This window comes from Entomobacter blattae, assembly GCF_014672835.1.
In the GTDB taxonomy this organism is placed as follows: Bacteria; Pseudomonadota; Alphaproteobacteria; order Acetobacterales; family Acetobacteraceae; genus Entomobacter; species Entomobacter blattae.
The window spans coordinates 212,501-270,171 of record NZ_CP060244.1 but is presented as its reverse complement, the minus strand read 5'-3'; the positions used below and the strand labels follow the sequence as shown (position 1 = coordinate 270,171).

At 45.0% G+C, this 57,671-nt stretch carries 42 protein-coding genes, 1 tRNA gene and 2 pseudogenes (2 of these 45 running past the window's edge); 20 read left to right on the top strand and 25 right to left on the bottom strand.

Features of this window, described 5'->3' with window-relative positions; genetic code table 11:
* From JGUZn3_RS01165 to JGUZn3_RS01155, 3 genes are all read right to left on the bottom strand, one after another.
* Positions 1-121, bottom strand: the start of a protein-coding gene (locus tag JGUZn3_RS01165; RefSeq protein WP_203413964.1) for a 2OG-Fe dioxygenase family protein. The gene continues 623 nt to the left of window position 1, outside the view; the window shows 121 of its 744 coding nt (coding positions 1-121); its start codon is at positions 119-121; its stop codon lies off the left edge, out of view.
* Entirely contained in the window at positions 118-2,571 is a 2,454-nt protein-coding gene (locus JGUZn3_RS01160; RefSeq protein WP_203413963.1) for a mechanosensitive ion channel domain-containing protein, read from the bottom strand. The genes JGUZn3_RS01165 and JGUZn3_RS01160 overlap by 4 nt, the downstream gene beginning before the upstream one ends.
* Positions 2,572-3,320: 749 nt before the next feature.
* Complete coding sequence (locus JGUZn3_RS01155; protein ID WP_203413962.1) at positions 3,321-3,617, bottom strand: hypothetical protein; 297 nt, start codon at positions 3,615-3,617, stop codon at positions 3,321-3,323.
* A gap of 307 nt (positions 3,618-3,924) precedes the next feature.
* Between JGUZn3_RS01155 and JGUZn3_RS01150 the strand changes: the two genes are divergently transcribed.
* Positions 3,925-5,625: a Na+/H+ antiporter gene (locus tag JGUZn3_RS01150; protein WP_203413961.1), complete on the top strand. Its 1,701-nt coding sequence runs from the start codon at positions 3,925-3,927 to the stop codon at positions 5,623-5,625.
* A gap of 131 nt (positions 5,626-5,756) precedes the next feature.
* On the opposite strand, the gene hisC is transcribed toward JGUZn3_RS01150, so the two are convergent.
* From hisC to JGUZn3_RS01125, 6 genes and pseudogenes are all read right to left on the bottom strand, one after another.
* Positions 5,757-6,821 carry a histidinol-phosphate transaminase gene (gene hisC, locus JGUZn3_RS01145; RefSeq protein WP_203414733.1) on the bottom strand — a complete coding sequence of 355 codons (1,065 nt, stop codon included), beginning with the start codon at positions 6,819-6,821 and terminating at the stop codon, positions 5,757-5,759.
* A 125-nt stretch (positions 6,822-6,946) separates the two neighbouring features.
* Complete coding sequence (locus JGUZn3_RS01140) at positions 6,947-7,477, bottom strand: ankyrin repeat domain-containing protein (RefSeq protein ID WP_203413960.1); 531 nt, start codon at positions 7,475-7,477, stop codon at positions 6,947-6,949.
* 327 nt (positions 7,478-7,804) lie between these two features.
* Positions 7,805-7,885, bottom strand: a pseudogene (locus tag JGUZn3_RS12230) (phosphoribosylformylglycinamidine synthase subunit PurQ); the annotation flags it as partial.
* Positions 7,886-7,904: 19 nt separating this feature from the next.
* Positions 7,905-8,270 (bottom strand): Rap1a/Tai family immunity protein, encoded by a 366-nt coding sequence (locus JGUZn3_RS01135; RefSeq protein ID WP_275402860.1) that lies wholly within the window; start codon positions 8,268-8,270, stop codon positions 7,905-7,907.
* A 31-nt stretch (positions 8,271-8,301) separates the two neighbouring features.
* The gene (locus JGUZn3_RS01130) at positions 8,302-9,255 is read right to left on the bottom strand and encodes an NAD(P)-dependent oxidoreductase (protein WP_203413958.1); all 954 of its coding nucleotides are present in this window, start codon (positions 9,253-9,255) and stop codon (positions 8,302-8,304) included.
* 104 nt (positions 9,256-9,359) lie between these two features.
* A complete protein-coding gene (locus JGUZn3_RS01125) occupies positions 9,360-11,654 on the bottom strand; it encodes a beta-glucosidase family protein (RefSeq protein ID WP_203413957.1) in 2,295 nt (764 codons plus the stop codon).
* 602 nt (positions 11,655-12,256) lie between these two features.
* On the opposite strand from JGUZn3_RS01125, the gene tkt reads away from it, so the two are divergent.
* The 8 genes from tkt to JGUZn3_RS01085 all read left to right on the top strand — a co-directional run bounded on the left by tkt (position 12,257) and on the right by JGUZn3_RS01085 (position 23,183).
* Entirely contained in the window at positions 12,257-14,371 is a 2,115-nt protein-coding gene (gene tkt / locus JGUZn3_RS01120; RefSeq protein WP_203413956.1) for a transketolase, read from the top strand.
* A 160-nt stretch (positions 14,372-14,531) separates the two neighbouring features.
* Positions 14,532-17,378, top strand: coding sequence for a bifunctional transaldolase/phosoglucose isomerase (locus JGUZn3_RS01115; RefSeq protein WP_203413955.1), 2,847 nt, complete (start codon positions 14,532-14,534; stop codon positions 17,376-17,378).
* Positions 17,379-17,524: 146 nt separating this feature from the next.
* Positions 17,525-18,508, top strand: coding sequence for a phosphogluconate dehydrogenase (NAD(+)-dependent, decarboxylating) (gnd, locus tag JGUZn3_RS01110; protein ID WP_203414732.1), 984 nt, complete (start codon positions 17,525-17,527; stop codon positions 18,506-18,508).
* Between the two features lie 56 nt (positions 18,509-18,564).
* On the top strand, positions 18,565-20,094 hold the full coding sequence (gene zwf, locus JGUZn3_RS01105) for a glucose-6-phosphate dehydrogenase (protein WP_203413954.1): 1,530 nt from the start codon (positions 18,565-18,567) through the stop codon (positions 20,092-20,094).
* Positions 20,095-20,188: 94 nt separating this feature from the next.
* Positions 20,189-20,998, top strand: a complete 810-nt coding sequence (locus tag JGUZn3_RS01100; RefSeq protein WP_203413953.1) for a Cof-type HAD-IIB family hydrolase — start codon at positions 20,189-20,191, stop codon at positions 20,996-20,998.
* Positions 20,999-21,123: 125 nt separating this feature from the next.
* A complete protein-coding gene (pgl, locus tag JGUZn3_RS01095; protein WP_203413952.1) occupies positions 21,124-21,858 on the top strand; it encodes a 6-phosphogluconolactonase in 735 nt (244 codons plus the stop codon).
* Positions 21,859-21,920: 62 nt separating this feature from the next.
* The gene (gene rpiA, locus JGUZn3_RS01090; protein ID WP_203413951.1) at positions 21,921-22,613 is read left to right on the top strand and encodes a ribose-5-phosphate isomerase RpiA; all 693 of its coding nucleotides are present in this window, start codon (positions 21,921-21,923) and stop codon (positions 22,611-22,613) included.
* 3 nt (positions 22,614-22,616) lie between these two features.
* Positions 22,617-23,183 (top strand): gluconokinase, encoded by a 567-nt coding sequence (locus tag JGUZn3_RS01085; RefSeq protein WP_408871751.1) that lies wholly within the window; start codon positions 22,617-22,619, stop codon positions 23,181-23,183.
* Between the two features lie 23 nt (positions 23,184-23,206).
* Here the strand turns inward: JGUZn3_RS01085 and JGUZn3_RS01080 are convergent, their stop codons facing one another.
* The 7 genes from JGUZn3_RS01080 to pstS are packed head-to-tail and all read right to left on the bottom strand — an operon-like array spanning position 23,207 to position 29,506.
* Positions 23,207-24,379 carry a sensor histidine kinase gene (locus JGUZn3_RS01080; protein WP_203413950.1) on the bottom strand — a complete coding sequence of 391 codons (1,173 nt, stop codon included), beginning with the start codon at positions 24,377-24,379 and terminating at the stop codon, positions 23,207-23,209.
* 13 nt (positions 24,380-24,392) lie between these two features.
* A complete protein-coding gene (locus tag JGUZn3_RS01075; RefSeq protein WP_238996849.1) occupies positions 24,393-25,103 on the bottom strand; it encodes a response regulator in 711 nt (236 codons plus the stop codon).
* Positions 25,104-25,117: 14 nt separating this feature from the next.
* Positions 25,118-25,828 (bottom strand): phosphate signaling complex protein PhoU, encoded by a 711-nt coding sequence (gene phoU / locus JGUZn3_RS01070; RefSeq protein ID WP_203413948.1) that lies wholly within the window; start codon positions 25,826-25,828, stop codon positions 25,118-25,120.
* 13 nt (positions 25,829-25,841) lie between these two features.
* Positions 25,842-26,618, bottom strand: coding sequence for a phosphate ABC transporter ATP-binding protein PstB (gene pstB, locus JGUZn3_RS01065; RefSeq protein WP_203413947.1), 777 nt, complete (start codon positions 26,616-26,618; stop codon positions 25,842-25,844).
* A gap of 2 nt (positions 26,619-26,620) precedes the next feature.
* Positions 26,621-27,505, bottom strand: coding sequence for a phosphate ABC transporter permease PstA (gene pstA / locus JGUZn3_RS01060; RefSeq protein ID WP_203413946.1), 885 nt, complete (start codon positions 27,503-27,505; stop codon positions 26,621-26,623).
* A 3-nt stretch (positions 27,506-27,508) separates the two neighbouring features.
* Complete coding sequence (pstC, locus tag JGUZn3_RS01055) at positions 27,509-28,432, bottom strand: phosphate ABC transporter permease subunit PstC (RefSeq protein WP_203413945.1); 924 nt, start codon at positions 28,430-28,432, stop codon at positions 27,509-27,511.
* 36 nt (positions 28,433-28,468) lie between these two features.
* Positions 28,469-29,506, bottom strand: a complete 1,038-nt coding sequence (pstS, locus tag JGUZn3_RS01050; RefSeq protein WP_238996848.1) for a phosphate ABC transporter substrate-binding protein PstS — start codon at positions 29,504-29,506, stop codon at positions 28,469-28,471.
* A gap of 212 nt (positions 29,507-29,718) precedes the next feature.
* On the opposite strand from pstS, the gene JGUZn3_RS01045 reads away from it, so the two are divergent.
* Positions 29,719-31,476, top strand: coding sequence for an OprO/OprP family phosphate-selective porin (locus JGUZn3_RS01045; protein WP_203413944.1), 1,758 nt, complete (start codon positions 29,719-29,721; stop codon positions 31,474-31,476).
* 863 nt (positions 31,477-32,339) lie between these two features.
* Here the strand turns inward: JGUZn3_RS01045 and JGUZn3_RS01040 are convergent.
* The 4 genes from JGUZn3_RS01040 to JGUZn3_RS01025 form a co-directional block, all read right to left on the bottom strand.
* Entirely contained in the window at positions 32,340-33,830 is a 1,491-nt protein-coding gene (locus JGUZn3_RS01040) for a hypothetical protein (RefSeq protein ID WP_238996847.1), read from the bottom strand.
* A 110-nt stretch (positions 33,831-33,940) separates the two neighbouring features.
* Positions 33,941-35,173 carry an MFS transporter gene (locus JGUZn3_RS01035; RefSeq protein WP_203413942.1) on the bottom strand — a complete coding sequence of 411 codons (1,233 nt, stop codon included), beginning with the start codon at positions 35,171-35,173 and terminating at the stop codon, positions 33,941-33,943.
* Positions 35,174-35,499: 326 nt separating this feature from the next.
* The gene (gene betC / locus JGUZn3_RS01030) at positions 35,500-37,038 is read right to left on the bottom strand and encodes a choline-sulfatase (RefSeq protein ID WP_203413941.1); all 1,539 of its coding nucleotides are present in this window, start codon (positions 37,036-37,038) and stop codon (positions 35,500-35,502) included.
* 863 nt (positions 37,039-37,901) lie between these two features.
* The gene (locus JGUZn3_RS01025) at positions 37,902-38,459 is read right to left on the bottom strand and encodes an MFS transporter (RefSeq protein WP_338030792.1); all 558 of its coding nucleotides are present in this window, start codon (positions 38,457-38,459) and stop codon (positions 37,902-37,904) included.
* 95 nt (positions 38,460-38,554) lie between these two features.
* Here JGUZn3_RS01025 and JGUZn3_RS01020 point away from each other — a divergent pair.
* Positions 38,555-39,454: pseudogene (locus tag JGUZn3_RS01020) on the top strand (LysR family transcriptional regulator).
* Between the two features lie 292 nt (positions 39,455-39,746).
* On the opposite strand, the gene JGUZn3_RS01015 reads toward JGUZn3_RS01020, so the two are convergent.
* The 4 genes from JGUZn3_RS01015 to JGUZn3_RS01000 all read right to left on the bottom strand — a co-directional run bounded on the left by JGUZn3_RS01015 (position 39,747) and on the right by JGUZn3_RS01000 (position 43,286).
* Complete coding sequence (locus JGUZn3_RS01015; protein WP_203413939.1) at positions 39,747-40,178, bottom strand: alpha/beta hydrolase; 432 nt, start codon at positions 40,176-40,178, stop codon at positions 39,747-39,749.
* Positions 40,179-40,187: 9 nt separating this feature from the next.
* Entirely contained in the window at positions 40,188-40,856 is a 669-nt protein-coding gene (locus JGUZn3_RS01010; protein WP_203413938.1) for an alpha/beta hydrolase, read from the bottom strand.
* A 1,013-nt stretch (positions 40,857-41,869) separates the two neighbouring features.
* Positions 41,870-41,946, bottom strand: a tRNA-Arg gene (locus JGUZn3_RS01005).
* A 206-nt stretch (positions 41,947-42,152) separates the two neighbouring features.
* A complete protein-coding gene (locus tag JGUZn3_RS01000; protein WP_203413937.1) occupies positions 42,153-43,286 on the bottom strand; it encodes an alpha/beta hydrolase in 1,134 nt (377 codons plus the stop codon).
* A gap of 96 nt (positions 43,287-43,382) precedes the next feature.
* On the opposite strand from JGUZn3_RS01000, the gene JGUZn3_RS00995 reads away from it, so the two are divergent.
* The 3 genes from JGUZn3_RS00995 to JGUZn3_RS00985 all read left to right on the top strand — a co-directional run bounded on the left by JGUZn3_RS00995 (position 43,383) and on the right by JGUZn3_RS00985 (position 47,168).
* Positions 43,383-43,619 (top strand): zinc-finger domain-containing protein, encoded by a 237-nt coding sequence (locus tag JGUZn3_RS00995; RefSeq protein WP_203413936.1) that lies wholly within the window; start codon positions 43,383-43,385, stop codon positions 43,617-43,619.
* Positions 43,619-46,552: a DNA polymerase I gene (gene polA / locus JGUZn3_RS00990; protein ID WP_203413935.1), complete on the top strand. Its 2,934-nt coding sequence runs from the start codon at positions 43,619-43,621 to the stop codon at positions 46,550-46,552. The genes JGUZn3_RS00995 and polA overlap by 1 nt, the downstream gene beginning before the upstream one ends.
* 145 nt (positions 46,553-46,697) lie before the next feature.
* Positions 46,698-47,168, top strand: a complete 471-nt coding sequence (locus tag JGUZn3_RS00985; RefSeq protein ID WP_203413934.1) for a nuclear transport factor 2 family protein — start codon at positions 46,698-46,700, stop codon at positions 47,166-47,168.
* 71 nt (positions 47,169-47,239) lie between these two features.
* On the opposite strand, the gene JGUZn3_RS00980 is transcribed toward JGUZn3_RS00985, so the two are convergent.
* The gene (locus tag JGUZn3_RS00980; RefSeq protein WP_203413933.1) at positions 47,240-48,616 is read right to left on the bottom strand and encodes an acetaldehyde dehydrogenase (acetylating); all 1,377 of its coding nucleotides are present in this window, start codon (positions 48,614-48,616) and stop codon (positions 47,240-47,242) included.
* A 590-nt stretch (positions 48,617-49,206) separates the two neighbouring features.
* Between JGUZn3_RS00980 and JGUZn3_RS00975 the strand changes: the two genes are divergently transcribed.
* The 6 genes from JGUZn3_RS00975 to clpB form a co-directional block, all read left to right on the top strand.
* Positions 49,207-50,142, top strand: coding sequence for a bifunctional enoyl-CoA hydratase/phosphate acetyltransferase (locus JGUZn3_RS00975; RefSeq protein WP_238996846.1), 936 nt, complete (start codon positions 49,207-49,209; stop codon positions 50,140-50,142).
* A 166-nt stretch (positions 50,143-50,308) separates the two neighbouring features.
* On the top strand, positions 50,309-51,610 hold the full coding sequence (gene ahcY / locus JGUZn3_RS00970) for an adenosylhomocysteinase (protein ID WP_203413932.1): 1,302 nt from the start codon (positions 50,309-50,311) through the stop codon (positions 51,608-51,610).
* Between the two features lie 148 nt (positions 51,611-51,758).
* Positions 51,759-52,526 (top strand): MlaE family ABC transporter permease, encoded by a 768-nt coding sequence (locus JGUZn3_RS00965; protein WP_408871761.1) that lies wholly within the window; start codon positions 51,759-51,761, stop codon positions 52,524-52,526.
* Positions 52,527-52,770: 244 nt separating this feature from the next.
* A complete protein-coding gene (locus JGUZn3_RS00960) occupies positions 52,771-53,559 on the top strand; it encodes an ABC transporter ATP-binding protein (protein ID WP_203413930.1) in 789 nt (262 codons plus the stop codon).
* Between the two features lie 54 nt (positions 53,560-53,613).
* On the top strand, positions 53,614-55,017 hold the full coding sequence (gene radA / locus JGUZn3_RS00955) for a DNA repair protein RadA (RefSeq protein ID WP_203413929.1): 1,404 nt from the start codon (positions 53,614-53,616) through the stop codon (positions 55,015-55,017).
* A 234-nt stretch (positions 55,018-55,251) separates the two neighbouring features.
* Positions 55,252-57,671, top strand: partial view of an ATP-dependent chaperone ClpB gene (clpB, locus tag JGUZn3_RS00950; protein WP_203413928.1) — the 5' portion only. 187 nt of this gene lie beyond the right edge of the window; only the first 2,420 of its 2,607 coding nucleotides appear in the window; the start codon lies at positions 55,252-55,254; its stop codon lies beyond the right edge, outside the window.

Genomic DNA, 57,671 nt, shown 5'->3' with positions numbered 1-57,671 from the left:
ATACGGCCTCTCCCAGAATGGAGGCCATGGTTTTGGCTGCAATAAAACCAAAACCTTCTTGTTCTATGGTTTGGGTTTCGTTTTTAATAAGAGAAAAAGAATCAGGGCTAGGCGTGCTCATGCCTTGGGGCTTTCTTCTGAGGGAGGGGTGGTCTTGGCAGTCGTCATTGTTACATCTAGGGTTTGATGGGGGATATTGGTTATGCCTCGTAAGGCACGGGGAGTGCGGATATGTTCTTCCTCCAGGCGTTTTTGAAGCCTAAGGTTAAATTCTCGTGTTATGATGGCACGATTATTGGCTGTGCAGCGGATAGAGCCCGTAATGGTCATGCTATATTCATCAATAGTATCAACACCATTGAGAATAAAATCTCCCAATAAAAGGTTTTTAACAGGCGAATCATCATGTGCTAAACTGTTGCCTGTGTCTGTAATAAGGGCGCAAACTTTTTGGGCATCTTCAGAACGGTCAATGGCGAGTGAGAGGACAGCCACAGAAAAATCACGTGATTGATTAATCACAGATCCCACCGCAGAGAAGGGAATAATTTGCAAGGACCCATCGGTGGCTCGTAACTTTAAAGTTCTTATGGAAAGGTGCTCAACCGTACCACTGACGCCCGCAGCGGTAATAGAATCCCCTACCTGAATAGCGTTTTCCACCAATAGGAAAAAGCCGGTAATAAAATCCTGCACCAATTTTTGCGAACCAAAAGAGATGGCCACACCCAAAATACTGGCACCTGCCAGAAGGGGTGTAATGTTAATTCCAATCTGTGAAAGTCCAGTCAGCAGCAATATGATACTCAGGCCTATAAACAGAATGGTACGAATAATAGGTAAGAGAGTTTTAAGCCGTGTAGCCCGTATTTCATCTTCGGGCGTTGTGGTTTGAGAGATTTTTTTCTCAAGAGAGAAGTTGACACTTTCCCAAATTAAGATCCCCACAATTATCGCAATAAGGATAACCGTAACAGAATAGATCAGGTTTTGCCCTAATGGGGTGGTAAGAAGGAACTTAAAAGTGGAAAGGCCCCAGGCTTGCCCAATAATAATGGCTGCTATAACAATAATAAACCAGGAGATGATTTTGCGAATATGGGGGTAATAATTGTTAATGCGCTGTTGAATGCTGGGGCCTTCGTTATCAAGGGGTGCTAAAGCTTGAAGCACGTGGTCAATTTTTCCCAAAATAATTACGGTAACCAAGCGGGCTATACCAATAATAGTGATGGTGGCAATGGTGGCCCACCACATTTTACTATAACCATCACGTCTATTGGTAACCCAAATAATCCATAAGCCGATATCAAAGACAATCGCAGGAACCCACCATAGGTTAATAAGCTTTCCGAGAAAATTCCAGAAAGGTTTATTGGTCATTTTCTTAGGAGGGCGCAATAAGTTGGCGACTGGTTTGCGGATCCGCCATATGAAAATAGCCAGTAAGATATGTTCGATTAAAATGACAATACGAATAATAGCCTTAGTCCCGCGTGGACTAAGGTGGAACACTGCACCCAGCTCCAGCAAGGTGTAAGTAATAAGGGGGGCTGCCACCAGGAGGGCCCACCAGTTCATTATAAGCTTTGCCGTTTCATCTGATGCAGAAGCAAGGCGAATAGAGGGCGCTTTAGGGGTAAAAACGACTTCTACAGCAAGGTAAAGCAAGCGCGCTACGGTATAGGCTGTGGTCAGTGTTACTATGGCGCTATGCCCTTGTACCGTTTTGGTCAGAAATTCTCCGCCGAGGTAGCCAATAGCTGCAAAACAGACGACAGGCAGCAACTTTAAAAAAAGATGCAGGAAAGCATAGGGGATTCTTCGCATAAAGCGCATAACTTCATGCTGTTTTTTAGCATCTTTGTTGCGTAGGTCTGGGGTTTCATTCTCCTTGGAGGTCTCCTCGGGATTCTCTTCCTCGGAAGAGGAGAGGTCTCTAAGGGAAGAGGTGGTGATAGAAGAAATTTCCTTATACGATGCTTTTTCGGCAATTTTTCTTACAGGCTTGCGTATGGCAAGAAAAAGAAGGCGCTCGGCAGAAAGAGCAACAAGGAATATAATCCCCGAGCGTGTAAAAGTATCAATTAAGGTGCTGCGGGCTTCGGGGTTGCTTAATTGGCTCGTAAACCAAGAGCCTACAAAGACCAGGTCTTTAAATAGGGCGATGAAGGAAGAAAACTGAGTGGAGAGGAAATCGCCAACGTCGTCAAGCTGGCTGAGAATACTTCCCCCAAGGCTATCGGGGTCAATAGAAACCTTCTCGGCTTCAGCAGCAGGTTTTGGTACCGGCGTGCTTGGTGCTGCTACGGGCTCTTTTCCGGTGGAGGCAGCCTGGGAGATGGTTGAAAGCGTTTTTATCAGCTCATCGCGTTTTTGGGGGTTGCGGAGAATATCCAAAGTTTCTTTGGCATCTTGCGGGGAGAGGTTTTTCGTGTCGGTTTCCTCTTTCCCTGAGGAAGTGGCGGCCACGGCCTGCGGTAACAAGAGCACAGGAATAGCCGGTGTGGCCAGGCAGAATGTTGTAAGAATGCAAAGAAAAGGAATGAATTTGAGAAAGAGTTTCAGCACAGGGGTCCCTATAAGCCTTGGAATGATATTCGGTTTGTTTATTTCATTTTCTTTGTATTGAAGGTCCGCTTGGCTCTTCTAGTCAAGTAGAAAATGATATCTCTCTTGTTCTCTTTAACATAAAAACAAGAAGTGCGGATTGTCTCACGAGAAGAGAGCCGGTCTTCGTCAAGGTCATTTTTACCGTCTATGTTTCACAATCACTGGGATCAGAGGCTTCAAGAAGGGGGCCTTCTTCTTTAAAAGTCTTACTTATTTCAGGATGACTGTTGTCAGAAGGTGGAGATTCATCAAGTTCAATGAGATCAAGCCCCTAAAGGGAAGTGAGCAGGGGGTTTTCTACTTTCCAGAGGAGTGATTCCCAAAGTAGTGAGTGTTGGAGGATTATAAGCTTTGTATAAAGGCCTATAAAAGTATAAAGGCACATAAAAATCAACACCGAGAGAAAACAAGCAAGTGCTCAGGAGTTCTCTTTGTTGCCAGTTATGGCATTCTTTTTAATATGCCTAAGGTTATAGGCCATTTACAGTGCTTAGCGAGGAAATAGATGTTTGATAAAAACAGGCATCTGGTAAGAAATGTCTATAATGGGAAAGACATTCCGGAAGGGATATATTTTTTAATTTCTTTTCATCAAAAAAGCATTTTTAGCTTTTTTAGGGTTCTTAAAAAAACCGCCCTTAACCCTCATGCACAGGTAAGACAGAAGCTGAGGATGAGAATATCAATTGGAGCAGTCCTAGCATAGCCTATGATACTGACTTTGTTTGCGCAGAGGTGGTTAAATCTACAAATATTGGCCAATGAACAGCTAGTGAACAGCCATTACATTGCCTGTAAGCAGTGAGGAAAAACACTGAGTAAAACTCCTGTGTTATGTAATATTTTTCTTTCAACACAGTTTTAACCAACATAGTTTTAACGTTGTCTTCGATGAAGAGGGTTTTAAGCAGGCTTATGAGAAAATTTGAAAGCAGCACAACTTTGGAGCCGAAAGCAATTTCAGGTAGAGTGGAAGCTGAGGCAAAGGGATTTGCTTCTGTCATATTATTCCGGTTATTTTTCATCCAGTGTTCAGGCGCTTCGGGTGGCTGAATGTTTAAGAACCTATATATTTATACGGTAACTATACACCAACTGACTGTTCCTGTAGGGCAAAGCATATTCGTTTTATGATTTGTACCTTTCATCAATGGAAGGATATAGACATATTGTGCCAAGCTTACGAAGGCTTATTTTTTTATGTTGTCGAAATTCTAAAATACTATAAAAACAACCTAAGGGTTATGTATTGGTTTATTGAAGAATTTTTGCCAATGCTTTCAGTATAACACAGGGTCAGTCAGTTGGTTTATGCATAATATATTAATGATTCTGTTGCTTGTATTAGTAACAGCACTAAGCAATGTTTATGTGCGCTTCGCTCCTTCTTACCTTCCTCTTCCCCTTCCTCTTGTTCAGATAGCTGTTGGCGGAATAGGGGCCGTGTTTGGCTTGCATATGGCGCTCAACCCCGATATTTTTCTCCTTCTCTTTATCCCTCCTCTGCTCTTTGCAGATGCCTACCGCATGCCTATGAGGGAATTTCATGAGTTAAGAGGAATTATTCTTACTCTGGCGATTGGCCTTGTTGTTTTTGCCACATTGGGGGGTGGTTTTTTTATTCATTGGCTCATTCCCACCTTGCTGTTTCCTGCCTGTTTTGCCCTTGCTGCGGTTTTATCGCCGACCGATGCCGTTGCAGTAGGCAGCATGATAGAAAGTGGAAAGGCCCCCAGAAGGATTGTTCATATCCTGCAAGGGGAATCTCTTTTAAATGATGCTTCGGGTTTGGTTTGCTTTAAATTTGCAACGGCGGCTGTTTTTACGGGAATGTTTTCGCTTAAAACAGCCATATGGCAGTTTTTATTCATCGCCCTGGGTGGAATTGCTATTGGCATTATTATGGCTTATGTGGCCAGTGAGATAGAGAAGATCATTATCCGTTATCATAAAGATAATGGGCCAACCAGCATAACTCTGGCTATTTTAATGCCGTTTTTTATCTATCTTGTGGCAGAGCATTTGGGATGTTCAGGCATTCTTGGTGCTGTCGCTGGGGGAATGACCATAAAAATTAGTGGGGTAATGCGGGAAGCTGAATCAACAACCCGCCTGCAGGCTACAACCGTCTGGGACATGATTACGTTTCTTTTTAATGGCCTTATTTTTGTACTTTTAGGCTTACAGCTGCCAAAAATCGTTCAAAACGGTATTATCGTTGCCAAAGAAGTAGGCATGACTTCATGGCAGTTAGTACTGGTGATTGCCGTTGTCCTGTTTGGGATGCTGTTTCTTCGTTTAATATGGGTTTGGTTGGTGATCATAACCAAGTGGCTTATCTATCGGATAAGAAGGCTTAAAACCGTTATTCCGTCTTTGAGGGGTACTTTGGTCATTACGGTAGGAGGGGTTAGGGGGGCTGTAACCTTGGCTGCTGTATTATCTCTTCCCGTTGCAACCGATGGGATACAAGGGTTTCCAAACCGCGATCTGCTAATCGCCATAGCGACAGGTGTTATTATTCTTTCGATTGTCTTTGCAAGCTTTTTAATGCCTCCGCTGCTAAAGGGCTTAACCAATGAAGAAGGAAGCCCTTTACAGAAAGAAATTGATAGCACGCGGGCCACCATGGTGAGAACCGCTGTCAGGGTCATGCAAGAAGAGCAGGCTGGCATTACTGCTGATGGTCCACCAACTGATGAAAATGACGAATTGCGCCTGGAGGTAGTTTCCTCGCTTTTGCAGGAATATCTTTTATTTGAAAAACAACTTGATGACAGTCCAGATGCGGTTGCCAGTGTCAAGGAAAAAGCCTTAAAAAGAGGGCGTTTAAGACTAGCCCTGCGGTTAAGTGTGGTAAGGGCCTTGCGCAATAAGCTGCGTAGCTTACATACTGCACGCTATATTAGCGATGAAACAGAGAGTATTGTTATGGAAGAAATTGACTATGAAGAACAAGAGTTACGTTCTCGTGCCAAAATGCTTCCGCGCCTAACTGAGATGCAGAAGTAAAGATTAAGGAGTTTTTCCTGCGCCTCTTTAAGGGAATAAGGCACAGCTATGCCAAGGCAACCTTTACCTTGTCGCTGTAAAGGTTACGCAAGAAGAGCAGGCTGGTCTTACTGCTGATAGCCCACCACCAACTATTGTTCAATAATGGTTTTTAGGGCCTGAATAAGAGCGTTACAGTCTTGTTCGCTACCAATGCTGATCCGTAAAAAATTTTCAATGCGGGGAGAGGAAAAATGCCGAACGAGAAGCCCCCGTTTTTTGAGTTCCGCGGACAGGGTTGCTGCTTTTTGGTGTTTATGGCGTGCAAAAACAAAATTGGCAAAGGATGGGAGAACCTCAAACCCAAGATGGGAGAGGGCAGCCGACAAATCCTGACGGGAAGCCATAATTTTTTTGGTATGGATATCAAACCATTCTCTATCTTTGAGAGCAGCAGTTGCGCCTGCTTGGGCTAACCGGTCCAGAGGATAGGAGTTAAAACTATCTTTAATGCGGGTTAAAGCCTCAATAAGGGTGGGATGAGCCAGAGCATACCCAACACGTAACCCCGCTAAAGCATAGGATTTGGATAATGTACGAATGATAATGATGTTCGGGAATTGTTTTAAAAGGCTTACAGCGCTTTGGCCGCCAAAATCAATATAGGCTTCATCAACAACAATGCAGCACTCCCTCTGACGCTCAGCGATATGTCTGATTTTTTCCAGTGGCAATAATAGACCTGTTGGGGCATTGGGGTTGGCAAACACAATCCCTCCACAAGGTTGGTTATACTCTTCAAGATCAATAGAAAAATCTGTTCCTACGGGGATTTTTTTGTGGTTTATGTTGTAAAGCTTGCAATAGACCGGATAAAAACTATACGTGATATCTGGCATAAGGAGCGGGTCTGTATGGTTGAGTAAAGCCTGAAAAGTAAAAGCTAGCACTTCATCAGAGCCATTTCCTACAAAGACATTTTGTACGCTAACTTCATGGAGCGTTGCAATTGTATGGCGTAATTCTTCTGATGTAGGATCAGGGTAAAGCCTTAAGGCCTCATCGGCTCTATCCCGTATGGCCGATAGGACCTTCTCTGAAGGAGGATAGGGGCATTCATTGGTGTTAAGCTTGATGATTGGGTCGTGAGTTTTAGGCTGTTCACCAGGGATATAGGGTGTTAGCTGGTGAACAATCGGGCTCCAGAGTTTTTGCAAGGCGTCGGACATAGGAGATGAGGCTTTCAAGAGTCATATAAAGCAGGCTGTATTGGTATAATAAAATAAGGCGTAAAAAAATAGGCGAAAACACAGCGGAAAAAAGAGACAATCCTGCCAAAATTTTATGGTGTTGCCGTTTTGAGCAATTTGACCATTTCTGGATAACCTTGGCGTTCGGCAAGGAGAAGGGCTGTCATTTTTTCACCATCTTGAAGATTTAGGTCAGCACCTTCCTTTATGAGAAATTTGACCATTTCTGTTCTGCCGAACATGACCGCAAACATTAAAGGCGTACGCCCCATATGGTTGGGCAGATTGATTTGTGCGCCATAGGCAAGCAACAGCCTGGCAAGGTCAATATCACCTTTAAAGGCTACTCCGGCAAGGGCTGTTGAGCCTTTAGCATCTTGAACGTTGGGGTCTGCTTGGTTTTTTAAAAGCAGCTCAGAACAGTCTTTGTGGCCATGATAGCTTGCTAGAATTAATGGTGTGTACCCCTCGTGATTTTGGCGGTTTGGATCTGCGCCAGCGGTTAGGAAATCGGCGAGCAAATCTGTTTGCCCTTCGCGGGCTGCGTTAAAATAAAGGGCTTCGATTTGCTCGTGGGTGAATCCAGAAGGGGGAAGGGGAGTATTATCAACAGGTGGGGTCATAGAAGTATCTTTTAAGGGTCAAGAAAAACAGAAAAGAGCATGTTAAAGTCTGTTAGAATTGGGCGTCTCATAAGTAAGGTAAAAGGATCATTGCCTTTCTTGCCATGAGTGAGAGCAAAATTCATAAAGACATCAAAATTCATAAAGGCCTAGTGTATAGCAAAATGGCTGGGTCTAAAAGGCTGTTCATTTTTTCTTGCAGAATCCTCAGCTTTTGTAAAAAAGGTAGGCCTCAAAGCCAAGGGTAAAAATCTTTGCCCCCCAGCCGAAGAGTTTGCATCTGTCAACATCCTACCAAGCATGGTCTCTTGCAGAACAGGGGTATTCTTGACCGGAAACTTTTTTTAAGGCGATGGCCATATTCCTTTCCCTGTTGGTGCCAGGGAAAATGACAATTCCAGATTTCATTGATGACCCTTAGATTCGGTTAAACCACTCTGTGAAGGATCATTGCCCTCCGCCGGTTTTGCCTCAGCTCCCTTGCAGGGAAAGTCTCGTGAAGGGTAGTATAGACAAGCCCCCCAACAGGTTCATGAAGATGATCCTTTTTGCTTTTCAACCGCGCGACCACAGCACTGCGCATTTGCACACCTGTGGTGGAAACTGGAATACAAAAGCCAGCTGGTGCGGTGCTATCGCCCTGATTTTTATCAAAAACCTTTGTAAGGGCCACAGAATCGGCCATTCCTGTAATGTAGGCTTCGCAAATCTGTGCACCAGAAGAACGTGTACATAACTGAAGAAGCTGCCCAGCTTGAAGGCCTAGGGGGAAGGCAAAAGCTCTAAAATATATTTGATCTATCTGGAAGGATGTGTATCCTTTCTTAGTCCTCTAGGGAGGAAGACGTGGGCGAGGAAAGGCCAGCATCGGTGCGTGCACATTCTGCCATGATGGTAAAATCTTTTTGACCATGGCCCAAGGCGATGCAGCTAAGGAGTCGATTCTGAATCAGAGAGGCTAAAGGAAGGGGGGTCTGTAAATTTTGCCCCGCGGAGAGAAAAAGGGAAATATCCTTATACAGCAGATCAACATCGGCCTGAACGGGTTTGGGGTCTGTTTTTGATGAATCGGGCTTTGATGAATCTGGCTGGAAGTAGATTTTATCGACAATAAACTGACCGTAATTTTTATAGACGGGAGAGCCAAAGAAACTTTCTGTCAGAATGTCCAAGACCTGCTGGTTGGTTAACCCTATTTTTTCTGTAACGGTAAAAACTTCTGCCATTTGTTCTATGGTGGAGAGAATAAGAAAGTTCAAGGAAAGTTTAACAATAGAGGCCTGGGTGGGGTTTTCTCCCAAATTAAAAGTTTTTTGGCCCAAGACTTCAAATAAGGGGCGCAGTTTATTTTTTAAAATCTCCGGGCCTGCTGCAAGAATATAAAGCTGCCCTGTCTGTGCCGCTAAGGGGCGGCCAAGAACGGGTGCAGCAAAGAAATATTGCTGCAATTTGGTATGGCGCTGCTGAAGTGTCTCTGCCAGTTGCGTGGAGATTGTACTGCAACAAACATGCGTAGACTGTTGGGGCAGGCCGGCATATATCCCGTCTTCCCCTTCCAGCAGATTTTGTAAGGAGACATCGTCCTTAACCATAGTGAAAAGAATTTCACTGCTTTTGGCACATTCTGCGGGGGTGTTGGCCGCTTTTGCACCTTTTTGAACAAGAGGAAGACAGCGCGCGGGTGTGCGGTTAAAAACAGTTAAAGGATAGCCTGCAGCCAAAAGCCTCTCGGCCAAGGCAGAACCCATGGCCCCTAACCCAATAAACCCTATGGTCATGGTCAAATTTTCCTCTATGATTAGGCTATTTTTATAGAACGACCCTGTTTAGAAAGGCAATTCTCTAAAGAATAGAAAGGTCGTCTATATATAAAAAAGATCGTCTATATAAAGGGTGAAACAATAGCCTTGATGGGAAGGTATTCTTCTGAGAGGGTTATATCATATTGCAAAGTGTCATCGTCGGCATGGGGGGCCGCTGTAAAGGCATAACGTCCTCCCTCAATATGCCATTGCCTGCGAGAAGAATGAAAATGCGCCAATATCTTTTTTTCAAGAACAATAGAGATCCGAGCACCTTGTCCGGCCTCAAGGTTGATACGGTAATATCCGATAAGGCGTTTGCTAAAAGATGTCCTACCCGTATGCGAAACATAAATTTGGGGAACATCTGTCCCTCGGAACTGACCCGTATTGACAATATCAAGGGTGGCTACCAAGGTCTCATCCTGCTCGGTGATCATGAGGTCTGAGTAATGAAAACTGGTGTAAGAGAGGCCAAATCCAAAGGGAAAGAGCGGTTTTTGTTTTGTGTGGCTAAACCAGCGATAACCGACATTACTCCCTTCCTTTTTATAGGAAATGTCAAATGGCCCCGGCCCTGAAAAATTTCCATCTTCTATGGTGATATCGATAGGCGTGGGGTTAGGGAGTTGGTCTTCATTGTGTGGAAAGCTGATTGGCAGCCTTCCCGAGGGAGTTACTTCCCCTGAAATAATACGGGCAATGGCTTCAGCTCCAGCTATACCAGGATACCAGGCGGCAAGAATGGCCCCCACCTGGTTGACCCAAGGCATTTTAACAGCTCCCCCTGTTATCAGAACGACAATGGTTTTAGGATTCGCCAGGGCAATGGAACTGATAAGGATATCTTGCTGATCAGGGAGCTCAAGGTTTGGGGAATCCAGTCCTTCGCTCATCCATTGCTCAGCGAAAATAATGGCAGCGTCGCAGTCTCTGGCGATTTGAGAGGCCTCTTTTACGTTTGTTCCATCGTGAAAAACAAATTCTGTTGAGGAAAATTTTTTACGCAATTCAAGCAGGGGCACAGAAGGGTGATAAATACGTTGAAGAGGGAAATTATGCCCCCGTTGGGCGTTAACCTCAAACGATAGACTGTTGGGTGGGGTCACCTGAGAGGATCCACCACCAGAGAGAATGCCAAGGTCGGCATGGCCCCCGATGAGGGCGATACGGGTGAGGTTAAAAGGCAGGGGGAGGCATTCATTGTCATTTTTGAGAAGGACAATACCCTTTTCAGCAATAGAGCGCGCGGTAAGGTAATGGGCCTTCATATCAGCAGTAAAGGCATTGGGCTCAAGAGGTTGGGGTGGGGGTGAAGGCGCAGGGAACAGGCCCGCTTGAGCAAGACCTTTTAAGATGCGTTCGACCATATCATCAATACGTGCTAGCGGAACGCGCCCTTCTTGCACGGCTTGTAAGAGGGGTTCAGTAAAATAAGGGGATTTGTCCAGCTCACGGGCGGATTCTTGGTCAAGGCCTGCTATGGCAGAGGGTTCACAGCTGGGGGTGCTTCCCCATTCTGAAAGTACCCATCCCGAAAAACCCCATTCTTTTTTTAAAACCGTCGTGACAAGATAGGAATTTTCAGGCATAGGCAAGTCATTGACCCGGTTTTCGCACAGCATAACCGCTCCGGCATGACTGGTGCCTAAGGCAATATAAAACGCCAGAAGGTCGGATTCTTGAAGGGCTTCTTCGTTTAAGGTTGCGTTATAGAAAGCCCGCCTTGTTTCCTGTGGGGAAAGAACAAAATGCTTTAAGGCGGCAACAACCTTATTATTTTGCACCCCCCTTGCTAAGGCCCCTGAGATATGACCAGACAAGAGGGGGTCTTCTCCCGCAGTTTCAAAATTTCGTCCCGAGAGAGGCTCACGCACTAAATTGCATCCTCCTAAAAGCAGAACGTTAAACCCCCTTAGTGAGGCTTCTTTCCCAATCAGGTTTCCTGCTTTTTCTGCCATGGTAGAGGAAAAACTGGCTGCCAGTGTGAGGGTGCTTGGCAGGGCCGTTATTCCTTCTGGATAAGGGGTATAAGGGGTAATGCCTACGCCAAGGCCTGCATCGGTAATTTGTAAGGCTGGGATAGCTGCATCTTTGTTTCCCTCACAAAAACCTGCACTTCCTATGGCATGAGGGGGTTTTTGTATACCGGCTATATCAATGGCCAGTTGCGACGAGAGAAGTGCAATCTTTTCCTCAAGGGTTAGTCGATCAATTATTTGTGATATGTTTTTGGTAGAAGAGGAAGGACGGAGAGGTTTTTTCTTTAAAAAACTGTATTTCCCCCGGGCCATAAGGGTTTTTCCTCCATGGGGGATGGAAAAAGGTTTTTCTGTTGAGAAAAACTGCCGTAAACTGGAAAAGAAATTTACCATGCAACCCCTGCCTGAAAATAAACTGTCTAGATCACTTGTAAACGCTTGGATTTTAAGATGGTTGTTGAATAGCTGTTCTGGTATAAAAACGGTTTTAGACGGGCTCGAACCCCCTATTTGAGCTGTTTTATACTGAAGATAAGTCCTACTGAGGATAGGCCGATAGTGTGCGTTTGTGTTATAACGTTTTTGTGTAAAATAAAGACTTAAAAAATGAGCGAATACTTTTTATGAAGTAAGGAGTAAGCCTTCTCTTAAAAAAGTGGGTTTTGGCGTTTCCTACCCAAAGCCATGGTTTTTAAGAGGGCTGATTTCAAAAAGAAAAAAAGAGTAGTTTGTGTCTTGTTTGTAAAATGGGTATGCTTAAATTCTGTGTTATCTGATGATATTGATTTACCAATCTAGACTCAATTTAAAAAAATATCCTATTATGCGGTGAAATTAAGCGTATTATCCCGAGCTGGATTTGGGAAAAAGGTTTTTCCAGGCATCTTGGTTTGGAAGGAAGGAACGAGGTTTTTGGCTGTATTGGGCAAGAAGCCTGTTTCTGAAAGTCAAAAGATTACCCTATTGATGATGGTCACAAGGAGGGCCAAAATTTTATGCGTTCATTTCTAAATGGATCGTTGAGAGCTCCCGATGGTGGGGCAGCCTCTGCTTCAGATATCGATCAGCTTTGTATCAATACAATTCGCACCTTAGCGATTGATGGTGTGCAAAAAGCCAATTCTGGCCATCCTGGTACTCCCATGGGTTTAGCCCCAGCAACCTATACGCTTTGGCAAAATCTTCTGAAATATGACCCAGCAGATCCCCTATGGCCAGGAAGAGATAGGTTTGTGCTTTCAGGCGGGCATGCTTCTATGCTGCTTTATTCTGTTATTTACCTGACCGGTATCCATAATGTTACCCATGAGGGTAAAGTTCAGAATGAGCCTGCTCTTACCATTCAAGACCTCGAATCGTTTCGTCAATATAATTCCAAAACCCCTGGTCATCCTGAATATCGTCATACAGCAGGTGTTGAAACCACAACCGGCCCATTAGGGCAGGGATGTGCCAATTCGGTAGGGATGGCTATGGCACAGCTCTGGTTGGCTACGCATTATAATAAGCCGAATTTCCCGCTTTTTGACTATAACGTTTATGCGTTCTGTGGCGATGGCGATATGATGGAAGGCGTTGTCAGCGAAGCAGCCTCCCTCGCTGGGCATCTTAAGCTTGGCAATCTGATATGGCTTTATGATCGTAATAAAATTTCGATTGAAGGATCAACAGATCTCGCCTTTACGGAAGATGTTGGGAAAAGGTTTGAGGCTTACGGTTGGCAGGTTCTGGAAGTTAAAGATGCCAATAATATTGCCGATATTAAGGCCAAACTGGAAGAGGGCCGTAAGGAAACACAACGTCCTACCTTAATTATTCAGCATAGTGTTATTGGGTTTGGTTCTCCTCACAAGGCTGGCAAGGCCTCTGCCCATGGTGAGCCATTAGGGGTTGATGAGGTTGCAGAAACCAAGAAGAACCTCGGCTTCCCTGCTGATAAAACCTTCTATGTTCCCGATGGTGTTCTGGAACATTTCAAAAAAGGGGTAGGGGCTCGCGGGGCTGCTGCTCGCAAAAAATGGTATGAGCTGTTTGAAGCTTATAAAAAGGAATTTCCCGAACTAGGCCAACAGGTAGAGGATATTATTCATCATCGTTTACCTAAAGGGTGGGATAAAGATATTCCTGTGTTTGAAACCGATGAAAAAGGGGTAGCCTCCCGGGCGAGCTCCGGTAAGGTTTTAAATGCCATTGCCAAGAATTATCCTTGGTTAATTGGGGGCGCTGCTGATTTGGCTCCTTCAACAAAAACAGACTTAACCTTTGAAGGGGCAGGCTCTTTCCAGCCTAAGGAATGGAATGGCACCTATGGTGGCCGTAACCTGCATTTTGGGGTACGCGAGCATGCTATGGGCTCTATTGCAAACGGGTTGACTGTCTCGGGTGTTCGGGCTTATTGCTCAGGCTTTTTCATTTTCTCTGACTATATGAAACCGCCTATTCGCCTTTCGGCTTTGATGGGGCTACCGGTCATATACATCTTTACACATGATAGTATTGGTGTGGGTGAAGATGGGCCAACCCATCAACCTATTGAGCAGCTCATTCAGTTTCGTGCAACACCTGGGTTAATCACCCTGCGCCCTGGCGATGCGAATGAGGTGGCTGAAGCCTGGCGTGTTACGGTTACCCAGCAACATAAACCAGTCTGTTTGGTGCTGAGCCGCCAAGAGCAGCCTACGCTTGACCGTAAAAAATATGCTTCAGCCTCAGGCGTTGCCAAAGGGGCTTATGTTTTGGCCGATAGTAATGGCAAGCCCGATGTCATTCTGATTGCGACTGGCACAGAGTTGGGGCTGGCTGTTAAAGCCTATGAGAAACTCACCCAGGAAGGCATTAAGGTGCGCGTCGTTTCAATGCCGAGCTGGGATCTGTTTGAAGCCCAACCCCAATCCTATCGGGAGAGTGTTTTACCGCCAGATGTAAAGGGGCGTGTAGTGGTAGAAATGGCATCCGCTATTGGGTGGGAGCGTTATGCTGGTACCACAGGAGCGATTATAGCTATGCATGGTTTTGGAGCTTCAGCGCCGCTCAAAAACCTTCTTCCACATTTTGGTTTTACGGAAGAAGCGGTTTTGAAGGCTGCACGCGAACAGGCTAAAAAGGCCTAATCAGCGTCGGTCAACGATAAGGCATTTTCCGCTTCCTGTAACGGTGCGGAAAATGAGCCTTTCGTTTAATGATGTTTAAGAAATTCAAGATTTATTGTACCGATCCAATAATTGATAGGGTCTTTAAATTCTAAAATATTAAAAGATAAGGATATTTGTCATGAGCGCGGGAAACAATCCGCTTAAAGAATTGGAGAAGTTTGGTCAGTCTCCTTGGTTGGATTTTATCCAGAGATCATATACTGAAAATGGCAGCTTAAAAAAACTGGTTGATGAGGATGGGCTGAAGGGTGTGACCTCAAACCCCGCTATTTTCGAGAAGGCTATGGGGCATGGAACAGACTATGACGGTCAGTTCAAGCAGATAGCTCAAGCCCAGATCACCGATGTTTCAACCTTATATGAGACTATGGCGATTGATGATATTCGGGCTGCAACAAAAGTACTGTTTCCCGTATGGGAAAAAACAAAAGGCAAGGATGGGTACGTAAGTCTTGAGGTTTCCCCTTATTTGGCCAATGATACCCAGGGCACCATTGATGAGGCCCGTCGCTTATGGAAGGCGGTCAATGAGAAAAATCTCATGATCAAAATACCGGCCACGCCAGAATGTGTGCCTTCCATTCAGCAGGTTATCAGTGACGGGATTAACGTTAACGTAACGCTGCTCTTCTCGCTGGATGCCTATAAGGCCGTGTTGGAAGCCTACATTCAAGGGCTGGAAGCACGCCATAAAAAAGGCGAGGACATTTCTCATATTGCGAGTGTAGCCTCATTCTTTGTCAGTCGTATCGACACTATGATCGATAAGCAAATTGATGAGCGTGTCGCTAAAGGTGATAAGGAGAATAGCCAGCTCAAGGCCCTGCGGGGTAAGGTTGCCATTGCTAATGCCAAAATGGCCTATCAGCATTATCTGGAAGTTATGAAATCTGATAGGTGGAAAACTCTGGCCCAGGCTGGTGCGCAACCTCAGCGTTTGCTGTGGGCTAGCACAGGCGTTAAAGATAAGGCTTATCCTGACACCCTATATGTTGATGAGTTGATTGGTCCAGAAACGGTTAATACCATTCCTCCTGCAACGTTTGATGCATTTCGTGACCATGGGAAAGTCAGGGCCTCTCTGACCGAAAATGTTGAAGAAGCAAAGAAAGTCCTGGCGGATGCCGCCAAGTTGGGGATTAACCTAAAACAGGTGACCGATACGCTTCTAGAAGCTGGTGTTTCCTCTTTTGCCGATGCTTTTGATGCTCTTCTTGGGTCTGTAGCATCCAAGCAGATTGCCCTACAGGGCGAGAAGCTTGATGGCATTAAGATTGACCTGCCGGCTGATATGAAGGAAAAAGTTGATGCTGCCATGGAAGATTGGCGCAAGGCTGGCAAGGTGCGTAAGGTTTGGGCCAAGGATGCCTCTGTTTGGACGGGTGATGATGAGTCCAAATGGTTGGGTTGGCTCGATATTATTGATGAACGGCTTGAGAATGTCTCTGAACTGGAAGCCTTTCAGAAAGATGTGAAAGCCAAAGGCTTTAAAGACATTCTTTTGTTAGGGATGGGCGGTTCCAGCCTTGGGCCAGAAGTTCTTGCTGAGACCTTTGGCCAGCAGGCTGGTTTTCCTAAACTGCATGTTTTAGATAGTATTTTACCTTCTCAGGTTAAAACATTTGAGAATGCTGTAGATTTAGGCAAAACCCTGTTTATCGTCTCGTCAAAATCTGGCGGAACCCTTGAGCCAAATGTTCTGAAAGCCTATTTTTATGAGGCGGCTAAGAAGGTTCTTGGCGACAAGGTTGGTGAGCATTTTGTGGCCGTTACCGATCCTGGCTCTCATATGGAAGAGGTTGCTAAGAAGGATAAGTTCTGGAAGATTTTTCATGGTCGTAAGGAAATTGGCGGGCGTTATTCCGTTTTATCCAACTTTGGTCTTGTGCCCGCAGTAGCGGCCGGCTTGCCTGTAAAATCTCTGCTACAAACGGCCCAGAGAATGGAAAAGGCCTGCTCTGCCGGGGCACCACCCCTTTATAATCCAGGCGTATTGCTGGGAACTGTTCTGGGTGTTGGGCAAACAATTGGCCGTAATAAGGTAACGATTATTGCTTCTCCTGCCATTTACGACCTTGGTGCCTGGCTTGAACAGCTTTTGGCAGAATCGACAGGAAAAGAAGGAAAGGCACTTGTTCCCATTGATGATGAAACACTGGGGGATCCTGCAGTGTATGGGAAAGATAGGGTTTTTGCCTATGTCCGTCTTGCTTCAAAGCCTGATGCTGCCCAAGATAAAGCGATTGAGAAGCTGATTGCTGCAGGCCAGCCTGTGGTAACAATTTCTCTGAACGATATTGAGCATGTCTTCCAGGAATTTTTCCGTTGGGAGTTTGCTACAGCGGTTGCTGGGTCTATCATGGGCATTAATGCCTTTAATCAGCCAGATGTTGAAGCCAGTAAGGTTAAAACGCGTGCTCTTACCGATGCTTATAACCAGACTGGAAAACTGCCTGATGAAAAACCATTTGCTACAGATGGGGATTTTAGCTTCTTTACCGATGAAAGAAATCGTAAGGAGCTTAGCGGTAATTCTCTGGCCGAGATCTTGAAGTCTCATTTCTCACGGGTTAAAGCTGGGGACTATGTGGGTATTCTTGCCTATATTGAGCGTAATATGCCTCATCGCAAATGGATTCAGGATTTAAGACTGGCCGTGCGCGATAGCAAGAAAGTTGCAACAGCTGCTGAGTTTGGGCCTCGTTTCCTTCATTCTACGGGGCAGGCTTATAAAGGTGGCTCCAATGATGGTGTTTTCCTGCAGGTGACAAGTGATAACAGTCATGCCGATGTGAGTATCCCAGGGGAGAAATATACATTTGGTGTTGTTGGAGCAGCCCAGGCACGAGGGGACTTCGATGTTCTGAGTGAGCGTGGGCGTAGAGTTCTGCGCGTGCATATCCAAGGAGATCTCAAGAGCGGCCTAGAAAAACTGGGGAACGCTATGAAAAGTGCAGTAAAGTAGTTAAAGCAAGGGGCTTTTCTTTTTTCCATTCTGAAAAGCCCCTCTTTATGAGAAATTAGGTTTGTCATCCTACGCTTTAGGCAAGGGGCGATAGTGTTCTGTTCTAAAAGCGTAGAAATTAAATGAAAATTGAAAAGGTTGATTTTATGAAGTTAGCAATGGTTGGTCTTGGTCGTATGGGTGGAAATATGGCTTTACGCCTCTCCCGACATGGGCATGAGGTCGTGTTGTTTGACCAGTCTGCCGATGCCGTGAAGAAAATAAATTCTGAAGCCAAAGGCAGTGTTGCCGCTACAAGCCTTGAAGATGTGGTTTCAAAACTTTCTTCTCCCAAAATTGTTTGGGTAATGCTTCCTGCTGGTAAGATTACGGGGGATACCGTTGAGAAATTGGGCTCCCTTCTTAACAAAGGGGATATTGTGATCGATGGTGGCAATTCTTACTATAAGGATGACCTGGCGAGAGCTAAGAAGCTAGCCGAAAAGGGCATTCACTTTGTTGATGTAGGAACCTCTGGTGGTGTTTGGGGGCTGGAACGTGGCTATTGTATGATGTATGGTGGCTCAAAAGAAGCTGCAGATCATATTGATCCTATTCTGGAAAGCCTGGCCCCTGGAATTGGTGAAATTGAGCGTACAAAAAACCGTGGTTCAGAGTTGGATCCTCGTGCTGAGAAGGGTTACCTTCATTGCGGCCCTGCTGGTTCTGGCCATTTTGTGAAAATGGTTCATAATGGTATAGAATATGGTATGATGCAGGCCTATGCTGAAGGCTTTGATGTTATTAAAGAAAAGAATTCCCAGCTTTTACCAGAAGATCAACGCTTCAAGCTAAATGTGGCGGATATCGCCGAGGTTTGGAGAAGAGGCAGTGTTGTTTCTTCGTGGCTGTTGGATCTCTGTGCTCAGGCTCTTGTCAAGGATCAAGAACTGCCGCAGTTTAAAGGAGAAGTCCCTGATTCTGGTGAAGGACGTTGGACAATCGAAGCCGCAATTGAAGAAGATGTTCCTGTTCCTGTTATGACGGCTTCCTTGTTTACACGTTTTCGTTCACGGACAGGGAATAACTATGCTGAGAAAATTCTTTCCGCGATGCGCTTTGGTTTTGGTGGGCATATAGAGCCAAAATAGTGGCTTTTCATTATCATCTCTGAAAAACCAGAGTAAAGCAGTGAAAGAACAGACCAATGGATAGTAAGAAAGACCACTCTTTTATAGAGGTTGACGATGGGTTTCAGCCAAGTGCCCCTAAAAAAGGGCCACCCTGTAAGTTTGTTATTTTTGGCGGTGGTGGCGATTTAACGACGCGCCTGCTTATGCCGGCCATTTATAATCTTGCGCAGGCGCAACTTCTTGACGAAGAGTTCTCTGTTATTGCTGTCGATTGGTCTGAAAGTAGTACGGAAATACTACGCCAAAAATTTACGGCGACGATGCAAGACTTTGTAGAAAGGCGCGGGAAAAATGCTGTAGCTCTAGAACAGTCCACCTGGGACTGGTTGATGGAGCGTGTGACCTTTCTACAAGGGTCTTTTACTGAAAGCAGCACTTATGACAAGCTTTCCCTGCTATTAGGGGAGTCGAACTGTATTTTTTATCTTGCTGTGGCCGCACGCTTTTTTAGTGTTATTGTCGATCAGCTTGGCAATGCAGCACTGACTGTTGAGAAGCCAGACTGCTATCGAAGGGTTATTATTGAAAAACCTTTTGGGGCCGATTATGCCTCAGCTGTAACCCTTAATACTGAACTCAGCAAAACCCTTTCTGAAAAACAGATTTATCGTATTGATCATTATCTTGGTAAGGAAACGGTGCAGAATATTCTGGCATTGCGGTTTTCAAACGGGATGTTTGAGCCCCTTTGGAATCGTCAGAATATAGATCACATTCAGATTACAGCGGCAGAAACGGTGGGTGTTGAAAAACGTGGTAGTTTTTATGAAGTCACCGGGGCGTTAAGAGATATGGTCCCGAATCATATTATGCAGCTTTTAACGATGATCGCTATGGAAGCACCGACTTCGTTTGAGGCAGACGCTGTTCGTGATGAAAAGACAAAGGTCTTGGCAGCGATTGCCCCGCCAACAGCTGCTGATATTGTTCGTGGTCAATATACAGCCGGGGCAATAGAGGGTGTTGCGGTAGATGGTTACCGTAGTGAGGGGAGTGTTGCTGCAAAGTCTCAAACTGAGACCTATGTGGCCATGAAATTACAAATCGATAACTGGCGTTGGGCGGGAGTTCCTTTTTATATCCGTACGGGTAAAAGACTTGCGCATAGAAAGACGGAAATTTCCATTCATTTTAAACAGGCTCCCTTTGCCTTGTTTCGGGACACACCAGTAGAAAAATTAACCCCAAATATTATGGTTTTGCATATCCAGCCTAAAGAAGGGGTAACCATACAGTTTTCAGCCAAGGTGCCGGGTCCTATGGTGCGCCTTGGGGGGGTTCGGATGAATTTTGATTATTCAGACTGGTTTACCGTAGGCCCAAGCACTGGGTATGAAACCCTGCTTTATGATTGCATGGTGGGGGATGCCACGTTGTTTCAGCGGGCAGATAATATTGAAGCTGGCTGGGAGATCGTTCAACCAGCGCTAAACGCCTGGAAAGATCATGAAGACCCTCTCTGCTTTTACCCTGCAGGGACAGAAGGCCCCTATGAGGCAGAAGAACTCTTGTCTAAAACCGGGCGGCATTGGCTTAAGCTATAACAGGCATATGCTTTGTCGTAATCTTCTTTGTTTTTGTGGAAGAATATTTCTCCCAGAGAAAGAAATATCTCGGCTTCAAAGGTAGTACTGGCCCATGGTTTATAAACTTGTTGTATCAGATATAGATGGAACACTGGTAACCAGTAGGAAAAAGCTGTTGGCTGAGACCGTAGATGTTGTAAATGGCCTACAAGTTGCAGGTATTCGTTTATGTTTGGTGAGTAGCCGTCCCCCAAAGGGGATGAGGATGTTTTTGTCTCAATTAAAATTACAGACCCCTGCAGCGGGATATAATGGGGGTCTTGTTGTGGATGAGGCTGGTAAAGTTCTGGTTCGGTATTCTTTATCCGCGGGTTTGGTCTCTGATATAGTCGCATATTTGCAGACGTTGGGGGTGGATGTATGGCTTTTCTCTGGTGAGGAATGGTTTGTTGGGGAAAATAGCCAGGATTACGTTGAAGATGAAGAATCTGTCTTACAAATGGCTCCTATTAGGCGAGCTCAAAGTACGATGAAGGATATGGGGAAGGATGTGGGGATTGAAAAAATTATGGGGGTTAGCCGGAAGCCGGACATATTAGAAGAGGTCAAGAAAAACCTCTTACAAAACTATGCTTCCCAAATCAATATTGCCCATTCAACAGGGCATTATTTGGATATTACCCATATTCAGGCGACCAAAGGGCATGCTTTACGGCATTTGGCAGAAATCATGCAGGTTCCGTTAGAACAAACTCTTTGTATTGGTGATATGGATAACGATATTCCTATGTTTCAGGAGGCAGGGTTTTCTATCGCTATGGGGAATGCCTCTGCTCATGTAAAGGCAGAAGCCGATTTTGTAACAGGCTCAAATGAGGAAGAGGGATGGGCAGAGGCCATTAAGCACTACGTTCTTTCTTGATGATTCAGGAAAGGGTAGGGTTTTGTAAGATTTTTGGAACAGATTGCACGTATTTGTTAAAAAACATACGCGTCGTTTAGTTTTATTGAAAAAATAATGGATTGGTTTGTTTAAGAGAGGCTGCGATGAGTGGAAGTGACGTAAAATCTGGTGATATTGAAGTTTTTGAGAATGGAGAGGCCATTGCCTATCATACAGCCAAATGGCTCTGTGAGCAGGCTTTGGCAAAAAAAGGGGCCCCGTTTATTCTCGCCCTTTCAGGGGGCTCTACTCCTAAACGGCTTTATGAGATTTTGGCGACCGCTGAGTTTGCAACCCGTATGCCTTGGCAGACCGTTCATCTGTTTTTTGGGGATGAGCGCTTTGTTCTCCCCACGGATCCTGCCAGTAATTATCATATGGTTAAAGAAGCTTTGTTGGATCATATCAAGATTCCCGAAAGCAACATCCACCCTATTCGTTATGGAAATTCTGCGGAGGCCGCTGCGGAATCCTATCAAGGGGAGCTTGAAAGTATTTATGGTGCAAAGGGGCTTAAGCCTGGTCAGCCGCTATTTGATGTTGTCTTGCTGGGGTTGGGGGAAAATGGCCATACGGCTTCTCTTTTCCCACGGACTCCCGTGCTTCAGGAAAAAATAAAATGGGTTTCAACCTGTGTACCTGATGATGCCCCATATACTCGGGTGACGTTAACTTTTCCAGCCATTCACTCAAGCCGTCATGTTGTCTTTATGTTAAACGGTGCGAGCAAAAAAGAAGTATTTGCCCGTGTTAGGGCTGGTGATCCAGCAGAAGTAGCAAGCCATATTACAACCGAAGGAACACTTGTGTGGTTGGTTGATAAGGCTGTTGTGGAGTAAAAAACCTTAGGAAAGAGTTTGCGCCTTGTTATTCGTTTCATGAGAGATGAAAGTTGTAAAGAATGTCTGATATTGCACTTCCGTACAAAAAAGAAGTCGGAGAAATCGCAGCATCCCTGGTTCAGGATGGCATGATCGTTGGGTTAGGAAGTGGGAGCACGGCGACCTGCTTTGTGGAATCGCTCGGAAGGCGGGTTACTCAGCAAGGGCTTAGATGTATTGGCATTCCAACATCGGTGGCAACCGCAAAACTTGCGATTTCTTTAGGAATAGAGTTAACGGATTTTATCCATCATTCTGTTATAGATGTTACTTTTGATGGCGCCGATGAGATTGAAGAAGGGAGCCTTAATCTTATTAAGGGGTTGGGAGGGGCTCTTTTACGGGAAAAAATTGTTGCTGCTGCATCTAAAAAATTGGTGATTGTGGCAGATGAAACAAAGATGGTTAAACAATTGGGAGAACATACCCCAGTTCCGGTAGAGGTTACTCCTTTTGGTTGGGAAAGTACAGCGCATCAGCTTTCTCATTTAGGAGCACAGGTTGCCCAGAGATGGGGAAATGATGGAAAGCTGTTTATTACAGATGGTGGTAATATAATATTGGACTGCCATTTTAAAGAGGTAAAAGACGCCAGAAAGCTTGAGCGTGATATTGGCAGTGTGGTGGGTGTTGTTGAAAGTGGCCTGTTTATTGATCGCACAGCGGAGGTGTTGATAGCAGGAAGCCACGGTATCAAGCGTTTGGAGCATTAATAAATGAGTATCATGGAGCATTTAACACAAGAAGAGCGTCTTGCTTATCAGCAAGCTGTGAAAAAAGCCATTCTTGTTATTATGGGGGTTTCAGGGTGTGGAAAAACAACCGTAGCTCAAGGTTTGCAAGAAGCATTGGGTTGGCCTTATCAGGAAGGGGATTCCCTGCATCCAAAAGCGAACGTCGATAAAATGGCTTCTGGAGTTCCTTTAACGGATGAAGATAGATATCCTTGGCTGGAAAAATGCCATGAGTGGATTCAAAGCATTCATGCTCAGCATGGCGCTGGCATTTTAACCTGTTCAGCCTTAAAGCGGAAATATCGTGACTTGTTGCGGGGCGATATGGGCAACAGTGTCCGTTTTGTCTATTTAAATGTGCCTCAAGCTGTTTTAGAGGATCGGATGAAGAAGAGAGTTGGCCATTACATGCCTCCTAGTTTGCTTCCCAGTCAGTTGGCTACCTTGGAACCCCCCGGGCAGGATGAAAATCCTATTGTGGTGGATGTTGTGCAGACGCCAGAGGAAACGGTGCGTATAGTGCTTGATTCTCTTGAAAAACAACTTTAGAAAATCCAGAGCTTTTAAAGGGTTTATCTCTCAAGGGGAAGCCATATAGAAAAACGGCTTCCCTTATTGAGTTGGCTTTCTATTTTTATCTGCCCATTATGGCTGTTGACGATGTGTTGTACAATGGCAAGTCCAATGCCACTGCCGGGTGAGTGAAGATCGGCACGGTAAAATCGTTCGGTCAATTTGGGAATATGCTGCGGTAGTATCCCTGGACCATTATCCTCAATTTGTAAAAGCATTCCGTGATTATCGGGCCATTTTTGTTTTTTTCCTTCTCTTACTTCCTGTAAGGAGAGGGTAATATGGCCTTGGGATATCTGCCCTTTTCCAGCATATCGTACGGCATTTTCCATAATATTTCTTATCATTTGCTCAATCAGCGTTGTGTTGGCTGTAATGGGTGGAAAGGCGGCGGGGTGTTGGAGCTCAAAGTTGATGTGAGGAAAGGAAAGGCGCATATCGTCAACAATTTTACGGGTTATGTCAGTAAGGTGTGTAGGCTTCTTAGGGACTGGAGTAAAGCTGGATTGAAGCTGGGAAAGGTACAAAAGATTATCGGTAAGGTTGATCATGTAGTGAATCTTTTCATTTATGACCTGCAAGAAGGCCGATTTTGCCTGCTCATCTTTTTTGGCAGGGCCTAGTATGGTCTCCATAAGTCCCTTAAGGGCTGTTAGCGGGGTACGAAGTTCGTGGCTTGCATTGGCAATAAAGTCATTTTGAGTTTGCTCCAGAGTATGTTGATGGCTTTGGTTTGTAATGCCAATAAGAATGAGAGTGTCTGGGTAATGGGCGAGGGTAGTTGCCTGCATGGTTACGTGAAAATGACGTATTGAACCGATGGTAAGGGTAATGTGGAAAGAAGAGGATTTCCGTATTAAAATTCGGTCTCTGTGTAGAAAAAATTGTGGATGGCGAAGAAGGGTATGAAGGTCATAATCGAGTGACTGCTTCGCGTGAGAATTGGTGTAAAGGAGAGCCCCCTCTTTATTCATTAAGATTAGGTTATGTGGGAGGGTTTCTACCATTTGGAGAAGAACTTCATAGATATATTGTTGAAGATGTTCCTTACTTTCCTTTTGTTTATAGAGTGCGGTCAGGCGTTGTTTTTTCTGGTTTGAATGATAAGCAAAGATGGTTATTCCCCACCCTATTAGGCTGCTTATGGCAATGAAGGTAACGAAAAACACCATACTCTGTCTTATTTTATGAAGCTGAGACGAGATCGAGGGCGTAACCGGCAGACCGTATGGTACGAATAATATCGGGTTCATTTTCGGCATTGAGTTCTCGTCTTAACCGTCGGATATGAACATCAATCGTTCTGGCTTCTACGTTGATATTATGTGCACTCCATAAAATATTTAGCAAATCATTACGGGAAAAAACCCTACGAGGGTTGCGTAAAAAAAGCTCAAGCATTTTAAATTCGGTCGGGCCAAGCAAAATATTACGCTGTCCTCTTTGGACTTTGTGCTCTTGTAGATTCATAGTGACATCATGAAAGGTCAGTATTGGGCTATGGTGGTTTTGAGCAGGGTGGGAGCGTTTTAAAAGGGCCCGTAAACGCAAGATAAGGGGAGTAATGCTAAAAGGTTTGGTAACAAAATCATCGGCTCCACTTGTAAAGCTATTGATGGTATCTTCTTCTTTATTGCGTGCTGTTAACATAAGAATGGGCAGATTCTGAAGATGCGGGGTGGCACGGATTTTCTGGCACACCTCTATGCCTGAGAAGACTGGAAGCATCCAATCAAGAATAATAGCATCGGGCAGGCGGGCATTGATTTTTTCCAAGGCTTCTTTTCCTGTTCCAGCCGTGCTAACTTCAAAACCTGCCTGGGTAAGATTATAAGTGAGCAGCAAAGTAATGGCAGCATCATCTTCCACTATCAGAATATAGGGGGGATGGGGCAATCGTCTCTCTTTCATTATGTGTTTTTGTAAGCAGGAGAATTTTTTTCGCTCCTGATATTTGAGGGGAGAAGATCGCCAGTGACAATATAATAAACATATTCTGAAATATTTGTAATATGGTCGCCAATTCTCTCCATATTTTTGGCAATAAAGAGGAGATGTGAACAGGGTGTGACATACTCTTTATGCTCAGTCATATAGTTGGTAATTTCACATAAAACATTGATATAGAATTGGTCGATTTGTTCATCCGCCGCCCAGAGATAGAACACCATATCCTTATCAAGTTGGGTAAGGGCCTGAATGGTTTTTTGCAGGTTATCCTCAATGCGTTTACCCATGGTTATGAGTGAGGAGAGAGGGGGAAGGGTGTTAATATCGCCTATTTCGGTGAAGCGTCTGGCAATATTGGCAGCAAGATCGCCAATGCGTTCAAGATTGGCACTGATCTTAAGGGAGGAGACAATTTCTCGAAGATCCTGGGCCATGGGGGCCCTTAACGCTAAAAGTTTAATGGCGTTGATTTCTATTTCTTTTTCAAGACTGTCTGTTTTTTGATCTGCTCTTATGATGTTTTGGGCAAGGGCTGTATTTTGTCCTTGCAATAAAAGGTTAATTGCATTTGAAAATTGCTGCTCTACAAGACCAGACATGCGCAGTAATAGCTCTTTAAGGTAAGAAAGCTCTTTTTCGTAACTATGAACGGTATGTTTTTGAGATGTCATGGGGCAATATCCTTCAGCCGAAACGGCCCGTTATATAATCCTGTGTGCGAGGGTTTTCTGGTGCAGTAAAGAGTTTTTCTGAGGCATTTAGTTCCACGAGTTTTCCCTGAAAGAGAAAACCAACCTGGTCTGTGCAACGGGCGGCTTGCTGAAGGTTGTGGGTAACAATAATAATACTGTGGTTTTGACAGATCTCGTCGAGTAATTCTTCAATATGAGCTGTAGAGATAGGATCAAGGGCACTTGTTGGCTCATCCATGAGGAGGATCTCAGGTTTGGTGGCCAAAGCCCTGGCAATGCATAGGCGCTGCTGCTGGCCGCCAGAAAGGGAAAGGGCAGAATGATGCAGGCGGTCTTTAACCTCGTTCCATAGGGTTACTTGCTGTAAAACATTGGTAATACGTTCTTCCAGCTCTGTGAGATTCAACTTTTCATGGAGGCGGATCCCAAAGGCAATATTATCAAAAATGGACATGCTAAAGGCTGTGGGGCGTTGAAAAACCATCCCTATTTTTGTGCGTAAAAGATCGAGGTCAATTTTGCTAGAAAGAATATCATAGTCTTCAAAAAGAACTGTTCCTTCTGCGCGTTGCTCGGGGTAGAGATCATACATTCGGTTAAGGGTGCGAAGTAAGGTTGATTTTCCACAGCCTGAAGGGCCAATTAGGCCTGTAACCTTGTAGGCAGGGACATTCATTGTAATGTCGTAGAGCGTTTGTTGGTGGCCATAAAAAAAGTTTAGTTTTTCGATGGAGAGGATGGTCTTGTTCTCTATTGGGGCAGGGGTCATGGTTATTTCTGTTTTTGGGCTGGGGTGGAAAGAAATGAGCGGGCCACAATATTAAGCCCTAAAACGCCTATGGTAATAAGCAGTGCGGCTGTCCAGGCAAGGTGGATCCAGGCTGTGTCAGCAGAATCAATATAAGCGTAAATAACAAGCGGTAGGCTTGCCATGGGTTTGGCGAGGTCGATGGACCAGTCCATATTACCGAGGGAGGTAAAAAGTAAGGGCGCTGTCTCCCCAGAGATGCGGGCGATCCCTAGTAAAATTCCGGTTAATATCCCAGTTTTAGCAGAAGGAAGGCAGATAAACAGCACAGTTTTCCATTTGGCTGTTCCCAAGGCTGCTCCTGCTTCTCTTAACGCTGAAGGAACCAGGTGAAGGGAATCCTCAGTTGTGCGAATAATGACGGGAATAATGAGGATCGCTAAGGCACAGGCCCCTGCAAAGCCAGAGAAATGGCCAACACTGGCGACAAGGAGAAGGTAGACAAATAATCCAATTAAAATAGAAGGTGCTGAAAGCAGCATGTCAGAGACAAAACGCACCGCACTGGACAGAGCGGGGAAGCGGTTAAACTCAGAAAGGAAAATTCCTGCCAGAATTCCTAAAGGGGTGCCAAGGCAGGTGGCAAGACTGACCTGAATAAGGCTGCCCATAATGGCATTCAGTAACCCCCCTGGCAGGCCTTGAGCTGCCGTAATATGGGTAAAGGTAAAGAGGGTTAAGCCCCTTATTCCATTCCATAGCAGGGTGAGGAGAATGGAAAAAATCACCATCACCACAAGGGCTGTAGCCCCCCATGCCAGCAAGCAGCTTATTTGGTTCATGAGCCGCCGTTTTTTGACGACAGATGAAATTTTATGCCTTTGCAAGGAAGATGCAGAGGAATGCATAATTTAAGAGAACCTTTTGAGTAAGAACCGTGAATAGCTTAAGGTGAAAAAAGAGATCACCATAAGAATAAACCCTAAGGCTAAGAGAGCAGAAAGCTTTAAGCTCCCTGCTGGGCTTTCAGGAAATTCAAGGGCAATAAGTGAGGCTATTGTATTACTGGGAGAAAAGAGAGACCAGCCAATCCGGTTCGCATTGCCAATAACAAATGTAACGGCCATTGTCTCTCCCAAAGCTCGGCCCAATCCTAGGATAATTCCCCCAATAAGGGGCCGAAATGACCAGGGTAGGATAATATGGCGCACGATTTCCCATTTTGTTGCGCCTAGGCTGTAGGCACTTTCGATCAGGTTTGTTGGGGTGTTGGCAAAAGCATCTTGCAGGATAGCGCAGATAAAGGGGGTAATCATAATTGCAAGGATAATGCCTGCGGTGAGCAACCCTGTTCCGAAGGGCGGTCCTTGGACAAGCCACTCAAGAGGGGGGATATCTTTAAAGAAGGTTTTTCCATAAGGCTGTACAACACGGGCCATGAAGGGCACCACAATAAAAAACCCCCACATGCCAAAGATAATAGAAGGAATAGCTGCTAAGAGTTGGATAGCATGGCCAACAATTTTTTTCATTTTAGGGGGTGCCAGCTGGCTAAGCCAAAAGGCACACCCAAAAGCAAAGGGAAGGGCAATGACAAGGGCAATGATCGATGTCATAAGGGTGCCAAATAAGGGCGCTGCAGCGCCAAAAACCTGCTTAACGGGGTTCCAGCTTCTATCGATAAGAAAATGAAAGCCAAATGTAGAGAAAGCTTTCCACCCTCCTAGAAACATTTCCGTCATAATAGCGAGCTGGAGCACCAACACAAAAAGCCCCGCACCCCATACCAGACAGGAAAAAACGGTGGAGGAAAGATGTTTTTTAGAAAAATTCATACGATTTGGCCTGCTTTTATTTCTGGTCTTTCAAAGCTATGGTGTAGATGAAGAAGGCGAAACAGCATGGTTCCAAACCGTGGTGCGTATAGTGTTTTTAACGGTGTTAGGGAGTGGGATATAAAAAAGAGACTGCGCTGTTGGGTTGCCGTGGTCAAATGCCCAGGAAAAAAACTGAACGACTGGCAGATTATTTTTATTCTCTTTGGAGAGTAAAACATAGGTGCCGGAAAGGATAGGCCATGCTTCTTCGCCTTCAGTATCCAACAGGTCTACCTCGTAATTCTGGGCCTTTTCCCAGTGGGCTGAACTCGCTGCTTTTGCAAAACTGTTTTCGTTAGGTTCTATAAACCGCCCGGTACGGTTTTTTAAGGCTGGTGTCGTTAAGGCATTTTCATGGGCATAGGCATATTCAACATAGCCAATACTACCTTCGGTATTTTTTACAACTGAGGCTACACCGTTATTTCCTTTGGCTCCCGTGCCACTAGGCCAGGTGATGGAAGTTCCTGCTCCGGCATTTTTTACCCACTCTTTGGAATGCCGCGCCAGATAAGAGGTAAAGATAAAGGTTGTTCCCGAACCATCAGCTCGATGAACGGGGGCAACTTCCAGATGGGGCATTTTAAGATGAGGGTTTATATTTTGTATGGTTGGGTCATCCCAATACGTAATCTGTCCCAGGAAGATATTGGCCAGAATTTCTCCTGTTAGGTGCAGTTCACCGGACTTAAGATTGGGAATATTCACTACAGGCACGATTCCGCCTAAAATGGTTGGAAATTGGAGCAGGTGGTTATATTCCAGCTTGTTAGGGGGAAGGGGCACGTCTGAAGCGCCAAAATCCACTGTATGATTCATGATCTGGTTTTGTCCGGCGCTGGAGCCTAGGGCCTGATAATTGAGTTTTATATGTGTTTGTGATTGAGAGGATGCGGCCCATCTTTGATAGATAGGCGCTGCAAAACTTGAGCCCACCCCGGTAATGGTTGTGTCTTGTTGGGCATGGGCAGAAAAGGAGAGGGCCAAAAAGGTAAACCCCATAACGGGAACAGATAAGAAAAAGTGGCGCATAATAAAGCCTTAAAACCGTTGGTATTGGCAAAACTTTAAGAGTGGAGGCGTAATTTTTCCATCTCATTTTTGTTAAGTTTTTATGACAAAGAGTCATATTACATACTGAGTTTAACAAAACTTTCACAGAAGCTTCATCGTATTGAAACACTTTTTGGCCGCTGAATTGGTAATGAAAGAGCAGTTTTACAAGCAAGAAGGTTACTGCTCTTATGCAATGGATTGATTCCAGAAAAATTACAGCTTCCTTTATTGGTTCCATTTTATGTTCCACAGCAGCTTATGCAGCGCCTCCTTCTTCAGAGCATGATGAGATTATTGCCTTGAAAAAACAGATGCTGGCAATGGCACAGGCCATGACAGCTCAGATTTCTTCGCTCAAAAAGGAGCTCGCACATGTTAATGCCAAGATGGCCCAAAAGAGTGGGTCTTCGTCTCATAATCGTACAAAATATGCCCATACTTCAACCTCTTCTACCCAGGTAGCGACTGCCAAGCCAGCTGAGTCTGTAGAGGGTCAGGCCTCTCACCCTCAAGTTGCGGCGGGACCTCGGCCGGTTATGCTTGCTACAGCAGAGAAGCGTGATGAGCCAGTGTCTGCTCACGGCAAAAAAAGCAAAAAGCCAATGGTGGTAGAACATCTTGATCGTCCTCCGCCAGATCGTGGGGCTTCATTTTGGTCACCTGATATGCCGCTAATACAAACAGCCAGTGTTAAGGATGAAAGTGTCCATATTGGCGGAATAACCATTGGTTTCCCAGGAGGGCGCCCGACTATTGCCTCCGATGATGGGCATTACAGTTTAGCCATTGGGTTAGCTTTTCATGAGGATTTTGGAGGTTTTCTTAGCACTGCTCCGCGAGAGGGAGAGAAAAAGGGAGATTTTAAAAGTTTTACGCAAAATGCCCGTAGGCTCCGTATTCCCTTCACCTTCCGCTATGATACGTTTGCTGCCAATGTGACGCCAGAATATGGGGGGAGCCCTGACGGGAAAGTAACCCTTTATGAAGGAAACTTACAATATGGTGGCTTGGAAAATACCATTCTGACGATCGGTTATTTTCAGCCTCGTGTGACATTGGAAGATTCTGAAAGCTCTAATGAATTCCAGTTCCTGGAGCGGCCAGAGATTTCTGAGATTGCCCGTAATATTGCTGCAGGCGATGCCCGTTTTAGTGTTGGTGGGATTACCTATGGGGATCAATGGTATATAGGAGCTTATTTAACCGGGCATTCCTTTGGTCGTAACACGAATGATCCTTCCACTGTCGAAAATCAGACGGGGGGTGTTTTTCGTGTGGCAGGGCGGCCTATTGCTAGTAAGGATTGGGATATGCATTTGGGTCTATCAGCTTCAAGTGCTTTTCAGGTTGATAAAAACTCCGGTGGCCGCCTTTATTCTCTGGGGGCAAGGCCGGAATCTCGTTTAACATCTGATCGCCTTGTGACGACCGGAACTCTTAAGGATGTCTCGCAAATATGGGAAGCTGGGCCTGAATTTGCTGTGCGCTGGGATAGAGCGTTGCTTAAGGCGGAATATATTCATATTGGTGTTAATCGTGATGGTAAGGGTGAGCAAGGGAGCCTCCCAAATTTGAATTTTCAAGGCTACTATGTTTCCGCAGGTTATACGATTTTTGGAAAACCTCGTGCCTATGATATCCGCTCTGCAGCATTTCGCGCTCCAGGAGTGGAAGAGGATTTTAATCCGACACATGGAAACTTGGGCGCTTTGGAAGCCCAAGCTCGGTGGAGCGTTGTTGACCTTAACGATAAGATTGATAAGGGCGGAGTGCAAGGTGGTAAGCAAGATATCGTCAGCCTTGGCTTGAACTGGTCTTTGAATCGCCACTTTCGGGTGATGCTGGATTATAGCCATATTCATGCTAGTTATTCTGATGGAAATCCCATTAATCTGAATGGGCGTTCATTAGATTCAGTGGTGATGCGGGTTCAGTCAGCTTTTTAAAATTCTATCAGGAACCCTAAGTTGTTGAGGAGATTGAGAAAAACAGTTTATGGATGAGCTCGCAAAAAACCGCACCTGTTTTATAGGTGCGGTTTTTTGTTAGAATCGGTTATAACTGTTGATCAGTTATTATTTTTATTCGCCACTTTTTATCAAACCTTACTTTTTTAGTATGGTTAACCTATAACCTATTGTTTTTCTTCAATCCATTAGATGGATCTTATCGTTGTTATAAAGGGAAGCTATTAACAGGACTAATTTAGTACTGTTAATAGCTTCCTTCATTCTTCTAAGGAAAGACCCATGGGAGAAAGACTTATGGGCCATTTTTTGGAACAGGCTTCTTTAAAAAAGTAATAGGGGGCTATTTTTACCCATAATAGGTAGAAATAAATCATGAAACTTATTATAAAAAACCACCCATTTCTGGGTGGTAAAGTCATTTTCAAGTTAAATATTAAAAGGTTTAAGAAGGAAATAATGGCTGTTGGTTTATTGAAAACGGATTCATAAACAAAGAGTTGCATAGATTCAGGTGGAGATTTTTGGTTGAGGCGTTTGGGTATAAAAACCACGAAACACCTGTTGTCCATGAAAGTGTTTCTTAACAAGAAATTTTCTCTTAAAAAGCAGTCTATTTCGAAAAAATCTATTGTGAGGGAAAAGGGTTAAGGGATTTGGGAATCATGAGGAAGAAGAAGGCAAGATGTGGAAAAATGGGTATTCAGGCAGTGTTTTTTAATTTTTTACCGAAGGGTCTCTGAATATCTTAAGCAATGATTTTAAGAAGCTTATGATTTATGGTGTAACCCTTCTTTTTCATGGTCATTAAGGCATTTTTTATGATTTTATTATGGGTATAGTTAAAAACTTTTATAAAAAAACATTTCTATAATACCACTATAATGGCTGATATGGATGGGCTTTACCCCTTGAGGGAGGCTACTATTGACCAAACGACTGGCAGCTGAACCAGATGAGGCGATCCCCCCTGTGAGAGCTCCAGAAAAACTTGGATCAAAGACATATTCTGCTGAGAGGTCTATTTCATCAGAAATATGTTTTGGGCTTTCTGCGGCAAAACCTAACCCTCCAGGATGAATTAAGGAAAGGGAATAGAAGTGAAGGCCAAATGTTAGCTTGTCCTGGTTATGAAGAAGGTGCCATGGAGGGGTGGCGGTAAGGTCTATCTGGTGAATGGCAATATTGGATAAGGGGGCAAGGTACATGCCAACAATTTCCCCTGGCCAGTAGCCACCATAATTAGAACGGCTGCCATTAAACAGAAAGAAAGGATCGTAGTTGCGTTTAACGCTTCCCTCTTGGTTTTTTGCTCCCCCCAAATGGGTATAACGATAAAATAAATGCGGTTCCCATAGGATATCTGAGAATGTAAACCCTGGTTCGGCATAAAAACCATAAGCTTCGGTGCCTTCATACCCATTATGTCCCTTGGCGTTTTCTTCTGCCACAACATTTCCAAAAAATGTAAAGTCCTTAGATGGTGCCCAAAGGTCAGAAGCAAATACGCTTCCCCCCCAGCTTAAGGAAAGCACATGCATACCCTGCCTGTTCGCGCGAATACTATAGTTGTAATGGGCTGAATGGTCTGCTTGCCTAACATGGATGTAAGATAAAGTTATATAGGCTTTTCGATCTTCGTAGGTTTCCCCATTTTTTGCGTCGGTCTGAAACCAACTAATATCAAATCCTTCAAATTTTGTTTTTGGTTGATCATAGTCAAAGGTGGCATCGTTGTTGCTGTTATTTTCGAGTATAAAAATATCAGAACGCAAAAAACGATCCTCAAAACTGATGCGCCCAGGCCCTGCAAATGCAAACCGTGGAGCATACCACCACGCTCCTAGAGCGCCTGCGCTGTAAGTTCCTTTTCCTACCAAAAAACCATCATCAATGATAAAACGTTGGCGTCCTCCTTCAACAGAGAGTTTTTGGGTAATTTTATCTTCAGAAAGGGGTATTTCCGCACCAATATTGGCCTCTTCTAGGGTTATGGCGTGGGGGGTTCCGGGTGTTTGTGAAATAACTTCAGCATCTCCTTGCCCAAATGTACCGGACCCAACAGCTGATAGGGTTCCAAAGGCTCTAAATCCCCAAGGCGTTATCCAGGAACCGATGAGATGAGGAGCCATATAGAGCTCTCCATAAAAAACATTTTTGTGCTTGGTCGTCTGGCCAGAGGGGTGAATGGTATAGGAGCCTGCACTAAAATTACTATTAGGCAGAAAGAATAGGGCCCCCCCAATATCCATCCTTCCATAAAGGCCTGCCGTATTGGAGACTAATAAGGGAATTTTCGCATAGGCTGTATGGTAAAAAAAATTCCCTATCACTATAAACAGTGCCCACCTATAAAGACCTATATACAGGATAAAAGCGTTTCTTAGAAAAAATTTATTATCATTGAATATATTCATAGAGGTCTTGAAGCTTTTAGGGACAATTAACGAGTATAGGTAAGAGTTTTATGCACAAGAATAGCTGAAAAACTACAAGCCACCAAGCCACTTGTACCAACCAACAAGAAGAGCTGATGATAACCTGCAAACCCTGCCAGTGTTGTGGCTGTGGCTTGGGTAAACATCCACGAACCACTGGCGAGAGAAGCAAGTTTTCCACTGGGATCCAGCTTGCCGGCAAGGCCTATGAGCTGGGGGTAAATAAAGAACCACAGCAGGTAATTGACGATAAAGGCAGCAGAGAAACTTACTTTTCCTAATGGAGCGCATTGGAAAACACAGGCAATCCCCGTAACAAGAATAGCAATAATGATGAATTTTCCTGTAAAAGGTTTTTCTCCCATGTAGGAGGACAGTATACAAACAGCCAAACTTAAAATATTGGAAAGGGAGGAAAGTGTACCAAACTGGGTTTGGCTTAATCCCACAGAGAGGGCAACATGTTCGGTAAATGTCCAAGATGCAAGGCTTCCGCCCGTATAGAAAATAACAGCAATACAAGTCAGTGTTTTTACGGTCTTGCCATAATTTTGGGAAGGATGTGCCCTGACAGATGAATGGTTTTGTAAGGCCGCCCTGTTGGGAAGAGCGAGCATAAAAGGAAGAAACCCCATAACAAGGGCTGCCAAGGTTCCAAATGTGCCTATCTGCCCGAAAGAGGCAGCTGTTATAGGGAAAATAAGACTGGACAGGGTGTAAACCACCGTTTGAGCGCACATCACAATGGAGAGGGTGCGGGCTGGTTTATCTGTTCGGGCAGCACTGATATTCACAATGGCATTTAACAGCCCTAATCCGGTGCCTGATAGAACTCTTAAGCCGATAAGGAGGGCATATGTATCAGTTACACCAGAAATACTCTGCGCCAGAATCACCATGATTGACGCTATGAGCGCTATCATCCGTAAGTTGATATGAACAGCATAATGGGCGGCACAAACCATGGCCAACCCATAGGAGAGCATTTCAGTTGTCATCCATAGTCCAGCCTGAAATGTATTAAGATGAGCATGCGTAAGAATAGCTTCTACCGCAAATGGCCCTAAGACATTCATGCTGTGGGCTGCGCAATCAGCAGCACTTACACTTGCTATCAGCCATAAGGCTTTTTTGTTGCGTTGCAGTGCTGTAAGAATCGAGTGTGATCTTGAAAGCAGTTTTTCATAGTGCGGTACTGCCGAAACCCATGAAGAATATTTTTTAGAAGAATAATTCATAAAACTTTTCCCTGTTGACCCTTATCATCGTGTTTTCTTCGTAAAGTCGATACCAAGGGCGTTCTCCACATAAGGAGCCTACATGGTGCTGGCTTGTTTCTCGGGGGTTTATAGGAGGACGATGGCTTAAGAGAGCGTTTATACGGGCATGGGTATGGAACCCCATGCGCATCATAAATGCGGTAATGTCATATGAAATTATTTTTTATACATTCGAGGCATAGACTGAGGGTCATAAGCCTCTTTCTCTAAGTGTAACAGCGTAAGATGGGAGAATGATGGGGAAGTGATTAGGCAAGAGGGAAAGTTTTTTTCAAGAATAACGATCATAATAGCTTTTCCTCATTGTTTGGTAAGAGGCGGGCTTTGGCTTCAAGGTCTTCAAGGGGGGTGTGGTTTCTAATATAGACTTGGTGGGCCTGGCCAGGCTTTTCATAATCCCAGGGTTGATAGGTCCTACTCATAAGGGCCTTGTGAACAAGTGCGCGTTGTTTCTGGCTTTTGATAACATCCTTATAAAGGGCGTCATAATTCCACCGCTTTTTGGATTCCTGCAGAAAGTGCTCGGTAATTTGGTGGTAAGCCTTCTGTTCTGCAAGATTTGTTTGCTCGTAAGGATCATGAACCAGATTATATAAGAGGTCTGGATCACCGGGGGTATGGATATATTTCCATTCTTGCTTACGGATCATGGTGGTGGGGGCTAAAGTCACTTCACCCAAATATTCACCATAGACCTCATCGTGCCCGCCTTTTTTATCGATATGAGGTTTCAGGCTTTTTCCTTGCCATTCCGTAGAAATATCGGGAGTGCCCGCAAAATCGCATAGGGTTTGCCCAAGATCTATAAGAGAAACCGCATGAGGAACTTGTTGGGTGGGTATAAAATGGGGGTTGTAGAAAATAAGCGGCACCCGTGTAGACCCTTCCAGGAACGACATTTTATACCATAAACCATGTTCGCCCAGCATATCGCCATGGTCACTGGTAAAAACAACGATGGTGTTTTTGGCGAGGTCAGTTTCCTCTAACGTATGAAGTAATTGTTTGATTTGATGATCAATATAGGAAATAGAGCCCAGATAAGCCCGACGTGTATGTTGGATTTGGTCTTGGGTAAAATCCCTTCCTGTCATGCCACAGGTATGGGCTATTCGAACAAGCGAAGGATGGGGGTTTTGGGGCCATGAAACGCGGGGTAACGGAATATTGGTATCCTTATACAGGTTCCACCATTGGGGTTCTATATTATAGGGATCATGGGGGTGAGTGAACGATACAATTAGGCAGAAAGGATCATAACCATTGCGTTTGCGTGCTAGATCAAACAGTTTTCGCCGGGTGAGAAAGGCTACCTCCTCATCATAGTCAATTTGGTTACTCCGTAAAACGGTTCCGGCATTCTGGATAGAATCCATGGAATGATACCAGTTGGGCCTATAGTCTGGTTCCAGCCAGTTCGGCACCCATGTAAAATCGGCAGGGTAAATATCTGTATTGAGTCTTTCCTCAAAGCCGTGCAGTTGTTCGGGGCCAACAAAATGCATTTTCCCCGATAAAATGGTTTGATAGCCAGCAATCCTCAACCTGTGTCCAAAAGTTGGCAAGGCGGCGGGCCATTCGCTGGCATTATCATAAATCCCGCTATGAGAGGGGAGTAAGCCCGTCATCAGCACGCCACGAGAGGGGCCACATAAGGGGCTGTTGGTATAGGCATTACAGAAGGAAGTCCCGTTACGAGCCATATGAAGAAGGGTAGGGGCAATAACAACGGAGTTTTCATGCCCGCCCATAATTGTGGGAAGAACAGATGTCGTGAGCTGGTCGGCAATGATCACTAAAAAATTGGGGGCACGGTTGGGCATAATTTTACTATAAATTCCCGTAAATAATATCAATTAACGAATATGTATATTATTCACATTAATATGTCCACATATCAATGTGAATAATATATTTTTTTCACAAAAAATGTAATAAAATTACTTTTAACCGTTATGCATAGTTATTTATAATTTTGTGGGGATCTGGAGTGATTAAAAAGAAAAAATTGCCATGAGCGCAAAGAGGCTATGGGTCATCAGAAAATTTTTTTCTTCAATTGATGAAGGACAACAGGTGAAGGAAAAGAATGATAGTGAAATTCATGATTATCGGGGGTTAGATGGCTGAATTATAAAAGCCGTACCGTGGGCTAGAAGTACCCCTGAAATATCCCGATTTGGAAACCGTAATTTTCAAAGCCTAAGAAAGAATTTTTATGGGGGAATAGGTCAACAGGCACAAACGGTTAAAGAGGCTCATTGTGCCTATTCTTCAGGGAGAGCTTAAGGGGGAAAAGACTTTGATAAAGCGTATTGCCTGGCTGGAAACCCGGCCTAATGTCAGGGAAGTAAGCTATATAGTGGCCATCGTGAACGGATATTTACCATGAGTCAGTTCCAGTTTCTGAGGTCTGATCACAGATGTGTTCTAGCCTTATATCGCAAGTTTTAGCCTTACACCCCCCTGAAAGAGGTTATTTGGTTGGCATATCCCAGGTGAGGCACAGAGTCAGTATTTTTGCCAATCATTGTCTACTCTAAAAGGGGTTATGGGTAATTTTGGTTTTTTATTTTGAATGGGTTTTTTTTGGAAAAATAAGGAGACAGAATAAGTTTTGGCGTATTTTCAAGAAGGAAAATAGGGGCTTTTAACCCCTTTTGAAAAACCGGTTTTGGTTTATGGGTTATTTTTCTGCACCCTGCACAGGGCTGTGGTTAGAGCTTTTTATAGGATTTGTGGCAGCCTTACTTCTGGCAGCTGCCAAAGCAGAAAGGGAGGCGGCTATAAGAAGGATGATTGCACTTACGCCAAAAGTTACATAGTACCCCAATTTGTCATACAGAATGCCACCGGTTGTAGAACCCAGCATGATGGTAAGCTGTATGATGGCTACCATAAGCCCTCCTCCCGTCTCCGCATTCTTTGGCAGTGTTCTTGCAAGCCATGTCCACCACCCTACGGGTGCTGAGGTTCCCAGAAAACCCCAAACCCCTAGCAAGAGCGTTGTTGCTATCGTAAAACTTCCCAAGGGAATTAGGAATATGGCTATTGCGGCCATTAAAATCGGGATAACAACAAGTGTTTTGTACAGCCACTCTTTTACGAGCATGCCAATCAGGAGTGTGCCTACAAAATCTGCCACGCCGATGATGAGAAGAATAAGAGAGAGTGTTGAAACATCAACATGGGTTACCGTTTCAAGGAATGGTCGTAGATAGGTAAACACCATAAACTGGCCCATAAAAAAAAAGACCAACGGCTCCCATTCCCCATGCCACAGGGGGGCTGAGTATTTTGAAAATATTATCTGCCTTGGTGGCAGTATAAGTTGCCTGCATTGAAGGGAGGCTGATAAATTTCCATATAAAAGCCACTGCTCAGGCCGTAGCCCAAGAGCAAAGCTTTACCAGAGCAGCAGCAAAGTTAGGGGTTTCGCAATCTGCGTTGAGCCATTCCATCAGACTGTTGGAAGGCCGGCTTGGGGTGCGGTTCCTCACCCGCACAACTCGGAGTGTTGCCCCAACGGCTGCTGGCGAGCAGTTGCTCCTGACTATGACTCCCCGCTTAGAAGAGATTGAGGCGGAATTGGGTGTTTTAACGGCACAGCAAGGCACCCCTCGAGGCACGATCAGGATCACCGCCAGTGGGCATGCCATTCATGCGGTCTTGTGGCCAAAACTTCCTAAGTTCCTTCGAGATTACCCAGGAATTAACGTTGAGATGGTGGTTGATTACGGTTTGTCTGATATTGTTTCAGAGCGATATGATGCAGGCGTACGGTTTGGTGAATAGGTGGAAAAAGACATGATCGCGGTGCGAATAGGTCCCGATACAAGTCTTGTTGTCGTTGGTTCACCATCCTATTTTAAAACGCGTAAAATTCCCGAAACTCCTCAGGATTTAATAGGTCATGAATGTGTCAATCAACGTATGCCGACATCTGGAGGCCTCTATGTTTGGGAATTTGAAAAAGATGGGCGAGAATTACGGGTTCGTGTGGAGGGGCAATTGATCCTAAACTCGGTAGACTTGCTTCTCAAGGCGGCTCTTGAAGGGGTAGGGCTGTGCTTTTTGCCCCTGGATATGGTAGAACACCATATTGCCACAAAACGTCTCGTCCAAGTTCTTGGGGACTGGTGCCCGTCATTTTCGGGCTATCATCTTTATTATCCAAGCAGGCGGCAATCCACGCCAGCCTTTGCCTTGCTGGTTAATGCCTTACGTTATCGAGGTTAATGCTGATCTTCTCGTGAGACGTCTGGCGCTCACGAGAAGATGGCAAAAGAAGATGGCAAAAACTCATTCATAATTTATATTCATAATTTAACGGTAATTTCATATCCTGCCCAAAAAATGCAGGCCCTATGAATGGAATATGATAAAGAAGAGGCACCTGAACGGAATGAAAGGTTGTAGGGGCAGGTATCCCTGCATCATCGTGCCCGATAAAAGAAGCAAGCCATACCCCCTACCCCCAGCATGGTCATGGCCAGGCCTGTTAAAATCTGATTGGCGCGAATAATCACGGTTATGCCAAGTGTTGGGTGAAAAATGCCTCCAGCTTGTCAAAAGGAATGAGATCCATTCGGTCATAAAGGTCGACATGGGTAGCACCTGGAATAATCATCAGTTCTTTTGGTTCTGCCGCCGCTGCGTAAGCAGTTTCGCTAAAATAGCGCGAATGGGCTTTTTCGCCATGAATAAACAGGACAGGGCGTGGGGATATTTCGGCAATATAGGTAAGAATGGGCATATTCATGAATGAGAGGGGTGTTGTTTGCGTCCACGCATTTCCGGAGTTGACTGCGCGCGCATGGTATCCACGGGGTGTCATATAATAGTCATGGTAATCTCGTAGGAATTGCGCTTCTCCGCCCTTTAATACGTTATAAGGGGGCTGATAGGCTTGGGTTTCGTTTTTTGCATCCTCCCAACGCTGGTGGCTTAACTGCTCTAACATTTTCGTACGCTATTGAAGGGTTACACGATCATTATACCCTTTTGACATAACACGGGCCATGTCATACATGGTGCTGGCAACAACGGCTTTAACACGCTTGTCAACGGCAACAGCATTCAGGGCCATTCCACCCCAGCCACAAATCCCGATCATGCCAATGCGTTCTCGATCAACAAAGAGTTGTAAGCTAAGATAATCTACTGCTGCACTAAAATCTTCGGTATTGATATCGGGGGAGGCAACGTTTCGGGGTTCTTCCCCACTTTCCCCAGTGTAGGAAGGGTCAAACGCAAGGGTTACAAACCCTCGTTCGGCCATGGTCTGGGCGTAGAGACCAGAGGATTGTTCTTTTACTGCCCCAAAGGGGCCACCCACAGCAATAGCAGCAAGGTTCTTTTGAGCATTCTTGGGCTGGTAAAGGTCGGCAACCAGTGTAAGGCCATATCGGTTTTTAAAACTAACCTTTTTATGGTGAACATTATCACTTTTAGGGAAAGTCTTGTCCCATTTTTCTGGTTTTTCTGGCAAGCTTTGAGCCTTTCCTAGGGGTACATGAGAAAAAGATTCAGCGCCAATAGCAAGCGCGCTAGTGGTGGTGAGTTTAAGGAAATCGCGGCGAGAATGATGATGGCGATTGTCCTGCCCAACCTTATGATTGCTGTTATGGGCCTTGTTCATTGGTAAGAATCCTTGAAAAGATGAAAAGAAAAAACAGACAAAAGAATGATTTGTTTTTTCTTATGAAAGCGGATGAGCGATGGGTAAGGAAGAGATTTTGCTCTTACCCTCTAAAATGCAGCTTTAAAATTATTATAAGAGAGGAGAAGCTCTTTTATTAGAGTATAAAAATTGTACAAAGTTATGAATTTAATTCATAAATGGGGTTTGACGTTCGCACTCCTTGAGACAGTTATGAAAACCCGGCCCGTTGGCGATGCTGATCATGCTGAGACGAGAAAGGGTGCGAATATAAAAGGTTGGTGGCCTTAGTTTTTCTTTTTTATAATATTATAAAAATTAGGTTGATGGTGATCTGGTAAGGTCATTAGAGTTTAGGCTTTATGGGGGGATTTTATGGAGCATGTTTCCAGTAGGGCAACATAGAGCTTAAAACGGCAGTCCATCCTATTCTGACCTGGAGGCTTTAGAAGATATGCTTGCATCGTTCTTTAGGTGAAGTTTTTTAAAAGATATGAGGTCTTAAAAACACGAGTAAGGCAGTACGTCTTGTCTTTAAGCTTATTAAGCTCGATGAAGAAATTCTTATTGTCCCCAAACATTCTTCTCTCTGGAGTATGAATCCCCTATTGATTATTGAGGGCCAGTTGTAAAGAATGGAGCGGTATAAGGGGAGATTGTCATTTCAAGATAAAAAGCTAAACAGCCCTCTTGATAAAGAGCTGGGCGTGGATGAAGATAACAGGATTCAATTTATACTCATTGTCCATGCACGATGGCAGGGCGATTTTATTCATGAGGGAATATGTTAAAGTCTCTGCCTGGCTTGGGAGAGGGCTTTACTCTTTTTTGTATTGATGTTGCATTGAACAGGCTTGTTCGTATTGAATAGACTTGGTTAACGCAGGATTTCTGGTATTTGGGCTCATCTCTCTCTTGCCTTTTAACAGGGCATGAAGTGGTATCGAATTTTGGTGAGAAGAAGAAAAATCTATAGAAATCAAGCGATTATTTGGCGGACCCGGCGGGATTCGAACCCACGACCTTCGCCTTCGGAGGGCGACACTCTATCCAGCTGAGCTACGGGTCCTAATTATTTTTATTACCATGCTGCCTTCAATATCGTGTTCTGGGGTAAAAATCTAGAGGAAATAGCTTTCCTCTGTAATATTTCACCAGGAAGAGAAATGTGGAAGAGAGATTGTACAAAGCCATAGCTTGTTTTACTCTCTTTGTTTCTCCTGTGGGTTATAGGGGCGCTCAGGAGAGAGAGGAGCCTGTATTGTCTCGTTTCTCTCAGGGGTCAAGAAGAGCAGCGGGAGCGAGAGGAAAGGGATCGCTCTCCCATGGGGCGCTGGCTATCCAGGCGGCAGCGGCAATATCCCCACCAGAAGGAAGAAAGGTTGAGGTGGTAAAAATCCAGGTGAGAATATCGGTTGTGGTGGTTGCATATTCCTTATCGCGTAAAAGAAGATGGTGGCCATTCGGGATGAAGTCAAACCTGATCGAAGAAGGAAGCGTTTTGGCCAAAGGGCCCATGGAATCCTGGGGAATGAGCTGGTCTTTACCGCCATAGATAATAAGAGCAGGCACGGGAACCTTGGGTGCTGCTTCGTAAGCTAAGTCCATAAGCTCCACCAAACCGGCTACGGAGGAGAGCGGTGTACTATGTAATGTTAGGGGGTTATAATAGGTTCGAATAAGAGCGAGTTGATTGTTACTGGCTTTTATTCCTTTAGGCATATCAGAGGGTTCAAGGGTCCAGTCTGGTGCTAAGGCTGTAGCAATATCAAGGGCTATGTTTGCGGCCGTTCCAATTTGGCGTATCGCTGGTGCCAGATAGATGGTTCCAGCGACAGGGGGCAGCTTTTTTAGTGGAGTGGGATTTCCTTCCAATACCATAAGTACGGCTGCCCCCATGCTTTCTCCCATAAGGTATAAGGGGACGTTGGGGTGGAAACTATGGACAAGCCAGGCTTCTTGTAGGGCATCGTTGACGAGGGTTTTTGTGGTGGGCCAGTGTCCACGTTCTGCAGTGCCACCGAACCCTTCGAGATCTGGTGCATAGAGAGTAATGCCATTTTGTGTAAAAAGTGCAGCCGGTATTTCCCAGGCATCACGGCTATCGTTAAAGCCATGAAAGGCAAGAATAACAGCCTTTTCTTTTCCCTCTGCTCGCCATAGCCGTACAGGAATTTTACGATGATGGGAAAGGGTAAAATACAGATCAGGTGGAATAAGTTTTTTAAAATTGGCAAATTTTTCTACCCCTTTGCCTTTTTCAAGAGGGGGAAGGCCGTATTGGGCCTGCTGGGGATGGGCCTGTTGTGAATGGGCATGACTGGAGAGGGGAAAGGAAGATGAGAAAAAAGAAATGCACCAAAGCCAAAAGAGTGATGGGATTATACGAAAATGGAAATTGACAAGCATGCACACGCACCCTTTATTAAAAAACGACGTTTGTTTCAGCCCTATTATAGTGCATAATATGGAACTTAGAAAAACCCCTCAGAAAGGAGATCTCCCATGCCCAGAATAGATCTTAATAAAGAATTGAACCCAGTTGCTCGCCCAAAATTGGGGCATTTGGAAACAATTCTGGTGAATAGCCGTGTTGTGGCTTGTGATGGAGGCGATGGTGTATTGGGCCATCCCAAGGTGTGGCTTCGTATCGTTGACCATCAAGCCTATTGCCCCTATTGCTCGCGTGAGTTTGTAACCCATCCTGAGGCTAAGATTACTTCGACTACCGGTGAGCATTAATGTCTGAAAGCCAAGAAAAGGCGAGTCAGCAGGATCCTTCTGTATCGCCATTCAAATTGGTTGTTATTGATGGATCGGGTTTTATTTTCAGGGCCTATCATGCCCTGCCCTTTATGAGCGGGCCTGAAGGTGTGCCGGTGAATGCTGTTTATGGCTTTACCAATATGCTGGCTCGTTTTTTAAAGGAAAGGATTGGCACCCATCTTGCCGTGATATTTGATGCGGGGCGGCAGACTTTCCGAAATAAAATTTATCCTCAATATAAGGCCCATCGTCCCGATGTACCAGAAGACCTTATCCCTCAGTTTGCTCTTATTCGTGAGGCTACTGCAGCCTTCGGAATTCCGGCAATTGAAAAGGAAGGATGGGAAGCAGATGACCTTATTGCTGCTTATGCGAAGAAAGCTGTCGCAGCAGGAGGACGCTGTATCATAGTCTCTTCCGATAAAGACCTGATGCAGCTCGTTAATGCTTCTGTCAGTATGTTTGACCCCATTAAAAGCCGAACCATTGGAATAGAGGAAGTTAAAGAGCGCTTTGGTGTTGAGCCCGGCAAGGTTATTGAGGTACAGGCTCTAATGGGCGATTCTGTAGATAATGTGCCCGGGGTGCCAGGTATAGGGCCTAAAACAGCGACCCAACTTATTCAGGAATATGGAAGCTTGGAAGAGGTGCTTGCAGCTATTCCTCAGATGAAGCCTTCTAAAAGGCGCGAAAACCTTGAAAATAATCGTGAGGCAGCCCGTATATCCCTTCAGCTTGTCAAGCTTGATGATGAGGCTCCATGCCCCTTGCCACTGAAGAGTTTGTCTTTTCAGGACCCTAATCCTCAACAGCTTGAAGAATGGCTGCAGAAAATGCAGTTCCGTTCTATTTTACAGCGGCTCAATTTATCCGAAAATTCCGTAAAAAATAAGGAAGCAGGGGAGGATATCAATTCTTCGCAAGGGGGAGGGGGTGCATCTTCATCTTCCCAATTTGGCCGGCAACAAGATGCGCAAGAACAAGAGGAGGCAGAGCCCTTTTGGAAAACGAGTCCTTATTATTCTGACTATGAGGGTGTGACGACTGAAAAGCAGCTTGATCAGTGGGTCAATCTTATTACTCAGCAGGGCTACTTTGCTCTGGATACTGAAACAACGGGCTTAAATCCCTTGGAGGATACGCTTGTAGGAATTTCTTTGGCGGTTACACCGGGGCAGGCTTGCTATATTCCGTTGCAGCACAAGGCTGCCGCTACAGTATCGGTGGATTTGTTGGGGCATTCTCAGGCTTCTAGCCCAGAGAATGATCTGTCGATTTCGCGTCACGATGAAAAGATCTTTCCCCAGTTGCCCCTGGCGGTGGTTATAGAAAAGCTTTCGCCTTTATTGGCTGCACCGGCAATTCTTAAAATTTTTCAGAACGCAAAGTTTGATATGGAGGTGCTTCATAACGCAGGCTTTCCTGTGATTACCCCCATTGAAGATACCATGCTGATTTCCTACGTGCTATCGGCAGGGAAACACGGGAATGGGATGGATGAACTTTCTTTGCTTTATCTTGGGCATGCCCCTATCCCTTATGATGAGGTCACAGGTACGGGTAGGAAACGAATTTCCTTTGCAGAAGTCCCTATCGAGAAAGCTACTCGATATGCTGCAGAAGATGCAGATGTAACCTTGCGGTTATGGCTTGCGCTCAAACCCAGGCTCCTTAAGGAGAAATTATTGGGAGTTTATGAAGGGTATGAACGCCCCCTTATAGCAATTTTGGCGGCCATGGAAGAGGCGGGTATAAAAATAGATGCTATGGAACTTAAGGCCGTCTCTAAGGATTTTGCCCAACGCATGGCTGTTATGGAAGAGGGGATTCACCACCTTGCGGGTCGGAGTTTTAATTTAGCTTCCCCAAAACAGTTAGGGGAAATCTTGTATGACGAAATGGGAATTCCAGGGGGGAAAAAAACCAAGTCTGGTACCTGGAGTACAGATGCTTCAACCCTGCAAACCCTGGCAGAACAAGGCTATGATTTGCCTGTGCGTATTGTGGAATGGCGCCAGCTTGCCAAGCTTAAATCGACTTATGCAGATGCTTTGATAGAGCAGGTTAATGCAAAAACAGGGCGGGTTCATACCTCTTTTCAAATGACTGTGACCTCCACAGGTAGGCTTTCTTCTAATGATCCAAACTTGCAGAATATTCCTATTCGTAATGAAGAGGGGATAAAAATCCGCAAGGCATTTATTGCTAACCCTGGTTACAGGCTGCTCTCAGCTGATTATTCACAAATTGAATTGCGTCTCTTGGCTCATGTGGCCAATATCCCCGCTCTGAAAGAAGCTTTTGTTCTTGGGCAAGATATTCATGCCAGAACGGCATCAGAAGTCTTTGGAGTGCCTGTGGAAGGGATAGACCCTCTTATTCGGCGTAAGGCCAAGGCCATTAATTTTGGAATAATTTATGGGATAAGTGCCTTTGGTTTATCACGTCAGCTGGGCATTAGTCCGAAAGAAGCTAAAGAATATATTGAAATCTATTTTGCCCGGTATCCTGAAATTTATAATTATATGGAAACCACAAAGGCTTACGCTAAAAAGCATGGATATGTTCAAACACCTTTTGGAAGGCGGTTGTGGATTAATGGCATTGGAGAAAAAAACTCTGCACGTCGCGGTTATGCGGAGCGCCAGGCGATTAACGCACCGCTGCAAGGTGGTGCTGCTGATATTATAAAAAGGGCCATGGTGCTTTTGGATCATGAAATGAATGCCTGGAAAGCGCATGCAAAATTGCTTCTTCAGGTTCATGATGAGCTGGTTTTTGAAGTTGAGGAAAAAGAGGTAGAAGCATTTTCTCAGTGGGTTAAAACCGTTATGGAGCAAGCAGCCCAGATTTCTGTACCTTTAGTGGTGGATACGGGTTATGCTTGCAATTGGGCAGACGCCCATTAGGCGCATTGGCTTGTTCTAAAATGGAAATAGACCTTTTAGAAATAAAAGGAAATAAAAGGCATAAAAATTTAAAAAACCCGACACATATCAGGTCGGAAAATATTTTAATCGTCTATCAGTCTTTTTTATTTACGAAAGTATTAACATGTTTGAAAGTTCAGTTCTCGCCCCGCCCTTTACGCGTGAATCAGCCATACAGAAAGTGCGTATTTCGGAGAATGCTTGGAATGAGCGCAATCCTGAGAAAATTATTTTAGGCTATACAAAAGATTGTACCTGGAGAGGGCGCTCAAAATTTTTGCAAGGCCGTGAAGCCGTTGAAGATTACTTGCGGCAAAAATGGAATAGCGAGCAGGACTATAGGGTTATTAAAGAATTATGGACTTTTGGTGATAACCGCATAGCGATTCGTTTTCAATATGAATGGCATAATAACTCAGGTCTATGGTTTCGTTCATGTGGGGCTGAGTTATGGGAGTTTAATGAGGAAGGTTTTATTTGTAAAAGGGAAGCCAGCGTTAATGATCTTATTATTTCTGAAGAAGAAAGGCGCTTTCTATGGCCGTTGGGTTCGCGCCCCGAAGACCATCCCGGGTTGTTGGGTTTAGGGCTTTAATCGGTCTTTTATGAGGCACTTACCCCCCCTTATAAACGGAAGAGACTTTGGGGGGGAGAAGTTTAGGAGAGCTAAGAGGCTTTTAAATCGCTTAGGCTTCTTACTCCATAAGCAACTTTACGTATGTTATAGAGGTGTTCTGGTCCCACATTATCTGATGTGGAACTTCCCCCCATAGCACCACACCCCAATGTAAAAGAACAGAACAGGTTGGTGGTTCCGCCCACACCTCCTAAAGATCCAGGGGAGTTCACTAAAATACGGGAAGCAGGCACTATAAGGGAGGCTTTTTCTACCAGGCTATCATCTTTGGTGTGGAGGGAGAAAGTATGCCCTTCTCCTTCAACTTTAAGCAACTCGCAGCTTTTCTTAAGGGCATCTTCCTGGGAAGAGGCAATAAAATAAGCCAAGATAGGTGCTAGTTTTTCGCGTGCATAAGGGTTCTTATGCGAAATATCGGTTTGCTCAGAAAGGAGAACTTTTGCATCCGGTGGAATGGTTATTCCCACCATGTTTGCAAGGGTTTGGGCATCCTTACCTACAATGGCCGGGTTTATACTTCCATTATCCCGTAGCAGGAATTTGGAAAGTGTTTGCGATTCTTCTGGAGTGAGAAAATAGCCGCCATTTTTCTTGAAGGCATCTCGTACAGCCGCATCACTGTGTTTTTCAACGATCACAGCCTGTTCAGAAGCGCAAATAACCCCGTTATCAAAGGTTTTGGAGGTCACGATATCCTTTACCGCTTTTTCAATATCGGCACTCGATTCAATATAAACAGGGCTATTGCCAGGCCCCACACCAATAGCTGGGTTGCCAGAGCTGTAAGCTGCCCGCACCATGGGTGTTCCCCCTGTAGCCAGGATCAGAGCAATGTCGGGATGAGTAAGTAAGGTGTTGGCCCCTTCCTTACTCATCACAGTGAGGCAAGAAATCAGGCCGGGAGGGGCCCCTGCCTTTTCAGCTGCGTCAATAAGAATCTGTGTGGTTTTAACAATGCAATCAAGAGCGGAAGGATGGGGAGACAGAACAATGGCATTACCAGCCTTGAGGGAAATCAGGACTTTGTAGATTACTGTAGAAGTGGGATTGGTAGAAGGAATAAGTCCCAAAACCACTCCTACAGGAACAGCTATATCCATTGTTTTGTCTGCAGGGTTTTTCTTTAAAACCCCAATGGTTTTCATATCCCTCATTTTTTCTGCAAGGTAGGTACTTGCAAAAATATTTTTTAGGGTTTTGTCTGCAACATTTCCAAAACCGGTTTCTGCTACAGCCAGTTGTGCCAGTGGCTCGGCCTGCTGTGCGACAGTTTTTGCCAGAGTCTCAACCAGATGGTCAACCTGCTCTTGGGTGAATTTACTAAAAGCATCCTGTGCTTTTTTGGCATTGGCAACTAAAGTACGGGCTTCCTGGATGGAAAGAAGATCTTTAGACACGAGATTCATGTAAGTGCCCCATATATATATATATTTTGAAATAGTAATAAAATAGCGTTGGGTATTATTTTTGGGTATTACAGCGAAGATTAAATAATAAAACTGAAATGAATATAAAAATCAGAATCCTGGAGAAATAACAAAATCTTCCCAAGCTTCATATAAAAGAGAATAAAACGATAAAGAGTTCACACCCTTGATGTAAGAGAGCATATAAAAATTTTTATTTATTAGCAAATCACATTTTGTGTCTTTCTTTTCTCAGCAGAAAGGGTGGTAAAGGCCTAAAATTTATTTGATGGGAACTTGTTTAAAATTTTTTTAATACTCTAATGGTGTCTATCTTTTTTGAATATCCAAGGTGAATTCCTTTTAAATAGAAGATGTTAAGGTGAATGGTGATAAGAAAAGGAATAAAAAGAGGAAGGATTTTTTATTCTTGAGAGAATATTGAGGGTATTGTTTCCTGTGCTAGTTTGAGACACCCTAAAGAGGCTGTCGTTTGTCAGGCAGCATTTATGGGTCAGTTGAAAAATTTTTAGAACCAGACTTCCTCATTTGAAACACCGGGTCTGGTTTATGGGAGAGGGATATTTCTCGTGTTTTCACAATATAAACATTCACAAAATTTTATAAATCAGGCAGCAGCCAAGCAGCCTATTTCGTGTGCTGTGGCCTATCCATGTGATCAGTCCTCTTTGGAAGGGGCTGTTGAGGCAGCTAAATTGGGTATGATCAAGCCTATTTTGGTTGGCCCCGAACAGGAGATAAAAGCGGTGGCTCAACAGCATGGCTACGATATCTCTCAGCTGGAAATTATCGATATGCCCAACAGTGTGGCAGCTGCATCCCAGGCGGTTGCTCTGGTGGGAGAAGGCAAGGCCCATATGCTGATGAAGGGAAGCTTGCATACAGACGAATTAATGCGCGAAGTTGTCTCCCGAGAAGGGGGGTTGCGGACAAAGCGGCGTATTAGCCATGTTTTTGTCATGGATATCCCTGGGTTTGAGACGCCTTATTTTATTACTGATGCAGCCGTGAATATTCTGCCTGATCTTTTAACAAAGGTTGATATTATTCAAAATGCTATAGATCTTCATGTAGCCCTAGGGCTTGGCAAGCCCCATGTTGCTGTACTTTCGGCCGTAGAAACAGTCTATTCCAAAATTCCTAGCACTCTTGAAGCCGCAGCCCTTTCTAAAATGGTAGAGCGGGGGCAAATCGTTGGGGGGATTGTTGATGGGCCTTTGGCCATGGATAATGCTCTAAGCGTGGAAGCTGCAAGGATTAAGAAAGTGGGAGGTACAGTGGCTGGTCATGCCCAGATCTTGCTGGCACCTAATATTGAAGCGGGCAATATGTTATTTAAGGCCTTGGTCTTCTTTGCCAAGGCGAGCGTTGCAGGGGTTATTCTGGGTGCAAAAGTTCCCGTTGTGCTTACAAGCCGTGCTGATAGTGCTACTTCGCGTTTAGCATCCTGTGCGGTGGCCGCTCTTTATGGGCATCATTTGCAGGAAAGCAAAAAAAAGGTATAAGACTGTGTAATCTTTCGCACAGAAAAGAAAAATATATGCCTTTTGGGTATTGTTTTGCCTAGCCAGTAACGGCTTTGCCTTATGGTTATAGAGGGAATTTGAGGCTGTGAAGCCTTTGTGTGTTTTGCCAGTTTTGAATGTGTTTTATTAAAGATCAGGAGTCACCATGGATGTGTTATTAGACGACTATAAAGTTAAGGACATTTCTTTAGCAGAGTGGGGAAGAAAAGAAATTTCCATAGCCGAAGGTGAAATGCCTGGTCTTATGGCTCTGCGTCAGGAATATGGAAAAGAACAACCCCTAAAAGGGGCACGGATTGCCGGCTGTATTCATATGACCATTCAAACAGCCGTTTTGATTGAAACCTTGGTTGCCCTTGGGGCAAGTGTGCGGTGGTCATCTTGTAATATCTTCTCTACACAAGACCAAGCAGCCGCAGCAATCGCTGCGGCTGGTCATCCAGTATTTGCATGGAAAGGTCTTTCCGAAGAGGAATTCTGGTGGTGTATTGAGCAGACCCTCAAAGGGCCCAATGGATGGACTCCCAATATGATTTTGGATGATGGGGGTGATTTAACAACCCTTGTTCACGAAAAATACCCAGAACTTTTAAAAGCCATAAAGGGCATTTCAGAAGAGACGACGACGGGCGTACACCGTTTACGGGAAATGGCTATGAAAGGCACCCTTAAGGTTCCCGCTATTAACGTGAATGATAGTGTAACAAAATCCAAATTTGATAACCTTTACGGCTGTCGTGAAAGCCTTGTTGATGCCATACGTCGTGGTACAGATGTGATGATGGCTGGCAAGGTTGCTGTTGTTGCTGGTTATGGCGATGTTGGGAAAGGATCTGCAGCGAGCCTACGAAGCGCTGGTTGTCGGGTTCTTGTTACAGAGGTAGATCCTATCTGTGCCCTGCAGGCTGCTATGGAAGGGTACGAAGTGGTGACAATGGAGGACGCTGCTCCAAGAGGGGATATTTTTGTAACGTGCACCGGTAATGTAGACATTATTACCATAGAGCATATGCGTGCTATGCGGCATAGGGCCATTGTTTGCAATATTGGTCATTTTGATTCAGAAATACAGATTAACGCTCTACGGAATTATACATGGGATAATGTAAAACCCCAGGTGGATGAGGTGGAGTTCCCCGATGGAAAAAGGCTCATTGTTCTTTCAGAAGGGCGCTTGGTGAATCTGGGCAATGCGACAGGCCATCCCTCTTTTGTCATGTCGGCCTCTTTTACCAATCAGACTTTGGCTCAGATTGAGTTGTGGACTGCGAAACCCGGAAAATACGAAAACAAGGTTTATACCTTACCTAAAATTCTTGATGAAAAGGTTGCAGCCTTGCATTTGGAAAAGGTTGGGGCTGCCCTTTCAAAAATGAGTAAGACCCAAGCCGACTATATTGGCGTACCTGTTAACGGGCCATTCAAGCCAGAAACCTACCGGTACTAGAAATTCATGGGGTATTGGGCCAACATTTTGCTCACTACCCCTTGTAAGGCCGTTATTCGTAAGGGAGATATCGGGACAATGGCGAGGAGAATAGAAAGGTGATGTCATTTTCTTTACAGGGAACAAGGTTGTGAATCGCCTTTTGGATATGATTACTGCCTTGGGGAAAGCAGCCTTGAATTCGGTTCAGGCTGCAGGGGCGATCGCTTTATTTGGCCTTAATGGTGTTTCTCATTTTGTAAGGCCGCCATTTTACTGGCGGGCATTTTTTTCTAACCTGGTGGAGGTAGGGTTTTTCTCCCTGCCAGTTGTTGCCCTTACGGCGATATTTTCTGGGGGAGTCATTGCCCTACAATCCTATACAGGGTTTGCTCAGTTTCATGTGAAAAGTGCTATTGCCAATATTGTGGTTTTGGCTGTAACGCGTGAGTTGGGGCCAGTCTTGGCGGGCCTGATGGTTGCTGGCCGTGTCGGGGCCGCAATGGCTGCTGAGATTGGCACCATGCGGGTTACAGATCAAATTGATGCCTTAAAAACACTTTCCACAAACCCGATGAAGTATCTGGTTGCTCCACGTCTTATGGCTGGCCTTATTGCCTTGCCCTTGCTGGTGATTGTGGCGGATATTTTAGGGGTCATGGGTGGGTTTATTGTCTCTGTTGTCAAGCTGGACTTTATGCCTAGTCTCTATATTAACGCCACCTTGGATGCTCTTAAGCCTGATGATGTTATGGTGGGTTTGGTTAAGGCTGCGGTTTTTGGATTTATTATAGCCCTTATGGGGTGTTATAAAGGATATTATAGTAAAGGTGGGGCAGAAGGGGTTGGTGCTGCTACTCGTACAGCGGTGGTCTCTTCTTCCATTTTACTCCTTGCTTTTGATTATCTGCTGACCGATGTATTTTTTGCCCAGTAACGCTACATTCAGTAACGCTACGTCCAATAACGTTACACTCTAAACTTGACCTTTTTACTTTTTATTTAGGACTATTGCCGAAAAAACAGTGCCCAGAAACCCATGCAAGGGCACATTGTTTGCAAAATTATCGTGGAAATGTAGGAAAAGAGGGCCAGTAGCCCTTCGTTCTGTTTAGGCTGGCAGGGAAGGGCCATAAGGATATGATGCAATATAGAGGGCCTCTCAGTGAGAGTATGAAGCTATGGTAGGATCTATCCCCAAAATCCGTATTCGTGGGTTAACAAAATCTTTCGGCACTAAGGCTGTATTACAAGGAATAGACCTTGATGTCATGGAAGGTACCTCTTTTGTGGTTATTGGTGGCTCGGGGAGTGGAAAATCTGTTTTATTACGGTGTATCTTGGGATTAATTACGCCTGATAGCGGATTGATAGAGATTGATGGGGTGAATATTCTTGAACAACCTACAGCTCGAAGGGATGCGATAACCGAACAGATTGGTATGTTGTTTCAAAATGGTGCTTTGTTTGACAGTCTGAAAGTTTGGGAGAATGTGGCCTTTGGCTTGCTGGCCAAAAAGCCTGGGAAAACACCTATGTCGCGTACGGCAGCACGTCAGCGTGCGAATGAGGTTTTAGAGCAGGTTGGCCTGGATTCCTCAGTGGGTGATCTTTCTCCGGCTGAACTTTCTGGGGGTATGCAGAAAAGGGTAGGTTTAGCCCGTGCTATCGCAGGGGTACCCGATATTTTGTTTTTTGATGAGCCGACAACCGGTTTAGATCCTATTATGGGTGCTGTGATTGATGGGTTGATTGTCGATTGTGTTAAAAAATTGGGTTCTACAGCCATTGCCATTACGCATGATATGGCTTCTGCCCAACGGATTGGAGATCAAGCAGCGATGCTTTTTCAGGGAAAGCTCATCTGGCAGGGAGCTGCATCGACACTTCTTAACAGTGGTAATCCGTGGGTGGATCAGTTTACTCATGGTCGACGGGAAGGGCCTATTAAAATGGAATTACGTCGATAAAAGGGTGGGAGATTTTTTCTTTTATCCAATAAACGGCTAAAGAGGTATTCGTACATGGCCAAAAAACCTTCGTTACACTATGTCTGCCAAACGTGCGGTGCTGTGTATGCGAAATGGCAAGGCCATTGTGAGGCCTGTGGAGAATGGAATACCATCCAAGAGGAACAAGTGATTCTTTCTGTTGGAGGGGCTAAGGGGAATGTAAAAGGGAACAAGCTCGTTTTTTCCGACTTGCTGGGCGAGGAAGCTCCCCTCTTACGGCTTAAAACAGGAATAGAAGAGTTTGATCGTGTTTTAGGCGGTGGCTTGGTTCCTTCTTCGGCCGTTTTGTTAGGAGGAGATCCTGGAATTGGGAAATCCACCTTATTATTACAGGCAGCGTGTGCTGTAGCCGAAAATAAGAAGCGTGTTTTTTATATCTCAGGGGAAGAGTCAATCGACCAAATACGCTTGCGCGCCCGTCGATTAGGGTTGAGGGAAGCTCCCTTGGAACTGGCAGCGACCATTCGAGTTGCTGATATTGTCGCAACCTTGGGCAGTGAAAAAGGTATTGGTGTGGTTATTATCGATTCTATCCAAACAATGTGGATGGATACCGTAGAAAGTGCCCCAGGTACGGTTACCCAAGTGCGGAGCTCGGCATTTGAGCTCATCCGTATTGCCAAGCAAAGAGGCTTTGCTCTGCTGTTTGTAGGCCACGTCACCAAAGAGGGTGCCTTGGCAGGGCCTAGGGTTTTGGAACATATGGTTGATGCAGTATTGTATTTTGAAGGCGATAGAGGGCATCAGTTCCGTATTTTGCGGGCTGCGAAAAACCGTTTTGGGGCGACGGATGAAATAGGTGTTTTTACCATGACAGATAAAGGGTTGGAGGAAGTTAAAAACCCTTCGGCCCTGTTTTTAGCGGAGCGCCGTGGTAATATTGCCGGGTCTGCTGTTTTTGCAGGTATTGAAGGAACTCGTCCTGTTTTACTGGAAGTACAGGCTTTACTTTCAGCCCGCTCAACGGAAGGAAATCCGAGACGCTCTGTTGTAGGGTGGGATAATGCTCGGTTGAATATGCTTCTTGCCGTGCTAGAAAGTCGTTGTGGGTTAAAGCTTGGCCAGGCAGATGTTTATTTGAATATTGCCGGTGGGTTAAGAGTTAGCGAACCTGCAGCAGACCTTGCTGTAGCGGCAGCGATTGTTTCGGCAGCAGCCCGTAAGCCTGTGGCGGCCAATACCGTATTTTTTGGTGAGATTGGTCTTTCTGGCGAGGTACGCCAAGTTAGTCAGCCTGCTTTACGCTTGCGGGAAGCTGCCAAGCTAGGGTTTGAAAAGGGTGTGCTTCCTCGGCGCATTGCTCCAGCCAGACACGCAAAATTTTCAAGTCCCACCGGTATGATGCTCGAGGAAATAGGCCATATTAAAGATTTGGTACAGCAGTTTTCTGCCACATTGAGAGAAGAAATCGAGTAAAAATCTCCTTATTCTCCGTTTCCTTATTCTCCATTTTAAGGAGAGCTCTGAAAAGTAAGCCTGATCGAAAAGTACACTGGCCTAGGAAACTTGAGCAAGTCTGCCATGTTTTTATATTTAAAGCCTTGAGAAATGGTTTATTCGTTTTTACCTTAGAATTATAATGATCTCGCATATTGCCCAGAAGGGGATGTGTAAGATTTCGTATGTTGCCTCTCTATTAGGAACAGTTTTATGGATTTTCAAAAACTTACAGAACGCTCGCGTGGATTTTTACAAGCTGCTCAAACCATTGCTTTAAGGGAATTTCATCAGCAGCTTACACCCGAGCATCTTCTTAAAGCTTTATTAGATGATGAGGAAGGGGCGGCCTCCTCCCTGATTCGAGCTGCTGGGGGGGATCCCGCAAAGGCCAAACAGGCTATTGATGCCGCGATAGAAAAAATCCCCAAAGTTCACGGAGCTGGGGCAGGCCAGCCTCAAGCCACGCCCGATTTTGTGCGCCTGTTAGATTCAGCCTATCAGGCAGCCCAAAAAGCTGGTGATGAGTATCTGGCACAAGATAGGCTTTTAGCGGGGATAGCAGCCTCATCGACGACGGCAGGGAAGGTGCTGAAAGAGGCAGGGGTAACGGCTAAGTCACTTGAGCAGGCCATTGCTACTATCCGTAAGGGCAGAAATGTTAATAGTGAGAATGCTGAGGCCAATTTTGATGCCTTGAAGAAATATGCCCGTGATGTCACAGAAATTGCCCGTCAGGGAAAGCTTGATCCCGTCATTGGCCGTGATGAAGAAATTCGTAGGGCCATTCAGGTCCTTGCGCGTCGTACAAAAAACAACCCCGTTCTCATCGGTGAGCCCGGCGTGGGAAAAACAGCCATTGTTGAAGGGTTGGCCCTGCGTATTGTCAACGGCGATGTGCCGGAAGCGCTTAAAAATAAAAAACTTCTTTCGCTGGATCTTGGTGCCTTGGTTGCTGGGGCTAAGTATCGGGGAGAGTTCGAGGAACGCCTTAAAGCTGTTCTGAAGGAAGTAGAAGAAGCCGCTGGCGAGATTATCCTTTTCATTGATGAAATGCATACCATTGTGGGAGCAGGTCGTTCTGATGGTGCCATGGATGCTTCCAATCTCATTAAACCCGAGCTTGCGCGGGGTACCCTTCATTGTATTGGAGCAACGACTCTGGATGAATATCGTAAATATATTGAGAAGGATGCTGCTCTTGCCCGTCGTTTTCAGCCTGTTTTTGTAGGTGAACCCTCGGTGGCTGATACAATTTCAATCCTGCGGGGGATTAAGGAAAAATACGAACTTCATCATGGCGTCAGGATTACCGATAATGCTTTAGTCGCTGCTGCTACTCTTTCAAATCGGTATATTACCGATCGCTTCTTGCCTGATAAAGCTATAGACTTGATTGATGAAGCAAGCAGTCGGCTGAGAATGCAGGTTGATAGTAAGCCAGAAGAACTTGATGAGTTGGATCGCAGGGTTATACAGCTGAAAATTGAGCGTGAGGCCCTTAAAAAAGAGAGTGATTCTGCAAGTAAGGAGCGTTTATTAACGCTAGAAGCTGAGCTTGCTGGGCTTGAAGAACAGTCCAATGCGATGAATGCTGCATGGCATTTGGAAAAAGAGCGTGTCAATACCACCCAAAAAATTCAGGAGCAGATTGATCAAGCACGCTCAGAGATAGAAGTTGCTCAGCGTAAGGGTGACCTCGCCCGTGCTTCAGAGCTGATGTATAGCGTTATTCCAGGTCTTGAGGCTGAGCTTGAAAAAAACCGCCAGGATACGAACGAAGAAGGATCAGGGCTGGTTAATGAGGCAGTGACGGAACAAGCCGTGGCCGCTGTTGTTTCTCGTTGGACAGGGGTGCCTGTTGATCGCATGTTGGAAGGAGAACGCGCCAAGCTTTTGCGTATGGAAGATGAGCTCCGTAGAAGTGTAGTCGGTCAGGAACCCGCCTTAAAAGCTGTAGCCAATGCCGTTAGGCGCGCTCGTGCGGGTCTGCAAGACCCCAACCGTCCTATAGGGTCCTTCCTGTTTTTAGGCCCTACAGGGGTGGGTAAAACTGAGCTTACTAAAGCTTTGGCACGTTTTCTGTTTGATGATGAAAAGGCGCTTTTACGCATTGATATGAGCGAGTTCATGGAAAAACATGCCGTCTCGCGTCTTATTGGTGCCCCTCCAGGCTATGTAGGGTATGATGAGGGCGGTGTGCTAACCGAGGCAGTCAGGCGGCGGCCTTATCAGGTCATCTTGTTCGATGAGGTTGAAAAAGCGCATGAAGATATTTTCAATGTGCTCTTGCAGGTTCTTGATGATGGACGTTTAACAGATGGCCAAGGCCGGACAGTCGATTTTCGGAATACAATCATTATTCTTACCAGTAACCTCGGTTCTGATCTTCTTGCTAATCAACCCGATGGAGAATCAACCGATCTTGTTCATGCCCAGGTTATGCGCGTGGTGCGGGATCATTTTCGTCCAGAATTTCTGAACCGTCTGGATGAGATTATATTATTTTCTCGCCTGCAGAAGAGCGATATGGCCAAAATTGTTGAGATTCAAATTTCTCGCCTCGATTCGTTATTGGCAGAGCGAAAAATCTCTTTGGTGTTAGATGATTCGGCTCGTAATTGGCTTGCCAA

Excerpts from the sequence above, each read along its gene's own strand:
- JGUZn3_RS01155 (WP_203413962.1), bottom strand. The coding sequence starts at position 3,617 with ATGACAGAAGCAAATCCCTTTGCCTCAGCTTCCACTCTACCTGAAATT.
- JGUZn3_RS01150 (WP_203413961.1), top strand. The coding sequence starts at position 3,925 with ATGCATAATATATTAATGATTCTGTTGCTTGTATTAGTAACAGCACTA.
- JGUZn3_RS01140 (WP_203413960.1), bottom strand. The coding sequence starts at position 7,477 with ATGACCCCACCTGTTGATAATACTCCCCTTCCCCCTTCTGGATTCACC.
- JGUZn3_RS01130 (WP_203413958.1), bottom strand. The coding sequence starts at position 9,255 with ATGACCATAGGGTTTATTGGGTTAGGGGCCATGGGTTCTGCCTTGGCC.
- JGUZn3_RS01125 (WP_203413957.1), bottom strand. The coding sequence starts at position 11,654 with ATGGTAAATTTCTTTTCCAGTTTACGGCAGTTTTTCTCAACAGAAAAA.
- tkt (WP_203413956.1), top strand. The coding sequence starts at position 12,257 with ATGCGTTCATTTCTAAATGGATCGTTGAGAGCTCCCGATGGTGGGGCA.
- JGUZn3_RS01115 (WP_203413955.1), top strand. The coding sequence starts at position 14,532 with ATGAGCGCGGGAAACAATCCGCTTAAAGAATTGGAGAAGTTTGGTCAG.
- gnd (WP_203414732.1), top strand. The coding sequence starts at position 17,525 with ATGAAGTTAGCAATGGTTGGTCTTGGTCGTATGGGTGGAAATATGGCT.
- zwf (WP_203413954.1), top strand. The coding sequence starts at position 18,565 with ATGGATAGTAAGAAAGACCACTCTTTTATAGAGGTTGACGATGGGTTT.
- JGUZn3_RS01100 (WP_203413953.1), top strand. The coding sequence starts at position 20,189 with ATGGTTTATAAACTTGTTGTATCAGATATAGATGGAACACTGGTAACC.
- pgl (WP_203413952.1), top strand. The coding sequence starts at position 21,124 with ATGAGTGGAAGTGACGTAAAATCTGGTGATATTGAAGTTTTTGAGAAT.
- rpiA (WP_203413951.1), top strand. The coding sequence starts at position 21,921 with ATGTCTGATATTGCACTTCCGTACAAAAAAGAAGTCGGAGAAATCGCA.
- JGUZn3_RS01085 (WP_408871751.1), top strand. The coding sequence starts at position 22,617 with ATGAGTATCATGGAGCATTTAACACAAGAAGAGCGTCTTGCTTATCAG.
- JGUZn3_RS01080 (WP_203413950.1), bottom strand. The coding sequence starts at position 24,379 with ATGGTGTTTTTCGTTACCTTCATTGCCATAAGCAGCCTAATAGGGTGG.
- phoU (WP_203413948.1), bottom strand. The coding sequence starts at position 25,828 with ATGACATCTCAAAAACATACCGTTCATAGTTACGAAAAAGAGCTTTCT.
- pstB (WP_203413947.1), bottom strand. The coding sequence starts at position 26,618 with ATGACCCCTGCCCCAATAGAGAACAAGACCATCCTCTCCATCGAAAAA.
- pstA (WP_203413946.1), bottom strand. The coding sequence starts at position 27,505 with ATGCATTCCTCTGCATCTTCCTTGCAAAGGCATAAAATTTCATCTGTC.
- pstC (WP_203413945.1), bottom strand. The coding sequence starts at position 28,432 with ATGAATTTTTCTAAAAAACATCTTTCCTCCACCGTTTTTTCCTGTCTG.
- pstS (WP_238996848.1), bottom strand. The coding sequence starts at position 29,506 with ATGCGCCACTTTTTCTTATCTGTTCCCGTTATGGGGTTTACCTTTTTG.
- JGUZn3_RS01045 (WP_203413944.1), top strand. The coding sequence starts at position 29,719 with ATGCAATGGATTGATTCCAGAAAAATTACAGCTTCCTTTATTGGTTCC.
- JGUZn3_RS01035 (WP_203413942.1), bottom strand. The coding sequence starts at position 35,173 with ATGAATTATTCTTCTAAAAAATATTCTTCATGGGTTTCGGCAGTACCG.
- betC (WP_203413941.1), bottom strand. The coding sequence starts at position 37,038 with ATGCCCAACCGTGCCCCCAATTTTTTAGTGATCATTGCCGACCAGCTC.
- JGUZn3_RS01025 (WP_338030792.1), bottom strand. The coding sequence starts at position 38,459 with ATGGGCCAGTTTATGGTGTTTACCTATCTACGACCATTCCTTGAAACG.
- JGUZn3_RS01015 (WP_203413939.1), bottom strand. The coding sequence starts at position 40,178 with ATGTTAGAGCAGTTAAGCCACCAGCGTTGGGAGGATGCAAAAAACGAA.
- JGUZn3_RS01010 (WP_203413938.1), bottom strand. The coding sequence starts at position 40,856 with ATGAACAAGGCCCATAACAGCAATCATAAGGTTGGGCAGGACAATCGC.
- JGUZn3_RS01000 (WP_203413937.1), bottom strand. The coding sequence starts at position 43,286 with ATGCTTGTCAATTTCCATTTTCGTATAATCCCATCACTCTTTTGGCTT.
- JGUZn3_RS00995 (WP_203413936.1), top strand. The coding sequence starts at position 43,383 with ATGCCCAGAATAGATCTTAATAAAGAATTGAACCCAGTTGCTCGCCCA.
- polA (WP_203413935.1), top strand. The coding sequence starts at position 43,619 with ATGTCTGAAAGCCAAGAAAAGGCGAGTCAGCAGGATCCTTCTGTATCG.
- JGUZn3_RS00985 (WP_203413934.1), top strand. The coding sequence starts at position 46,698 with ATGTTTGAAAGTTCAGTTCTCGCCCCGCCCTTTACGCGTGAATCAGCC.
- JGUZn3_RS00980 (WP_203413933.1), bottom strand. The coding sequence starts at position 48,616 with ATGAATCTCGTGTCTAAAGATCTTCTTTCCATCCAGGAAGCCCGTACT.
- ahcY (WP_203413932.1), top strand. The coding sequence starts at position 50,309 with ATGGATGTGTTATTAGACGACTATAAAGTTAAGGACATTTCTTTAGCA.
- JGUZn3_RS00965 (WP_408871761.1), top strand. The coding sequence starts at position 51,759 with ATGATTACTGCCTTGGGGAAAGCAGCCTTGAATTCGGTTCAGGCTGCA.
- JGUZn3_RS00960 (WP_203413930.1), top strand. The coding sequence starts at position 52,771 with ATGGTAGGATCTATCCCCAAAATCCGTATTCGTGGGTTAACAAAATCT.
- radA (WP_203413929.1), top strand. The coding sequence starts at position 53,614 with ATGGCCAAAAAACCTTCGTTACACTATGTCTGCCAAACGTGCGGTGCT.